Raw genomic sequence first — 57,671 nt, 5'->3', positions numbered from 1 at the left:
CCGAGGGCCGCGCGGGCGTCGGTCGCCGGTCCGGCGGGTGCCGCCAGTGCGATCGTCGAGCCGGTGCCGTCGCGGTTGGACAGCAGGGCCAGGCGGTTGTTGTGGGTGGTCTCGGCGGTGAAGCCGACGGACTGGCGGTTGATCGCGGCGACGACCTCGCCGATGGTGACCGCGGCCGGGTTGGCGAAGTCGGTGTCGGCGAACAGGATCGTCTCCCCCGCGCCGCCGTCCGGCGTCACCAGGACGCCCGAGCCGCCCGGGACGGTGGCGGCCAGCGCTGCCCCTGCGAGGACGTGCCCGCGGGTGGCGAACTTGACGGCCGATCCGGTGCGGAAGCCGCTCGCCGAGGACAGCGCGATCGAGGTGCGTCCCGCCGGGATCCCGTTGTCGCTGTTGGCGTTGCCGCCGGTGAAGCCGAGGCTCGCCGGTGCGGTGACCGCCAGGCGCGACCAGACGCGCGGGTCGGTGGACACGACCGCGGCGGCGACGTGCCCGTCGGGTGTCACCGCGGCGCGGACGGCGGTGGTCTGGCGGTTGATCACCGCGGCGACCTCCTGGGCCGAGGCGGCACCGATGGTGGCGAAGTCGCTCGTGTGGAACGTGACCGTGGCGACCTGGTCGGCGCCCCTGGTGGTCACGGTGAACTGGACGGTGGCGCCGTCGGTGAGCACGAAGGGCTCGGCGGTGGCGCCGATGACCTGTGCGGGCACCGAGGCCGAGCCCAGTGGGTTCGGTTCGACGGCGACGGCCAGGGCGTTGCCCCAGGCGCCGGGGTCGGCGGCTCCTCTGGCCCCGGCGCGCAGACGCAGGGTCGGGACGGGCGTTCCGGCGCGGTCGTTGACGTCGGCGGTCGCGGCGGTCGCGCCGGCGCCGACGACGCGGACGACGTAGGCGTCGGAGCCGCCGTTGTCGAAGAACCCGCGAACGGCGTAGGCGCCGAAGGCCTTCGGGTGGTAGCTCCCGAAGTTGGCGGTGAAGTCGGCGAAGCCTCGGATGCGGACGGCCCGGTCGGGTGCGCCGCGCTGGCTGCGGACGACGAAGCCGGCGACGGAGGTCGGTGCGGCGGTGATCGTCGGCGCGGACCGGCCGTCGACCTCGACGACGGTGACACCGAGATTGATGCTCATGGATTCACTCCTCAGGCTTCCGCAGCGGAGCCGCCGCCGGGCTGCTGGCCGACGATGATGTGGACGGTCTCGGCGGGCCGGACGGGGTAGACGTAGACCTCCACCCGGAACAGTCCGAGGTCGACGTCGGCCGGCGGGTTGTTCTCGGCGTCGCATTTGACGGTGAAGACCTGCTCGGCGGGGTCGGAGCCGAAGGCCCCCTGCCGCCACAGGCCCAGCAGGAACGGCGTGATCACGTTGAGGCGCACGGTCTTGCGGAGGGCCTCGGTGTGCGGTTCCTGGCGGACGAAGCGCAGTCCGTCGCGCAGAGTCGCCTTGATGAAGTTGAAGAGCAGCCGCGTGCTGACGTACTGCCAGCGTGTGTCGGTCGACAGGGTCCTCGACGCGGCGACGGCGGGCGTGCTCCCGCCGGGCGAGAGGATGCCGTTGGTGCGGCCGTTGCGGACGAGGTCGTCATGCTCGCCCGCGCTGAACCCGGCGGCCAGCGCCTGGGCGCCGCGGATGGTGGCGGCGATCCCGGCGGGTGCCTTGTGGATGCCGCGTTCCTGTTCGGTGCGGGCGTAGACGCCCATGACGTGCCCGTCGGGTGGAACGAAGCGCACGGGCGAGGGGCCGACGCCGACGGGGTCGGCGACGAGGATCCACGGTGCGTAGACGGCCCCGTAGACCTTGCTGCCCTGGAACTGGGCGGAGTAGGTCTTGACCGTCTCGGTGTAGTGGGCGACGGTCTCGGTGTAGTCGGCGGGCGAGCGCGGGACGGTGCCGACGGGGGCACCCCGGTCGGGGGGCGAGCCGACGTAGACGGCGTCGCCGCGCAGGGCGCAGTAGTCCATGGCGCCACGGGCGGTCTGGGAGCGTCCGGAGGCGTCGAGGAGGTGCGCGTCGGGGACGGCCAGGAGCTGGACGGCCACGGTGTCGAGCGCGTGGATCCCGGTGCGCGCGGCGGTGTCGCCGAGGAGTCTCCCGGCCGTGACGGCGTTCTCGGTGCCGCCGGCGAGGGCGACGCCGCTGGCGACGGCGGGTACGTCGACGCCGGGACCGGCCGAGGTGGTCAGGTCGGCGAGGACGATCAGGCGTGAGCCGGTGACCGGGTGGTTGACGCGGTCGGGGGCGTAGTCGGGCGTCGCGGGCTGCATGGACAGGTTCGCCCAGGTCTCGACGACTTCGAAGGCTCCGGTGGCGGGGTCCTGGTCGCGGATGACGAGGCGGAACTCGGCGGTGGTGACGGCGACGCCGGCGGCGACGGCCTCGCCGGTGGCGGTCACGAAGGAGACCACGCGGGTGGCGGGGTCGACGGCGGTGACGACCCGGAACAGGGTCGTCGTGGAGGCCACGCGCAGGACCGAGCCGACGGAGACGCCCGAGGTGGATGTCAGCTGGAGGCTGGTCGCGGCGGCCGTCGCGGCGACGGCGGTCGTGGTCGTGGCGCGAGGGTCGTCGCGGACGTCGACGCGCAGCGTGTGGGCCCAGGTGCCGGGGTCGGCGGCTCCGCGGGATCCGGCGGTGACGCGCAGGCAGGCGGCGGGGGTGCCCTGGCGGTCGTTGAGGGTCGCCTGTGCCGGAACGCTCCCGGCGCCGACGACGCGCACGACGTGTGCCTCGCGGCCGCCGTTGAGGAAGAACCCGGTGACGGCGTGCGGCAGGTACCCGCCGGTGATGTGGCCGCCGAAGCGCGCGGCGAACTGGTCGAGGCTGGTCACGCGGACGGCCTTGTCGGGCACGCCGCGGCGGGCGCGGCCGACGAATCCGGCCACCGACGTGGGTGCGGCCTGGAGCGTGGGACTGGCGCGACCGTCGACCTCCGTGACGTTGACGCCTACCTGGAGTGGCATCGCTACGTATTCCTTTCTGGCGACGTCCGGACCGCGCCCTGCGCCGCGAGGCGGGAGAGCAGGCCGTCGGCCGCCGTGTCACGGGCGACGACGAGACGCCCGCGGGCTGGCAGCACACAGCGCCCGGTGGGCAGCTGGAGTTCGATCGGCGCCGAGGTGAGGTTCTCCACCACGACGGTGTCGGGTGCGGGCCGGCAGGCCAGCCGCGCGGGTTCGGTGCGGTAGGGGTCGGTGTGCGACGCCGGTCCGGTGAAGCCGAGGACGGCGGCGGCGTCGGGTGTGTCGGGATCGGCCGGGCCGGTGACGGTCAGGCGGGATCCGACGCCCTGGGTGGGCGAGACGAGGCGGACGCGCCCGTCGCCGGTGACGCGGGCGATGGTCCGGCGGAGTTTGCGGTTGATGTTCTCGGCGGCGTCGGCGGGGGTCCAGTGCCCGTCGTGTTCACCGAAGCCGATCTTGCGGGCCTTGCCGTCGACGTGGACGGTCATGGACGCGTCGACGGGGATGGCGAAAGGGCCGCCGGCGCCGGTGAGGCTCGCCGCCCCGGGGCCGGTGCCGGTCGCGGTCGCGCCGGGTGCCAGGCCGAGGGCCGCCGCCGCGGTGGATGAGGCGGAGACCTCCAGGGTGGTGGTCTCGCCGGTGTCGTCGGTGACGAGGACGAGCCGGTCGCCGTCGTCGGTCTCGGCGGTGACGCCTTTGAGGCCGACGGCGATGGCGACGGCGAGCTCGCCGGGGGTGGCGGCCTCGGGGTCGGCGAAGGAGCCGACGTCGAAGGTGAGCGTCTGCCAGGGGCCGCCGTCGACGCGGATGACGAGGGTGGCGCCTTCGGTGAGACGGTAGGCGGTCATAGCCGCAGCACGATTCCTTCCTGGTCTTCGGGGGCCGGGACGGCGGGCGGCTCGTCTCCCGCGGGGTCGAAGGGGCTCGCGAGCGGGCCGGACGCGAGGGTGGCGTTGGCGGCAAGGGGCAACTCGACGCGGGGGCCGACCTCGACGCGGGTGCCGATGTGCAGGTAGACCGGTGCGGGCACGGCGCGGACGCGGACGTCCAGTGGCGGCGGCAGGAGCGTGCGCACGGGCAGGACGGTCCCGTTGACGCGCAGGCCGGTGTCGATGCCGACGCGGCGGAGGATCTCGGCGCGCAGGGCGGTGGAGTGGGCGCGGGAACTCGCGGCGGGCAGGATCTGGTACTCCACCAGGACCGGCCGTGCCGGTGGCCGCACGCTGGCCACGGTCAGGGCGCCGCTGGGCCGGTAGCTGTCGCGCTGGGTGATGTTCCAGCCGCGTTCGGGTTCTTCGCGCTGGTCGGTGAGGGTGACCAGGACGACCGGGTCGGGCAGGTCGGCGGCCGCGGCGGGTGGCGAGAAGGGCTCCTCCTCGACGACGACGGGGGCGATGACGCCGATGGTCGCGCCGGGTCCGAGGGCGGCGCCGAGGACGGGCGAGATCGTCAGCGTCGTGGTGTCGCCGGGTTCGTCGTGGGCGACGCCGACGACGGCGTGGCGCGCCTCGCCCACGGCGAGGGTGTTGCCCTCGTAGAGGCGCCGGTTGAGGCCGGTCACGACGAGCGTCGAGGCACCGGCGGCGGCGGGTTGCACCGCAAGGCCGGTCACACCGGGGATCGGCATGCCCTCCAGGAGCCCGGTGAGGGCCTCCTCGACGTCGGTGAGTGGTTCCTCGGCGACGGCGAGGAGCTCGTCGAGGCGGAACTGGAAGGACGCGTCGGTCAGACATCGCACCCGCAGCGAGGTGACCGCCGTGCGGCGGTCACCGGCGATGCCGAAGCGGTGCTGTTCCCATACGCGCGTCCGGGCGACCGGTACGAGCCACCGGTGCTCCTCGCCGGGGAGGTCACCGGCGTCGGTATAGGACAGTTCCAGGATGAACGGCCTGCGCTGGGTGCCTTCGGAGGCGCGGGTGGAATAGGTCCACAGCCGCAGCTCGTCGAAGTCGCTCAGATCGAGAGGGGAGGCCGGGGTATGGCTGGCTGCCACCCCGGCGGCCCCGGCGCGGGCGGTGAGCTGCAGACTTCCGGAGCCCTGTACCCGGAACGGGATGACCGTGGTGTCGAGGAGGGCCGGATCCGACGAGACCCAGACGGTCTCGAATCCGTGCACCAGCGCACTCGGCATGCCGATCCCCCTACGGATCTGTCGGCTCCCCAGCCCGCTAATCAGTAAATGCGGACGGGGCGGGGAGCGACAGGGCACGAAGGCGGCCGAAGGGGAATGTGTGACTGCCTCTTCACACACCGCGTTTCAGGACTTTGGTCCCGTACTTCGGCGAGCTTTGCCCGATGTGGACCATCCGGTGCGGATCGAGGCGGGATCGTGCGGCGTCCTCACTCTATCGCCCGGTACCGGGCCCGCCGGCGGGCACTCCCGGACACCGCCCGCCGCGCCACGGCGGGCACAATCCACCGAAGAGCGAGCACGGCGAGGGGAGTGGGATCATGGCGGCACCCGGCACGGGTGACGGGCGGACGGTGGTGACCGATCCGCTGCGAGACCGGCTGCTCATGTGGATCGGCCTGCCGATCCTGGGGGCACTGGCGGTGTGGGTCCTCAAACTGATCGCGGGATGGGTCGCCGGGCTGAGCTGGGCGCCGTTCCAGGGCGCCTTCCGGCTCGCCGCCGACGTTCCCGAGCCGGTCGCCACGCTCGCGGCCTTCGCCCTCGGTGCCGCCGGCGGGCTCGTGCTGGCCTACCTCGGGCACGTGGAGTCCCTCGTGCTGACCTTGGAGGGCGACGCCGTCGAGGCCGCCAAGGACGGGCGCAGGCGCACGATCGGACGCCACGAGATCGACCGGGTGTGCCTGTCGGGCAAGGAACTCGTGCTCCTGTCCCCCGACGGCGCCGAGCCCCTGCGGGCGCGCACCGAGACGAAGGCCGACGTACTCGCCGATGCCTTCCGCGCGCACGGATACACCTGGGTTGACGCCGACCCGTACGCCGCCCGCTTCGCCCGCTGGGTCGACGGCGCCGAAGGTCTCCCGCCCGGCGCCAACGCGATCCTCAAGGCCCGCCAGAAGGCCCGCGACAAAGACGACAAGGACGACTCCGCCGAACTGCGCGACGAGCTCGCCAAACTCGGTGTCGTCGTCCGCGACGAGAAGAAGCGCCAGTACTGGCGCCCGGCCAAGGAAGGCTGACACCTTGCTCAACGCCACCCGCACCGCCTACCTCACCGCGGCCGAGTCCGCCGCGGCCCTCCTCGCCGATCCCGCCGTGACCACGACCTGGGAGCAGCCGAGCGCGCTCGCCGAGTTCAAGGTCGGCGGCCTCGCCGGGCACCTGGCCTACCAGGTCCTCAGCGTGCCGTCGACGCTGGCCATCGCGCCCGACGGGGGCGAACTGATCCCCCTGCTAGAGCACTACGCACGGGGCACGTGGCTCGACGCCGAGATCGACGACGAGGTCATGGTCGGCATCCGCGAGACCGGGTACCGCATCGCCGCCGAAGGCCCGGAGGCGCTGGCGCGGACCGTCGCCGACACCGTCGCCGCGCTGCACGGCACGCTCGCCGATGAGGCGGCCGACCGGGTGGTGGCGCTGGGCCGCGCGCCCTGGTCGCTGACCTTCGACGACTTCCTGACCACGCGCACGATGGAGCTGGCCGTCCACTCCGACGACCTCGCGGTCTCGATCGGCGTCGACACGCCGAAACTGCCCGCGGAGGTGACCGAGCCGGTCCTCGACCTGCTGGCACGCCTGTCGGTGAAGCGGCACGGGCCGGTGGCGCTGATGCGCGCCTTCAGCCGGGCCGAGCGGGCACCGCGTTCGGTGGCCGCGTTTTGAGCGGCGCTCCGGTGTGGTGGCTACTCGCGGGGGCCGCCGTCGCGCTCGCCCTCGTCGTGGCCTGGCGGCTGCTCACCAGGCCCGGGAGCAGGCCCGCACCGCGGGCCGGGGGCGGTCCGGCGCCGGGTGAGATCTGGTGGGCCGATGTGCCTTTCGAGGACGGGACCGGCTCCAAGGTCCGGCCCTGCCTCGTGCTGCGCGCCGACGGCCGTGGCGCGGCGGTCTTGAAGATCACCAGTCAGGATCAGAGCCACCGCCGCGACCACGTCGAGATCGCCACCCGCCACTGGGATCCCAAGGCGAGGCACAACAGCCATCTCGACCTGACCGATCCGATCCGCGTGTCGCGCGGGTCCTTCACGAAGAGGGCCGGGCGCCTCGACGCCGGGACCTGGTCGAAGGTCCGCCGCCTGCACCGGATCTGACCCTCCACACGCAACCGTCCAATGTGGACCTTGAGTGGGATGCCCGGCAGCTCAAAGCATCCGGGAGGAGGGTATTCCCGTATTAGCACCGACCTGCCACTATGTCTGGCATGGTGACGGTCGACCCCGCATTCCTCGGCTTCCGCGGTCCTTGGGAGCCCACGCCGCTCGAACGTGACGCGGCGACCCGGATACTCCCGGCATTGACGTGCCCGGAGCCCGACGAAACCCTGCTCATCCGTCTCGAACGCGTGGCCGCGGCCGCGACCGTCATCCGTCGCGCGATTCTGGAGGCGGGCCCGCAGATCGCCGAACCGGGCGCGCCGATCTGCCTGGCGAGGCTCGCCGTGGCGAGTCTGCGCCGCTTGTCGTCGCTGGAGGAGCTCGCCGACCGTCTGCTGGACTCGCGTGCCGGGCTCTCGGCGCCGGAGGCGGATTCGGCGGTGGACGCCGAGGAGTTGCGCGGCCGGGTGGAGCTGGCGGAGGAGATCGTGTCGAGGCTGGGCGAGTTGCTGAGCACCGCGGTCGGGGCGGTGTAGGCGCGGCGGGGACGAAAAGGCCCCGGGAGCCCGACTGGGCAATAGCCGAACTCCCGGGGGTAAGCCGCAGCGAAGCATGCCCATGCTTCGTAAAGTGCTGCGGTGGACGCCGCCTGCGTGCCCGTGCCTGCGGCGCCAATCCGGAACAATACCCATGCTCGTCCCGGAAGTGAATAGCGGCGGGGCACATCACACACTTCAGTGTTTCTTCGAAGAAGTCTTTCTATTGATCATCGGCTGAGCTCGGCAATTGCTTCGACGGCGAGCCAAATCCCGAAGAGCGCGAACAGCGCGGCGGCGCCGAATTTGATCACGCGCTCGGGCAGACGTTTGCCGAGCCAGCGGCCGACGAGGATGGCGAGGGCGTCGGCGGCGACCATGCCGATGGTGGAGCCCAGCCAGGTGCCGAACCAGCCGTGGGTGGTGGCGAGGGTGATGGTGGCGAGCATGGTCTTGTCGCCGAGTTCGGCGAGGAAGAAGGCGACGGAGACGGCGAGGATGGCCGAGCCGCGGGATTTTTCGGCTTTCTCCCGTTCGGCGTCGGTGAGGCTGTCGCCTTTGAGGGTCCATGCCCCGAACCCGAGGAAGGCGATGGCGGCGACGAGGTTGATCCATCCGGTGGGGAGGGCGGCGCCGAGCCCGTAGCCGACGCCGACGGAGACGGCGTGCACGACGGCGGTGGCGATGGTGATGCCGATGAGGACGGGCCATGGGCGGTAGCGCGTGGCAAAGGTCATGGCCATGAGCTGGGATTTGTCGCCGAGTTCGGCGACGAAGATGACGGCGAAGCTGATGAGCAGCGCCGTGACGAACGAGTCCACGAGGGAGGGTCCTTTCCCGTTTGGTGCCGGGTTGAAGGACGGCGACGACCTCGACCCGGCTTGTCAGCCAGATCGAAGGTCTCGCTCGCCTCGACGGGTCGGGACATGGTCCGACCGCCGGGGCCGCGTGGCCGGGCACGTCAAACGCGCCAGTGTGTCGACCACGACATTGGGAGCTACTCCCCTTCGCGGGTGTGACTCTAGCGGGACGGGACCCAAGACCAACGCCCGCGTCACGGAGGTCACAGCCGCGGGACCCGACCGCGAGGACTGGCCCTATCCCCCCAGCCCCCCCATCCAGCTCCCCCACCAGCCGCATGGGCACTTCCACCCCGTACTCCCGCGCCAGCTCCAGCCACCATCCACGCCCGGCCCGCCAAGCCGCGACGACCCCGTCTCGCGCGTTCCCCGCCGCCGCGACCTCCCGCAACGCCTCCACCGCTCCGTCGGTCAGCGCACCCTCGGCCCCCCGCGAAGGCGTCAGCCAGTCACCGGTCCGCCCTTCCACCAGTCTCGCCATCCACAGCAGGTGCCGTTCCACGTGCGCGAGTGCGTCGAAGGCGCGCAGCTCCTCGCCTCTGGCCTCGACGTGGTGCGCGAGCAGCAGCCAGTTCGCGAACCGCCCGCACACGGTCTCCACCTGGCCGGCGTCGACGGACACCACCGGCAGCACGGGCACCGACTCGATCACCGGCCGGAGCCGTCCGCTCCGGTCGAGCAGCAGCATCGCCTCGACCGTCGCGCCGCGCGCGGGCCAGTCCCCCACCGATGGAATGTCGGTCGACAGGGCGAAGTGGAACTCACCGCGCACCAGTCCCCCGAAGAACGCCACGTGCGTCCCGAACTCGTTGACCACGAGATGCCGTAGCGGCGCGACCCGCGCGCACCACGCGGCCGGATCGACGTCTCGCCGGGCGGTGGGCCTGAAGAAGAGCCAGAACTCGATGTCGCTGTGCTCGTCACCGCGTCCTTGTGGGAAGGATCCGTAGGTCAGGGCGGCGTCGAGGCGGTCGTCGGCGGCGCAGAGCGCGCGGACCCGGTCGATCAGTTCGTGTTGGGGAAGCACGGGAGGACTCTATGCGGGGTCTTCCCCGCGGCCGTCACGTTTTTCACCGGCCCCGCCTTCGGCGACCAGGCGCAGCGCTTCGGCGAGGTCGGGGCCGCTCAGGGCGTGTTCGGGGTCCATCAGGTACTGGGCGAGGACGCCGGTCAGCAGCGCCTGGTAGAACGACCCGGCCAGCCACCGCTCTCGGTCGCCGACGCCGTCGGTGTCACCGAGGGCCATGGGCGCCATGCCCATCCGGGCGCCGCGGATGCTCCCGGCGAACCGCTGCTGGAGTTCGCCGGAGACGGCGATGCGGCCGAGCAGCTCCAGCTGGGTCGCCCACAGTGGACGGTCGGCCTCGAAGGAGGCCAGAACCTTCGTCCAGACGGCCGCGAAGCGCTCGTAGGGTCCCGTGCCGGGCTCCAGTTCGACGGAGAGGGCTTCTTCGAGGTGCTCGCCCCATTCGGCCATGGTCTCGGCGAGGGCCTCGTCGAGCAGCGCCTGGGTGCTCTTGAAGTGGTAGCCGATCGCGGCGAGGCTCACGCCGGCGGCGCCGGCGATGTCGCGGGCAGTGGTGCGGGCGTAGCCCTTGTCCAGCAGGCATTTCCGGGCTCCGGCCAGGAGCGCTTCCCTGTTTCCCATGGTCGACAGCCTAGCCGATGAATCAGACGAACGTCTTGCACATCTGTGCTAGACAGTCGTCTGAGACTTGTGTATGGTTCTGTCATCGGCAACGACCCACCCCTCGAAGGAGCCCCCGATGCGCAACACCACCGTCCTCATCTCCGGCGCCGGCATCGCCGGACCCGCCCTCGCCTACTGGCTCGCCCGGCACGGCTTCACCCCCACCGTCGTCGAACGCGCCGAGACCGTCCGCGAAGGCGGCTACAAGATCGACGTCCGCGGCGCCGCCCTTACCGTCCTCGACCGCATGGGCCTGCGCGAAGCCGCCGAAGCCGCCACCACCGACATGCGGACCGGCACGATCGTCGACGCCAAGGGCAAGACCATCGCCGTCATGGACGCCGACCTCTTCGGCGGACGCGACAACGACGACGTCGAACTCATGCGCGGCGACCTCGCCCGCCTCATCCACGACGCCACCGCAGGCACGGTCGAGTACCTCTTCGGAGACTCCATCCACAACCTCAAAGACACCCCCGGCGGCGTCGAGGTCACGTTCGACAGCGGAAACACCCGCACCTTCGGCCTCGTCGTCGGCGCCGACGGCCTCCACTCCCACACCCGCCGCCTCACCTTCGGCGACGAAACCCCCCACATCCGCCACCTCGGCCACCACATCGCCATCCACACCACCCCCAACCACCTCGGCCTCGACCGCCGCGAGGTCACCCACCCCGCCCCCGGCCGCACCGCCCTCGTCTACAGCACCGCCGGGAACACCGACGCCAAGGCCATGTACCTCTTCACCTCACCCACCACCCCCTACGACCACCGCGACACCGACCACCAGAAGCGCCTGCTCGCCGAAGCCTTCGACGGCGTCGCGTGGGAGGTCCCCACCCTCCTCGACAGCGCCGCCGACGCCCCCGACTTCTACTTCGACTCCATCAGCCAGGTCCACATGGACACCTGGTCCCACGGCCGTGTCACCCTCGTCGGCGACGCCGCCTACTGCCCCTCCCCGGCCTCCGGACAGGGCACCAGCCTCAGCCTCGTCGGCGCCTACGTCCTGGCCGGCGAACTCGCCGCCGCCGACGGCGACCACACCCCCGCCTTCGCCGCCTACGAACGGCGCATGCGCCCCTTCGCCGAGGCCAACCAGGCACTCGCCGCCAGCAACCTCAAAGGCATGGTCATGGGCTCCGCCGCCCAGATCTGGTTCCAGACCCGCATGCTCCGCCTCATGCCCCACATCCCCGGCAGCACCAAGATGATCGCCCGCATCGTCGAGAAGATCCACGGCGCCGCCAACGCCATCGACCTGCCCGACTACGCCGCCACCGGCGCCTGAGACGCACCCCGCGCCGGGCGGACCATCAACGACATGAACGCCGCCGCCGCGCACAGCACCCCCGCCGCGTACCAGGCCAGGTTGTAATCCCCGAACCTGTCCCGCGCGACACCGCCCAGAACCGCCACCGCCCCGGCCCCGACCTGATGCGCCCCGAGGACCCACCCGAACACCACCGGAGCATCGGCGTCACCGAAACGCTCACGGCACAAGGCGATCGTCGGCGGCACCGTCGCCACCCAGTCCAGGCCGTAGAACAAGATGAAGAAGAACATCGGCGGCTCCACCGCCTGCGCGAACAACGACGGCAGGAACAACAGCGACACCCCCCGCAGCACGTAGTACACCCACAGCAACCGCCGCGAGTCGAAACGGTCGGTCAACCACCCCGAACCGATCGTCCCGACGATGTCGACCACCCCGATCACCGCCAGCAGACTCGCCGCCGCCGTCAACGGCATCCCGTGATCATGCGCGGCGGGCACGAAATGCGTCCCCATCAGACCGTTCGTACTCGCGCCGCAGATCGCGAAGGCCCCCGCCAGCAACCAGAACTCCCGCGTCCGCGCCGCCGAGAACAACACCTTCAACGCCCGGCCCGCCGCCGCACCCGCCCCACCGCTCACCGCGACCACCGGCGAGGGACCATCCGCGCCATAAGCGTGCACACCGACGTCCTCCGGCCGGTCGCGCATCAGCCACCACACGAACGGGACCACCGCCAAAGCCGTGAACGCCACCGTCAGCGCCGCCACCCGCCACTCCCCGTCGTCCACGATGGACGCCACCAGCGGCAGGAACACCAGCTGCCCCGCCGCCCCCGCGGCCGTCAGCACCCCCGTCACCAGCCCCCGCCGCTTCACGAACCACCGGCTCGTGATCGTCGCGACCAGCGCCAACGCCATCGACCCCGTACCCAGCCCGACGACAACACCCCACAACAGGACCAGCTGCCAGGCCGCGTTCATGAACACCGTCAGCCCACTTCCGGCCGCCACCAGCAACAGCGCCACCGCCACCACCCGCCGGATCCCGAAACGCTCCATCAGCGCCGCCGAGAACGGCGACGTAAGCCCGTACAACACCAGATTCACCGACACCGCCGCCCCGATCGTCCCCCGCGACCACCCGAACTCACCCTGCAGCGGATCGATCAGCACACTCGGCGTCGCCCGAAACGCCGCCGCACCCACGATCGCCACGAACGTCACCGCCGCCACCCACCACGCCCGGTGCACACGAGGCCGACGCTTCACTTCCACAGAAATCCCGGTCACCGGCACAGCCTCCCCGCCACGTGACCGGATGAACAGTGGCCCGAAGGCCATCATGTGCAACGATCTGGCCATGACCGTCACGCCGCACCACATCGTCGTTCTCGCGCTGGACGGCGTGATCACCTTCGAACTCGGCATCCCCGCCCGCATCTTCGCCATGGCCGAAGACGCCGACGGCGCCCCCCTCTACCGCGTCACCACATGCGGACTCACCGCCGGACCCGTCCAGACCACCTCGGACTTCGACGTCCACGTCCGCCACGACGCCACGAAACTCGCCGAGGCCGACACCGTCGTCATCCCCGCCTCCCACGAGATCTCCACCGCCCACCTCGACGGCCGCCTCCCCGCCGAGATCGCCGCAGCCTTCGCCCACATCCGCCCCGGCACACGCGTCGTCTCCATCTGCACGGCCTCGTTCCTGCTCGCCGCGGCGGGACTACTCGACGGCCGCCCCGCCACCACCCACTGGATGTCCACCGAACAGCTCCAGCGCCTCTACCCGAAGGTCAAAGTCGACCCCGACGTCCTCTACACCGACGACGGCGACGTCCTCACCTCCGCGGGCGTGTCCGCCGGCATCGACCTATGCCTGCACATCGTCCGCCGCGACCACGGCACCGAGATCGCCAACAAGGTCGCCCGCCGCAGCGTCATCCCACCCTGGCGCGACGGCGGCCAGGCCCAGTACATCGAACGCCCCGTCCCCGGACCCGGCACGGCCTCCACCGCCGCCACCCGCGCCTGGATCCTCGACCACCTCACCGAAACGCTCGCCCTGACCGAGCTCGCCTCGCACGCCAACATGAGCGTGCGGACCTTCACCCGCCGCTTCCGCGACGAGGTCGGGCGCACGCCCGGGCGGTGGATCACCGCGCAACGCGTCGAACGGGCGCGCGGACTGCTGGAGTCGACCGACCTCTCGGCAGACCAGATCGCCCGCCGTGCGGGCTTCGGCACTTCGGCCTCACTGCGCAAACACCTGCACGAGGCGCTCGGCGTGGCGCCGATGACCTACCGCAGGACCTTCCGGGGCGACGGGGTCAGGCCGCCCGCAGCAGGGAACTGAACCGCTGCTGGAGCTGCCCGGCGACCGCGACGGCCTGCTGCTGAGTCGCGTAGGCGCGGCACTCGTAGGCCTGCCATTCCAGCTCGACGTACCACCGGCCGTCGACCAGCTCACCGAAGCGGATCCGGCGGGTCGCCGAACGGAAGCTGCGACCGGGCCGGCGCCTGGCCAGCGAGGGGTCGACCGGCTCGCCTCCGTCCACCGTGCCCCGCGTGTTCCGGGGGCGCAGAGTGCTCACTTCAGCCATGCGAACAAATGTACTAAGCGATGACGGAAAAGGCGAGAGACGACGCGGCCGCCGCGAAAAAATGGCACATCAGTACGACTCCCCCGCGCCGCCGGCGGGCACGTACGCGGTCAGACGAGCGGCGGCGGTGTCGGCGGGACTGAAGCCGAGGGCTCGCGCGGTGGCATGGACCGCGGCGAAGCGGACATGACCGCGGCCGGTGTCGACGTTGGAGTCACGGATGGCGGTCACCGTCACCTCGTGCGGCGGGCCGGTGTGCTCCGACAGCGCCCGCGCGGCGGCGGTGTCGGCGGCGACCTCGGCGGAACTGACCATTCCGTCGTCCGCCGGTCCCCCGATCCAGGCACCGGGGCCATGGGCCTCGCGACGCCATCCGCAGGGATCGCCGCCGATCCGGACCGCGTCCCGCGCGGCCGGGCGCACCTCGACGGCGACCTCCGCCCGGTGCGGGAGGCCGTCGACGATCCTGGCGAGCCGGAACTCGGCGAGCATCCCGGAAAACTATCGCTCCGGCATCGGCGGCGCCACCCTCTTTCGCCGCGGGTTTTCGGTCGTGTTCGCAGGTCGTCGCCAGGTGACGGACATAACTGATACTTATCGCCCGGACAGATTTCGGCGCCGCTTCGGACCTTCCGAGAGCGCTTCGTTCATACGCTTCAGATCTCCGTGCGGACGCTTCCGTCCCGGACCGTCAGTAAGCGTTTTCCCGCAGCTCTTGCACGTGATCGACGAACAGTGATAGAACTCCAGACGAAGATACGTTCCGTATCTTCGCCACGCCCCTCCATCGGGAGTCCCCTCCCCTACCGGAAGGACCCGCCCATGCCGACCGAGTCAGGCGCCGAGGTCACGGTCCGCCCGCTGCGCGACAGCACCGAGATGCACGCCGCGGTCGAGCTGTACCGGCGCGGGTTCCAGCTCAAGCCCACGGACCCGTCCTTCTCTCCCCGCCTGCTGGCCGCCCTGCGCGACAACGGCGGGGGCGTGCTCGGCGCCTTCCTGCCCGGCGAGATCCTCATCGGCCTCGTCATCAGCTTCACCGCGCTCGACAAGGGCCGCCCCTACCAGTACTCGCAGACCGCGATCGTCGACCCGGACCGGCAGAACGCCGGCATCGGACGCCGCCTCAAGCTCGCGCAGCGCGAGCACGCCCTGGCCAGCGGCATCGAGACGATCCGCTGGACCTTCGACCCGATGCGCACCCGCAACGCGCACTTCAACTTCGACGTGCTCGGCGCACGCGGCCGCTGGTTCAAGCGCAACTACTACGGCTCCTCCGACATCGGCCCCGAGGCCGGCGCCCGCTCCGACCGCGTCGTCGTCGAGTGGGACCTGCGCGCCTACCCGCCCGTCCGCGACCGCCGTGAAGGCCTGCCCGTCCTCGGGTGGGGCGAGCACGCCGACGCCGGTGACGAGTTGCTCCTCGGCCTCCCGGCCGACTGGACGAGCGTCTTCGCCGCCGACGCCGACGCCGCCGAACGGGTCCGGGACCGGGTCGCCGACGTCCTCGAAGCGAACCTGGCGGCCGGGCGCGCGATCGTGTCGTGCGTGCGGGTCACCGATGAGACCGCCGTCTACGTGCTCGGGGACCCGGCGTGAGCGAGGACTTCGGCGAGCGCCTGCTGGCCGTGGCCGAGGGGGAACCCGCGGTCCGGCTGGCGGAACTGATCGCCGAGAGCTATCCGCATCTGGAGCATCTACCGCCGGCGCGGCTGCTGCGGCAGGCGAAGGCGACGCCCCGTGACCTGGACCGGCTGCTGGCGGCGGTCGGTGTGGCCGACTACGGGCGGCTGCGTGAGCTGGCCGACCGCGAGGAGGACCGGGCGCTGTCGAGTCCCGACGACCGGTTCGGCGCGCGGATGCGCCGGTCCTCGGCCGACGCGCTGATGCGGCAGGTGATCGAGCATGAGCAGGCGAACCTGCGGCACACGCTCGACGCGGTGGTCGCCTCGGGCTCGGTGGAGCTGGCGGCGGGCAAGATCGTGGCCGCGCGGAGGCGTTTCGTGATCGGCGCGGGCAAGAGCGGCGCGTACGCGTCGCTGGTGGCCAGCGACCTGTCGGCGAGCATGGCGGGTGTGGCGCTGGTGGACGCGCCCCTCGATCTGCTGTCCGACGTGCGTGCCTCGGACGTGCTGATCGCGTTCTCGTTCCGCCGCTATGTGCGCACGACGCTGGTCGTGGCCGAGGAGTTCCAGGCCGCCGGGGGCACGCTGATCGGTGTCACCGACTCCCGCGACAGCCGGCTGGCCGCGCTGTCGGACATTCCCGTGATCGTGTCGACCGGTTCGGCTTCGTACGCGGATTCACCGACCGCGGTGGCGGCCGTCTGCCACCTGCTGGTCACCTTGGCCGCCGCGTCCGCCAAGGGCGCGCGCCGGCGGCTGGCCCGGCGGGATGTGCTCGCCGCGCGACTCGACGCCTATGAGGAGGCATAACGTGCGCATCGATCGGATCGAGGCCTTCCGGGTGTCCCTGCCGCTGGTGCACCAGTTCCAGACCAGCTCGCACGCCAAGACGCATCTGGAGCACATCCTGGTGCGGGCCGTCGACGCCGACGGCGCCGTCGGGTGGGGCGAGATCGCCTCGCCGTCGGGGCCGTTCTACTCGCCGGAGACGGTGGACACCTGCTGGCTGATGCTGGAGCGGTACCTGGTTCCGGCGGTGCTGGGGCGGGACTGGTCGCATCCGCGTGAGGTTCCGGCTCTGTGGGCGAAGGTGCGCGGGCACGAGTTCGCCAAGGCGGGCCTTGACATGGCGGCCTGGACGCTGTGGTCGAAGGCTTCGGGTACGTCGCTGTCGGCGGCGCTGGGCGGGACGCGGGCGACGGTCACGGCGGGTGTGAGCCTCGGCATCGAGCCGACCATCGACGAGCTGCTGGCACAGGTCGCCAAGCACGACGAGGCGGGTTATCCCCGCATCAAGCTCAAGATCGCGCCCGGCTGGGACGTGGAGCCGGTGAAGGCCGTCAAGGCGGCCTTCGGTCATCTCCAGGTGCACGTCGACGCCAACGGCGTCTACACCGAGTCGCCCGAGCACGACGCGGTCTTCGCCGCCCTCGACGAGCAGGGTCTGGTCATGGTCGAGCAGCCGTACACGCCGCGCGCGCTGGCGGCGCACGCGCGTCTCCAGGCGCGTCTGGCCACGCCGGTCTGCCTCGACGAGTCGGTGGTGACCGTCGACGACCTGGACACCGCGCTGGCTCTCAAGGCCGGGCGGGTGCTCAACATCAAGGTCTCGCGGATGGGCGGTCTGACCGCCGCCGTCGAGGCGCACGACCGCGCCAGCGCCGCCGGCATGGACGTCTGGTGCGGAGGAATGCACGAGTTCGGGATCGGGCGAGCGGCCAACGTGGCCCTGTCCAGTCTGCCCGGATTCACCCTGCCGTCGGACGTCTCCGGCTCCGACAAGTACTACCGCGAGGACGTGGTGACCCCACCGATCCGCGCGGACCGGGGCGAGGTCACGGTGCCCACCACCGTGCCCGGTCTCGGACACGAGGTGAACGGGGAGTTCATCCGGCGCACCGCGTCGGCGACGCTCGACCAGCGCGCCACCTGATACTCCCCGGGCGCCTCACACCGATCCCCCTGTGAGGAACCCCCGAATGTCCACGACACCGAAGTCGACAAGAGAGCCCCGGCCTTCCGGCACGAAGGACGAGGAACAGAACGCGTACCACGTCGAGGTCTCCCCCGGCCGCCGCCGGCTGGTCAATCTCCTGGCGCTCGCCGGGATCCTGACCAGCCTGGTGGCCGGGTTCTTCGTCGAGGCCCCGACCGTGTGGGGCCTGATCATCCCGATCGTCATGTACTTCGTGCTGACGCTGCTGGGCATGGACCTGCTGGTGGCCACGATCGCGGTTCTGCTGTCGGCGGTGCTGCTGGCGCAGAGCACACCGGCCGAGATCGGCGATCTGCTCGGCACGGCCACCGCGGACCTGGTCACGATCATCGGTTTCATCATCGTGCTGGGCGCCGGGGTCGGTGAGGTCCTGCGCCGGACCGGCGTCGCCGACACGATCGTGCGCTCGACGATCCGCGTCGTCGGTGAGAACAGTCCGTGGCGTATGCAGCTGGGCATCATGCTGGCCTGCCTGATCCTGGTGGCGAGCCTCGGCACGCTCGCCGGGGCTCTGGCGATCGCCGCGCCGATCCTCATCCCGGTGGCGGCGCGGATCGGTTTCACGCGTTCGGCGACGGCGCTGATGATGTTCATCGGCGGCGCGGCCGGGCTGGCCGTGGCGCCGTTCGCGGGCAGCAACGTGGCGATCCTGGAGGCCGCCGACATCGACTACCTGACCTATCTCAAGACCGTCGCCGGCCCGCTCGCGGTCCTGTCGGTGGTGCTCGGGATGGCGCTGATCCCCTGGATCCAGCGGCGTTCGAAGCGCGAGAACGACTTCTACACCGCCGAGGAGACCGCCGACGACGGTGCGGCGTCGCCGCGCACGGCGAAGCAGGCCACCGCGGTGTTCCTGGTTCTGCTGGTGGCGCTGGTGGTGTATGCGACGTGGACGAAGGCGGGCACGAACTTCCCGCTGCTGGCACTGCCGTTGCTGGCGATCGCGACCGGCTTCGCCGGGCGTCTCAAGGTCGCCGACATCGTCTCGACCTTCTTCAAGGGCGCCTCGAAGCTGCTGAGCATGCTGGTGTTGTTCTGGCTGCTGGCGGCGGTGTTCCTGGCGGTGGACGCGCTCAAACCCTATGACGTGATCCTGGCGACCTACGGCGACAAGCTCGGCCACATGTCCGCGCTGCCCTTCGCGATCGTGATCGCGCTGCTCGGCTGGGTCGGTGTGCCGGGTGCGACGGCCGCGCAGGTCGTGCTGCTGGACAAGGTCTTCGGCGGGGTGGCGGCAACGCTCGGTATCGCGGCGCCCGCCTGGGCGATCGTGCTGTTGTGGTCTTCGAAGGGCGACACCTACGGGCCGATGCCGAACGCGAACATGGTCGGGGCGATGGGTCTGGCCAGATCGACGAATCTGCGGAATCTGCTGCTGCCGTCCTGGGTGATCATCGGTGGCGCGTGCGTGATGTACGCCGTCCTGCTGGTCATCCTCACCTAGAAGGAGAGCCGAGATGCGTTTCGACATCGTCATCGAAGGCGCGCTGGTCCTCGACGGGACCGGCGCGGAAGGCCGGGCCGCCGACGTGGGCGTGACCGGCGAGCTCATCACCGCGGTGACGCCGCCGGGTGGGCTGGCCGGCGCCGAGGCCGTGGAACGGATCGACGCCGGCGGGCACGTCCTGTCGCCGGGTTTCATCGACCTGCACTCGCACACCGACTTCACCGTGCAGGGCACGCCGGGCGCCGACGCCAGCGTCGCGCAGGGCGTGACGACGCTGCTGACCGGCAACTGTGGTTTCTCGCCCTTCCCGGTGCGCGACCTGGAGTCGGCGAAGCGGACGGCGGCGTTCTTCAATGACGGTCTCGCCTGGGACTGGGACGATCTGGCCGGGTACGCCGCCTCGGTGGAGGCGTCCGGCCCGGCGATCAACCTGGCGCTCCAGGTCGGGCACGGCGCCCTGCGCACGGCGGTGATCGGGCCGGGCGAGCGGGGTGCCGAGGCGGAGGACGTCGAGGCGATGCGCGGGCTGCTGGCGACGGCCGCCGAGCAGGGCGCCTACGGTATGTCCACCGGGCTGATCTATGCCCCGGGGTCCTACTCCAATGCCGCCGAGGTGACGTCCCTGGCGGCGGAGGCCGCCGCGCACGGGCTGCTCTACTCGACGCACATGCGCAGCGAGTCCGAGCACCTCATCGAGGCCGTCGGGGAGGCGATCGCGACCGCTCGCGCCAGTGGGGTGCGCCTGGAGATCTCGCACTTGAAGGCGATGGGCCGCCGTAACCACGGCAAGGTCGGCGAGGCGCTGAAGATGATCGAGGCGGCCCGCGCCGACGGTGTCGACGTCGCCGCGGACGTGTACCCGTACACGGCCTCGTCGACGACGCTCACCTCGCGGCTGCCCGGCTGGGCGCTCGACGGGGGCGTCGGCGCGCTCCTGGAACGTCTCGGCGACAAGGAGACGCGCGAGGCCATCGCCGAGAACCTGCGGGCGCGGATGGCCGCCGACATCGACTCCGCGGGCGTCGTCATCGCCGACCTGCCCTTGGGGCGGTTCACCGAGGACGTCGGGCGCAGTCTCGACGAGATCGCCGGTGACCTGGGCATCGACCCCGCCGAGGCGGTCTGCGAGATCCTCGCCGCGCACGGCGGTGCGGTGTCGATCGTGAACAACGCGATGGCCGGCGCCGACGTCGACGAGGTCCTGGCCCACCCGCTGGTGAGCGTCGCCAGCGACGGCCAGGTCCTGCGCGCCACCGGACCGGGGCGGCCCCATCCGCGCAGCTTCGGCACCTTCGTGCGGGTCCTCGGCCACTATGTACGTGAACGCGGCCTGCTGACCCTGCCCGAGGCGGTGCGCAAGATGACCGGTCTGCCCGCCGAGCGGCTGGGACTCACCGGACGCGGCCGGATCGCCGAGGGGATGGTCGCCGACCTCGCGGTGTTCGACCCGGACACCGTCGCCGAGCGCGCCACCTTCACCGACCCGTGGCGCCTGGCGACCGGGGTTCGCGACGTGTTCGTCGCCGGAAAGGCCGTCCGGCGCGACGGCGAGGCCACCGGGGAACGCCCCGGCCGAGTACTCCGCAAAGGACAGTGACGAGGAGATCATGGACATCGACATCCGGGCAGTGCGGGACTGGGCCGCCGAGCACGAGGGCGACATGCTCGCCGACCTGCGCACGCTCGTCGAGTGCGAGACGCCCAGCGACGATCTCGACGCCCTGCGCGGCGGCCTGGCGCTGGTCGGCGACTGGATCACCGAGCGCCTCGGCGCGCCGGACCGCGTCGAGACCACACCGGGAGGCGGCACCCACGGTGACGCCGTCCGGATGGAGTACGGCACGGGCACCCCGACGCTCATCCTCGGGCACTATGACACGGTGTGGCCGGTCGGGACGCTGGTGGACATCCCCTTCTCGATCGAAGGCGACGTCATCCGCGGGCCCGGTGTCTTCGACATGAAGGCCGGGCTCGTTCAGGGCGTGTGGGCGCTGCGGGCGTTCGACGCGCTGGGCCTGGCGCGTCCTCCGGTGCGGCTGATGCTCAACGGGGACGAGGAGCTGGGATCCCCGGTCTCGCGGGCGGCGATCGAGGCCGCCTGCGAAGGCGTGCGGGAGGTCCTCGTCCTCGAACCCAGTGTCGACGGGAAGGTCAAGACCGCACGCAAGGGCATCGGCGGCTTCCACATCGACGTGACCGGCGTCGAGGCCCACGCCGGGCTTGACCCGACGGCCGGGGCGAGCGCGATCACGGCCCTGTCGCGGATCGTGCTCCAGTTGACCGGCGCGGCCGACCTGGACGCGGGCACCTCGGTCAACGTGGGGCTCATCGACGGCGGTTCCCGGTTGAACGTGACGGCCGGGCACGCCCACGCGGGTGCCGAGATCCGGGTGCGGACCCGGGCCGAGGCCGAGCGGATCGAGGCGGTCGTGGCGAATCTGGACCCGGGTGACGCGCGGGTGACGGTGGCGGCGAAAGGCGAGTGGCGGCGTCCCGTGATGGACCGGACGCCGGCGATCGGTGCCCTGTACGAGCGGGCGCGGGCGCTGGCCGTGCCGCTGGGACTGGATCTGGGTGAGGCGGCCGTGGGCGGTGCCAGTGACGGGAACTTCGCCGCGGCGACGGGCCGGCCGGTGCTGGACGGGCTCGGCGCGGTCGGTGCGGGGGCGCACGCCCGTGACGAGTACGCCACGGTGAGCGGGCTGATCGAGCGTTGCGCGCTGACGACGGCGCTGCTGGGGTCCTGAAGGGACGAACGACGGAACCACCCGGTGATCTCTCCCGGGTGGTTCCGCCGTTTCACCACAAGTAGGCGGCGCGCCCCTGCCGTTTCGGACCCGGACGCGCCATGCTTGCGGTGGAGACTGGCGCACTCATCGTGGGCAGGTGCCTGTGAACCGCCGGGAATGGATCATCGTCGCCGCGGTCGGCGCGGTCATCGTGCTGTCCTTGGCCGGACTGGTCTTCCTCGCCGCGCGCGGCGGCGGCCAGGACGGCGCCGCACCCGACGTGACCGTCCCGACGGCCTCGGCGACGAGCGCTCCCCCGCGCGCGCCGACGTCTCCCGCCGCGTCACCGAGCGCTTCACCCTCGCCGTCGGCGTCGGCTCCGCCCGCACCACCGGTCCCCGACGGCCTCGCCGGTACCGACGTCACGGCCCTGCCGACCGCCGCGAAGGTCGTCGCGCTCACCATCGACGTCGGCGGCGACAAGGCCGGACTCTCCTCCATGCTCGCCACCCTCGCCGCCGAGAACGTGCCCGCCACCTTCTTCGTCACCGGCGACTTCGCCGCCGAGCACCCCGCCGAAGTCGGTGCCATCCTCGCCGGGGGCCACCGGATCGGGAACCACTCGATGACCCACCCGCACTTCCCCCCGTTGAGCGACGCCGAGATCGCCATCGAGGTCGCCGACGCCGAACGCGCCCTCAACGCCGCCGGAGCCGACCCGCGCCCGTGGTTCCGCTTCCCCTACGGCGACCGCGACGACCGCTGCGTCGGACTGCTCAACGACAGCGGCTACGTCCCCGTGCGCTGGACCGTCGACACCCTCGGCTGGAAAGGCGTCGACGCCGGTATCACCGCCGACATCGTCGTCGACCGCGTCCTCTACGCGCTCCAGCCCGGCGAGATCGTGCTCATGCACGCCGGATCCAACCCCGGCGACGGTTCCACGGTGGACGCCGACGCGCTGCCCGACGTGATCGTGCGCCTGAGCGAGGCCGGCTACGGCTTCGTGACGCTCGACGCCATGCTCGGCTAGTCCTGCGCCGCCCGCACCTGCGGCGGCAACCCGAAACGCACGGTCTCCACCGCGGTCTCCCGAACCTCCACGTCCACCGGGCCGAGCCCGGACAGTGCCTCGATGACGTCGTCGACGAGCCTCGGCGGTGCCGACGCCCCCGCCGTCAGACCGATGGTGGCGGCGCCCGCGAGCCACTCCAGGCGCAGTTCGCCCACGTCGTCGATGAGATGGGCCGCCGTGCCGTCCCGGGCGGCCAGCTCGGCAAGGCGCAGCGAGTTCGAGGAGTTCGCCGAGCCGACCACGACGACCAGGTCGGCCTCACCGGACACCGCGCGCAGCGCCTCCTGCCGATTGGTGGTGGCGTAACAGATGTCGTCGGTACCTGGCCCTCGCAAAGCGGGGAACCGCGCACGGAGGGCGTCGACGATCTCGGCGGTCTCGTCGACGGCGAGCGTCGTCTGCGTCAGGTAGGACACTCGTGCGGGGTCGGGCACGTCCAGGGCGGCGACGTCGGCGGCGCTCTCCACCAGCAACGTCTGCTCCGGCGCCTCACCGAGCGTCCCCTCGGTCTCCTCGTGCCCGGCGTGCCCGACCAGCAGGACCGTGTCACCGCGAGCGGCGAAACGACGGGCCTCGATGTGCACCTTCGCGACGAGCGGACAGGTCGCGTCGATCACGTCGAGCCCGCGCCGGCTCGCCTCGTCGCGCACCGCCGGGGACACCCCGTGCGCGGAGAACACCACGGTGCCACCATCGGGCACGGCGTCGAGTTCCTCGACGAACACCGCGCCCTTCGCCGCGAGCTCCTCGACCACATGGACGTTGTGCACGATCTGCTTGCGGACGTGCACCGGTTCCCCGCCGGCGCGTTCCAGGGCACGATCGACGACGTCGATGGCACGTTCGACGCCCGCGCAGAAGGCGCGCGGCGAGGCCAGCAGGACCCGCCGGGGCGCCACCGCCGCCGACCACAGACCGAAGACCTCGTGCGCCAGTTCACGCGTGCCGACGTCCCCGTCGGGCACCGCGAAACCGAGCGCCGCCGGATCCCCGTCCACTTCGGACAGGAGGACCCCGACGGCGTTGACGCTGGCCGCCCCCAGCGCCGCCGCCATGGGCGCCACGGTCACCTGCAGGCCCCGCGAACGCAGGGCCCCGGCGAAAAGGACCGCCGACGGGCAGGGCACGACCCTCCCGTCAAGGAGCCGCAACTCGCCGGCGACCACCGCCGACCCCGGCGCCAGCGCGCCGGGGTGGGCGACGGCGATCCGGTGCCTCGACACCCGGATCTCCCGCTCAGCGGTCACGGCGGGTCGCCAGCCGTGCGAGCAGCCCCAGCTCCAGCGACGGACGCGGACCCGGATCGATCATCGCCAGCTCGGCCATCGCCCCCTTGAGCAGCTCGTCGGCCTGGCCCTGGCTCCACTCGCGCCCGCCCGCCTGGTCGATCAGTTCCGCGGCCCGCGCCAGCTCGGCCTCCGACAGCGGCTCGACCCGGTGGTACAACCCGGCCAGCTCCTCCCCCGCGGGCGTGCCCGAGGTCAGCGCGGCCACCACCGGCAGGGACTTCTTGCGGTTGTTCAGATCGGAGTAGACCGGCTTGCCGGTCACCTCCGGCTCGCCCCAGATGCCCAGCAGGTCGTCGACGTGCTGGAAGGCCAGACCGAGCCGGGTCCCGAAGTTCCGCAGGCGCGCCACCTTGTCCGGCGCCGCCCCCGCGAAGGCCGCACCGATCGCGCAGGCGCAGCCGAGCAGGGCACCGGTCTTGGCGTCGGCCATGCTCACGCACTCGCCGATGCCGACATCGACACGATCCTCGAAGCCCATGTCGGCGCTCTGCCCGTCGACGAGGTCGAGCACGGCCGTACTGAGCATCCGCATCGCCTGCTGCGACACCACGTGCCCACTGGCGGCGAGCACGTCGAAGGCCAGCGTCACCAGCGCGTCCCCGGCCAGGATCGCCGGTCCCACGCCGTAGACGCTCCACGCCGTCGGCCGGTGCCTGCGGGTGGTGTCGCCGTCCATGACGTCGTCGTGCAGGAGCGAGAAGTTGTGCACCAGCTCCACCGCGACGGCGGCCGGCACCGCCTCGGCGCTCGACCCGCCCGCGGCCTCGGCCGCCAGCAGGACCAGCGCGGGGCGCAGCGCCTTGCCGCCGTCCCCGTGGTCCGGCGCGCCGTCGGCGTCCCACCAGCCGAGGTGGTACCCGGCTATGCGCCGCATCGAGGCCGGCAGCGAGTCCACGGCCGAGCGCAGCACCGGCTCGACCAGGTCCCGGCTCCACGCCAGCACGTCGCGCGCCGAGCGGTCCGGCGAGGTTCTCGCCCCGGGGAACATGGCACTGGTTGACATCAACGGGCCTCCTTCAGGCTTGTGGTGGTGCCGACCGGTGCTCAGCGGCCGATCTCGACGTGTTCGAGGATCCCGAGCGCGTCGGGGACCAGGACGGCTGCGGAGTAGTAGGCGCTCACCAGGTAGGAGATGATCGCCTGCTCGTTGATCCCGTTGAAACGCACCGAGAGGCCCGGCTCGATCTCGTCGGGCAGACCGACCTGGTGCAGGCCGATGACACCCTCGTCCTTGAGGCCCGTGCGCATCGCCAGGATCGAGGTGACCCCGCTGGCGCTGATCGGGATCTTGTCGCAGGGCAGCACCGGAGTGCCGCGCCACGCCTGCACCTTGCGGCCGTCGAGGGTCACCGGATCGGGATATACGCCCCGGTTGCTGCACTCGCGCCCGAAGGCAGCGATCGTGCGCGGGTGCGCCAGGAAGAACGCCGTCTTGCGGCGGCGGGCGAGCAGGTTGTCCATGTCGTCGGGCGTCGGCGGGCCGGTCCGGGTGTGGATCCGGTGCTTGAGGTCGGCGTTGTGCAGCAGCCCGAAGTCGCGGTTGTTGATCAGCTCGTGTTCCTGCCGCTCCCGCAGCGCCTCGACGGTCAGGCGCAGCTGCTGCTGTGTCTGGTCCATCGGCTTGTTGTAGAGGTCGGCGACGCGGCTGTGCACCCGCAGGACGGTCTGCGCCACGCTCAGCTCGTACTCGCGCGGTTCCAGTTCGTAGTCCACGAAGGTGCTCGGCAGGTCGTGTTCGCCCCGGTGTCCGGCGGCGAGATCGATCGCCGCCTCGCCGTGCCGGTTCTGCGGACGCTGCCCTCCCGAGCGCACGGCCTCGATGTGCGCGCGCAGCTGGGGACTGCGCTCGGCGAGGGCGTTGTAGTCGGAGCGGGACAGCGACAGGAGCGTGACCGGGGTGACCGCCTTGACGGTGTACTCCCAGATCGCCTGCGGTTCGACGAGCATGGCGTTGCCGAAGTGCTCGCCGTCGGCGAGGGTGCCCAGGTTCGTGCGGGCACCGTACTCGCCGGCGCCGAGCTTGTCGACCTTGCCGTGCGCGATCAGGTGGACCTGGTCGGTCTCGTGCCCGAACTCGACGATGACGTCCCCGACGGCGTGTTCGCGCTGCTGGAAGCGCCCGGCGAGGTCGGCGAGGACGGTCTCGTCCTCGAAGTCGCGCAGGGCGGCCAGTTCGCGCAGTTCCTGCGGGATGACCTGGACGCGCGATCCGGTGCTGGTGAAGGTGACCCGCCCGTCGCCGACGGCGTAGGTGAGGCGCCGGTTGACCCGGAAGACGCCGCCCCCGGTCTGTTCCCACGGGAGCCTGCGCAGCAGCCAGCGGGGCGAGATGCCCTGCATCTGCGGCGTGGACTTGGTCGTGGTGGACAGTTTCCGGGCCGCCGCGGTACTGAGGCTCAGTTGCGCGGCGGCCGCGGCGTCGGACGTGACTGTCACAGGTTGCTCCTGCCTGTTGGTGCGGACTGGGTGCTGGGGCTGCCGTGCCGAAGGTGCGGTCGCGCCGCGAGGGTGCCCAGCCCGGTCGGGCCGTGCGGAGCGTGGGTGGGGGCGGCCCGGGGGCCGTCCGCCGCCGCGTCCGTCCCGTGTGACGAGGACAGGGCGGGTGAGGGTGCGGGGGCGCCGGGGCCTCCGCCGATTCCGGCCGGGACGCGCGAGGGCGCCGTCAGCAGCGGTCCGCCGCCGACGAGGGTCGCGGTGTCGGGCCGGGTGAACAGTCGCGCCGCGGACATGCCCAGCTGCCGCGCCGGTGCCGTGCCCGCCGTGTGGTGCGTCAGCGGGAAGCGCAGGTTGGCCTCCGGGTAGCGGGCGCTGCTCTGGTGCCACAGCAGGATTCCGGCCATCCAGTCGGCGAGTTCGGCGATGTAGGAGGCCATCGCCGAGCGGGCGCCGGGTGTGGCGTCGTGGTGGTCGAGCATGACGGGCAGTTCGTCGGCGACGATCCCTTCGAACTGCTTCATCCGGGCGGTCATCAGGTCGGTGACGACCGGGACGGCCTGGTCACGGTCGATGCCGAAGAAGCTCTCGACGACGAGGACGAAGTTGTGCACCTCGCCTTCGAATTCGAGTTCCTTCTGGTAGGAGTACAGGTCGTTGATCATGCAGGCGTAGTCGCAGGCGGCGTTCTCCAGTGCCCGCAGGGTGCTGGTGGCGTAGATCTCGGGCGGGATCTCCCCGCCGTGGGCGAGCTTCGACAGGGCGATGGTCAGGTCCGACCCGAAGGTCAGGCGGCGCATCTCCAGGTAGTCCACCGGGTCGGGGATCCGGCGCTGGATGTGGTTGGCCAGTTCCCACAGCCAGCTGTCGATCATGACGTCGACGGAGCGGCGGAAGGCGTTGCGGCCCGCCTGCGGCATGGGTTCGGCGGTCCGGCGCCACAGTTCGGCGAGCCCGAGTTCGAGCGCGTTGACCGGCTCGGGGACGGGTCCGAGGTCGAGCGGCATGAACTGGGCGAGCCGGGCGTTGAAGGCCTTGGCGGCGGCCATGTTGCCCGAGCCGTTGAACACCAGCGGGAAGTAGTCGTCGGCGTAGGTGCCCCAGGTGAGCCATTCGGCCGACAGGACCAGCTCGCGTTCGGTGGCGTCGGGGTCGAGCCCGGCCGAGCACAGGGCGAAGTCGAAGCCGGTGTTGAGCTCGCGGGTCCACAGTGGCACGCCACCGGTGCCCGGTTGCGGGTCGTAGAAGCCCATCCGCCCGCCCCAGTCGATGCTCTCGCGCCGGGCGGTGTCCAGGTGCGGGCTGAGCCTGACCTGGTAGGGCATGTAGATGTCGGGGATCGGCAGGTGCCCGACCTTCGTCAGGGGCGGGCGGACGTGGTTGCGCGGTCCGCCGGGTCCGGCGATTCCCTTGAGGAGGCCGAGGTAGGCCGAGGCGGTGCCCAGGCCGGCCGGTCCGCCGAGGACGGAGTCGGCCTGCGAGACCGTTCCGGTCGAGCCGTTCATGTAGCGGTTGGAGCGCATGTGCCACTCCTGGCCGCCGGACTGCCAGTCCTGGAGTCCCTTGACGTAGGAGAGCGCCTGGTAGCGCTCGGCCGGGCCGAGGGCGTGCTCGTCGAAGAGTCCGGGCAGTTCGGTAAGCGTGGTGTTCTCGAACTGGTGCAGGCGTGAGGTGATGAGGTCGTTGACGACCTCGGCGGCCTGCTGCGTCGCGACGCCGAAGAAGCGCTCGACGACCAGGACGCCGTTGTTGACCTCGCCTTCGCTCTCGGTCTCGCGCTGGTAGCTGAAGATGTCGTTGCGCAGGTGCACGCCGTCGGAGAAGGCGTCTTTGAGGACGCGCATCGGCCGGCTCCCCGCGATCGACCCGGGGACCTCGATGCCGAGGGAGTACTCGACGATGTCGGCCGACCACGGTGCCCCGCCGACCTTCCGGCGCATCTCGACGTAGTCGATCGGGTTGGGCACCCGGTCGCCGGTGATGTTGTTCATCTCCCACACGCAGTCCAGCAGCAGGTTGCGTGTGCTCTCGGTGAAGCGTTCCCGCCAGCCGTCCGACATGTGCGGGATCGTGCGCGTCCACAGGTCGGCCAGCCCGCGCTCGTCGGGGTTGGCCGGTTCGGGCATGTCGGCCAGGACGGCCGGCATGAACGTGGCGAGCCGGTCGAGGTAGCGCGTGGCGCCGTCGAGGTCGCCGGTGCGCTTGAACGCCTCCAGGAAGTGGTCGTCGAAGTAGAAGACCCAGGTGTACCAGTCGGTCACGACGTCGAGCCGCGGCCCGGAGGCGTCGGGGTGGGTGTACGCGCAGAGTCCCGCGTAGTCCATCCCGTCGAACTCCGCTTCGTTCCAGACGACTTCGCCGTCCTTCACCGGGCCGAGCATGCCCATGTCGTACGCCCACGTCTTGGTGTGGGCCCGCGCGGCCTCCAGGTTCGGGTTGAGCCGCGCGGGATACGGCATGTAGAAGTCGGGCAGTTCGAAGGGCTGCATGGCGTCGGTCAGCCTTCCCGGCCGATCTCGACGTTCTCCAGCACACCCAGGGCGTCGGGCACGAGGACCGCGGCCGAGTAGTAGGCGCTGACCAGGTAGGAGATGACGGCCTTCTCGTTGATGCCCATGAAGCGGACGTTGAGGCCGGGCTCGTACTCGTCGGGCAGGCCGGTCTGGTGCAGGCCGATGACGCCCTGCGCCTCCTGGCCGGTGCGCATCAGCAGGATGGAGCTGGTGCGGGTCGCCGAGACGCCGATCTTGTTGCAGGGCAGGATCGGCACGCCGCGCCAGGACGGGACCTGGTGGCCGTTCATGTCGACACTCGACGGGTAGAGGCCCCGGCGGCTGCACTCCTGACCGAAGGCGGCGATGGTGCGCGGATTGGCCAGGAAGAAGCCCGGGTCCTTCCAGACGGTGGCGAGCAGCTCGTCCATGTCGTCGGGGGTCGGCGGGCCGGTCCGGGTGTGGATGCGCTGCTTGAGGTCGGCGTTGTGCAGCAGTCCGAACTCGCGGTTGTTGATCAGCTCGTCCTCCTGCCGTTCGCGGAGGGCCTGGATGGTCAGGCGGAGCTGCTGCTCGATCTGGTCCATCGGCTTGTTGTAGAGGTCGGCGACGCGGGAGTGGACCCGCAGGACCGTCTGGGCGACGGAGAGCTCGTACTCGCGGGGCGCGAGTTCGTAGTCGACGAAGGTGCCGGGCAGGTCGGCCTCTCCCTCGTGGCCGGCGGCGAGCTCGATGGCGGCCTCGCCGTGCTCGTCCTGGGGTTTTCCGCTGCCTTCGAGGATCTGGGCGATGTGGGCGCGGAGGGACTCGGCGTGGCCGTTCATCTGCGCGATGGCCTCGCCGGCGAGTGTCAGAACGGTCACCGGGGTGACGGCCTTGACGGTGAAGTCCCAGGTGCCCCGGCTTCCGGCGAGGATCTGCTCACCGAAGTAGGCGCCGTCGGCGAGGGTGCCGAGGATGGTCTGGTCGCCGTATTCGCCGGCGCCGAGTTTGTTCACCTTGCCGTGTGCGATGAGGTAGACGTGGTCGGCGGACTGCCCGGCCTCGACGAGGACGTCACCGGGCTCGTACTCGCGCTGTTCGAAGCGGGAGGCGAGTCCGGCGAGGACGGCGTGGTCGGTGTAGCCGCGCAGCAGCGGGAGCTCGCAGAGCTCCTCGGGAATGACGCGGACCTCGGCGCCGACGTTGGTGAAGGTGACGCGGCCGTCGCCGACGGCGTAGCTGAGGCGGCGGTTGACGCGGTATACGCCGCCCTCGGTCTGGATCCACGGCAGCATCTTGAGCAGCCAGCGGGAGGAGATGCCCTGCATCTGCGGGACGGACTTGGTGGTGGTGGCCAGGTTGCGGGCGGCGGCGGTGCTCAGGCTCAGCTGGGCGCGTTCGACCTCGATCGTCACGTCCGGATCGGCCAACTCTGTCACGATGCGTTCCCCTTTTGGTTTGTGCACGTCTGGTCTGTCCCCGTCGCGGAATGTGCCGGTGGAGCGACTTCCGCGATGAGAAGGTAACGCGACGATACGAAGCGAAGTGATGTGACGCGCCGTATCTGTCGTTGTCACGACATGTGTTCTCGCGGGGTTCACTCTGGCGGGCGATGTTCCTTGCACTGTGCGGATAGCGAGGCTTCAATGTCCAATGCGGACGGCTCTTCAGTGCACAGTGGACGGTCGCGCCCGGAATCGAGTTCATGAGCTGGATCGCCGGGTCGGCGGGGCCGTTCGGACCCCGTCCCGGGGCATCGAGACCCGTCGCTGGGCAGGGGTTTCACCATCGCCGGAAAGGGCGATGCCCGATCCGGGCTCCCCTGTTCCGGTGTCGCGGTGACGGTTGCCCGATGTGCTAGGACCTCACCGAGGCTCTGCTCGCGGTGGCGTGGGATCGTATCGGCGTGCCTGATCTTGCCCCCGAGCCGCCGCGCGGCGTTCCGCCCGTGCGCTTCCTCATGGAAATCGTCGCCTGGGTGGCGGTCCCCTGGGCCCTGGTGCCCGTCTCCATCCCCTTGGCCGTGCTGTCGGTGGTCGTTCTGATCGGCCTGCCCACGGTCTTCCAGACGCCGGATGACAAACCGCGGGTGATGGTCGCCGTGCCGGGATACGTCACGGTCGGGTTGCTGATCCTGCAGCTGGCCTCCGGGATCACGGCGGCCTGGCTGGCATGGTGGCCGCTGGCCGCGGTCGGCGTCTCGCTGCTGGCGGCGGCGACGGTCGTGACCGAGCTGCGCCGCTGGCGCTGGTTGCTGACGGAGAAGAGCTAGGAGCGGGGTTTCACCCGCCGCGTCGGCGGCGCCGTCATCGGGTCCTCCGGCCACGGGTGCCGGGGGTAGCGGCCGCGCAGCTGCGCTCTGACCTGCCGGTAGCCCTCGCCCCAGAAGGACACCAGGTCGGAGGTCACCGCGACCGGCCGGCCCGCCGGGGACAGCAGGTGCAGCACGACCGGGACACGCCCGAAGGCCAGGGCGGGCGCGCTCTTCCAGCCGAAGACCTCCTGGACCTTCACGGCGAGCACCGGCGCGGCGGGATCGGCGTAGTCGACGCGGACGCGTGCGCCGCTGGGGACCTCGACGCGTTCGGGTGCGGCGTCGTCGAGGCGGGCGGCCTCGGCGTAGCCGAGCAGGGTGCGCAGGGCCGGTGCGACCTTGACGCGGGCGAGATCGGCGCGCCGGCGGGCGCGGGCCAGTTGCGGGCCGAGCCACTCGGGCAGGCGGGTCAGGAGGGTCTCGTCGTCGACGGCGGGCCAGGGCTCGCCGAGGGCGCGGTGACAGAAGGCCATCCGGGCGCGGGTCTCGGCGGCGGCGGCGTCCCAGGTGAGGAGGTCGAGTCCTTCGCGGGCCAGCCCGTCGGCGAGTGCGGCGGCGACGCGTTGCGGGTCGGGTCGTCGCAGGGGTTCGGCGGTGAGGGTGATCGCGCCGAGGCGGGTGGTGTGGCGGGCGACGACGTCGCCGTTGCCCCAGGCGATCTCGTCGGCCTCGGTGAGCAGGCCGGCGGCGGCCTCGCGGGCGGTGGCCTCGTCGACGGCGGCGGCGAGGCGGACGCGGGCGTTGCGGTGACCGGGTTGCCGGGCGGCGTCGGCGATGGCGAGCCATTCCACGCCGTTGAGTCCACTGCCGGGTCCGAGTTCGGCGGCGGTACCGCCGGTCATGAGGTAGGCGCCGCCGCGGGCGCGGGCGACGCGTTCGGGGTAGGCGAGGCCGACGACGAGTCCGGCGGCGAGGTCGTCGGTGAGGCCGGTGCGGGGAGCGGCGGGGACGGCGCCGCGCAGGCGGCGGGTCTCGGTGCGCCAGTCGTGGTCGCGGCCTCCGCGGAGGGCGCGCCAGGCGGCGGTGAGGTCGTCGGTTCCGCGCCGGTCCGCCGACAGGAGGGCGACGATCTCGGCGGCGCGGTCGGCACCGACGAGGGGCGCGCCGTCGAGGAGGGCCCGGGCGAGTCGCGGGTGGGCTCCGGCGCGGGCGATCGCGCGGCCCCGGCCGGTGACGCGGCCGCCGGAGTCGACGGCGCCGATCGCGGTGAGGGTGGTGCGGGCGACGTCGAGGGCGGCGGCCGGGGGCGGGTCGAGGAGGGCGAGGCCGTCGCCGTCGAGGTGGCCCCAGCAGGCCAGCTGGAGGATGAAGGCGGTGAGGTCGGCGGTGGCGACCTCGGGTTCGGGGTGGGCGGCGAGCCGGTCGCCTTCGGGCCAGCAGCGGTAGACGTCGCCGGGCGCCTCGCGTCCGGCACGGCCCGCGCGCTGGTCGGCGGCGGCGCGGGACTCCCGGACGGTGACCAGGGCGCCGAGGCCCCGCGAGTGGTCGGTGCGGGGGACGCGGGCCAGACCGGAGTCGACGACGACGCGCACGCCGGGGACGGTCAGGCTGCTCTCGGCGACGGCCGTGGCCAGCACGACGCGGCGGTGGGGGCCGGGGCGGAGGGCGGCGTCCTGATCGGACTGTCCACCGTGAAGGGTCACGGTGTCGACGCCGGAGAGGCGGCGGCGGACGGCCTCGATCTCGCCGACGCCGGGCAGGAACACCAGCGCGTCGCCGGAGCGCTCGGCCAGCGCGTCGCGGGTGACGACGGCGACGTGGTCGAGGAAGCGGGGGTCGACGCGGAGACCGTGGGGGGCGTCGAGGACGCGGCCCGGGGGTCGCCAGTGGACGGTGACGGGGTGCGGGCTGACGTGGGCGGTGACGATGGGCGCGGGGTCGCCGATGGCCGCGGCGAGGCGTTCGGCCTGCGCGGTCGCCGAGGTGGCCAGGAGCATCAGGCCGGGGCGGAGGTTGGCGCGGACGTCGACGGCGAAGGCGAGGGCGAGGTCGGTGTCGAGGTGCCGTTCGTGGCATTCGTCGAGGACGATCGCGGCGACGCCGGGCAGTTCGGGGTCGCGCTGGAGCCGCTGGACGAGGACGCCGGTGGTGACGACCTCGACGCGGGTGCGCGGGCCGGTCTTCGACTCGCCGCGGATGGTGTAGCCGATCTCCTCGCCGAGGCGCGTGCCGGTGAGGGCGGCCATGCGGCGGGCGGCGGCGCGGACGGCGACCCGGCGAGGTTCGGCGACGATGACGCGCCCGGCGGAGTCGGCGGGGAACAGTCCGGTGAGCCACAGGGGGACGAGCGTGGTCTTGCCCGATCCGGGCGGCGCGACGAGGACGGCGGCGCCGTCGGCGCGCAGGGCCTCCCCCAGTGCGGGCAGCGCGTCGGCGACCGGGAGGTCCGTCGACGGGAGCGGGACGGGTGAAGGCATCGGATCAGTGTCGCCTACCACGAAACTGTGCTGGACTGGCACCCGGAGGGGAATTCAACTAAGTTGAAACTCATCGCTTGATGAATTACTGGAGGAAGCCATGACCGCACTCGTCCTCCCCCTCGCCGAGATCGGTCCCGAACGCTTCGAGGTCGTCGGCGGGAAGGCCGCCAACCTCGGCGTGCTCACCCGGGCCGGATTCCCCGTCCCGCCCGGCTTCTGCCTGACCACCGAGGCCTACGCCCGCGTCGTCGCCGACGTCCTCGACCCCGTGCTCGACGCCTTCGACGTCCCCGGTGCCGACCTCCCCGCGCTGGCCGCCCGGGCCCGGGAGCTCGTCACCGCCGCCGAGGTGCCCACCGCCATCGCCGAAGCCGTCACCGCCCTCGCCGACGACAACACGCCCTACGCCGTCCGCTCCTCGGCCACCGCCGAGGACCTCCCGAACGCCAGCTTCGCCGGGCAGCAGGACACCTACCTCAACGTCGTGGGAGCCCCCGACCTCCTCGACGCCGTCCGCCGCTGCTGGGCCTCACTGTGGACCGAGCGGGCCGTGACCTACCGGGACGCCAACGACATCGGCCACCGCGCCGTCCGGCTCGCCGTGGTCATCCAGCGCATGGTCGCCAGCGAGACCGCCGGGGTCATGTTCACCGCCGACCCGGTCACCGGCCGACGCCGGCAGATCGTCATCGACGCCGCCCCCGGACTCGGCGAGGCCGTCGTGTCCGGCTCGGTCAACCCCGACCACTTCGTCGTCGACCCCGGCGGCCGCGTCATCGAGCGCCGCCTCGGCGACAAGACCGTCGCCGTCCGGCCACTGCCCGGCGGCGGCACCGAGACGCTCACCCTCGCCGGAACCGGCGAGCCCTGCCTCACCGACGCGCGGATCCGCGCCCTCGCCGAGCTGGGCAGACGAGTCGAAGAGCACTACGGAAGCCCGCAGGACACCGAGTGGGCGATCGACGCCGACGGCAAGCTCTGGCTCACCCAGGCCAGGCCCATCACCACCCTCTACCCACTGCCCGACAACCCCCACGGCACCCTGCGCGCCTACCTGTCGGTCAACGTCGCCCAGGGCATGTTCCGGCCCTTCACCCCGATGGGCGTCGCCGCCGTCAAGGTCCTCGCCGCGGGCGCCGCGCGCGACATCTTCGGCCAGCGCGTCACCGACGTCGTCGCCGGTCCGCCCGCCTTCGCCGTGTCCGCCGGCCGCGTCCTCGGCGACCTCACCGAAGCACTGCGCAACGCCGTCGGCCGCCGGATCCTCCCTCGCGTCTTCGACGTCATGGAGGCCCGCTCGGCCGTCGCCGTCCGCGGCCTCCTGGACCGGCCGGAGTTCGCCGTCCGGAAAGGCTCCACCACCCGCTTCGCGCGCCGATTCGCCGCCACCATGTGGCGCCACCGGCTCCCGCTGCGGGTCCTGTCGGCCATCGCCCGCCCCGCAGCGGCCCGCGCCCGCGTCGACCGCGCCGTCGGCGAACTCCCCGCCCGGCTCCCCGCACCCACCGGATCCGGCCGCAACGCCCGCCTCGACCACGTCGAAGCGGTCCTCGCCACCGAGTTCGGGCGCGTCCTGCCGACCGTCGCGCCACCCGCCGCCGCGGGCTTCGCGATGCTCGGCCTGGCCGCCCGCCTCCTCGGCGAACGCGCCCGCGACGGCGAACTCCCCATCGTCCTGCGCGCCCTCCCCCACAACGTGACCACCGAGATGGACCTCGCGCTGTGGCACCTCGCCGCCCGCCTCCGCGAAGACCCCCCGACGGCCGCGCTCCTGCTCACCACACCCGCCGCCGAACTCGCCGCGCGGCGCGGCGACTGGCCGCCCGCGCTCGCCGACGGCCTCGGCGGTTTCCTCGCCGTCTACGGACACCGCGCGGTCGCCGAGATCGACCTGGGCATGCCCCGCTGGTCGGAGGACCCCACGCACATCCTCGGCGTCCTGGCCAACTACCTGCGCGCCGATCCCCGAGACCGCGCCCCCGACGTGCTCTTCGCGCGCGGCGCCGACGAGGCCGAGGCCATGATCGGCGAGCTGGCCGCCCGCTGCGGACCGGTCCGCGGCCGCCTCGTGCGCTTCGCGCTGGGCCGCACCCGCGAACTCGCCGGGCTGCGAGAGATGCCGAAGTACTGGCTGGTGTCCTCGCTGGCGGCCATGCGCGCCGAACTGGCGGCCGTGGGCGCCGGCCTGGTCCGCGACGGGCTCCTCGACGAGCCCGGCGACGTCTTCTACCTCGACCTGACCGACGTTCGCGACCCCGGCGGCGAGCTCAGGCCCCTCGTCGCGCGCCGCAAGGAGGACCACGCCCGCGAAGTGCGCCGCCGCCACCTCCCGCGCGTCCTGCTCTCCGACGGCACCGAACCCGAGGCCGTCGCGGCCGAGGCGCCCGACGGTGCCCTGACCGGCACACCCGCCTCACCCGGACGCGTGACCGGGATCGCGCGCGTCGTCCTCGACCCGGTCGGGGCGCACCTCGAACCCGGCGAGATCCTCGTGGCCCCCTCCACCGACCCCGGCTGGACACCGCTGTTCCTCACCGCCGGAGCCCTGGTCATGGAGATGGGCGGAGCCAACAGCCACGGTGCCGTCGTCGCCCGCGAATACGGGATCCCCGCCGTCGTCGGGGTTCGCGACGCCGTCGCCGCCATCACCACCGGTCAGCGCGTGACGGTCGACGGCACGAGCGGCACGGTCGCCGTCGAGGCCGGGGAGGAGGCGCACGCGATCGCCTGACACCCGCCACACACCGGGCACGCAATGCCACAGCGGCACGACGGGTCGTGGTTATGCTGGTGCCGCCGGAGCCACGGCAGCACCGTCCGACCAGAAAGGCCCGGCATGGAAGAGACCGTCGTGCTCGTCGACGACGAAGGCCGCGACATCGGCACGATGAGCAAGCGGCTCGTCCACCACCGGGACACCCCGCTCCATCTCGCCTTCTCCTGCTACGTCTTCGATGACCGGCGCCGGGTGCTCGTCACCCGCCGCGCCGGGCACAAGACGACCTGGCCGGGCGTGTGGACGAACTCCTGCTGCGGCCACCCCGCGCCGGGCGAACCGATGACCGGCGCCGTGCGCCGCCGCCTCGTCGACGAACTCGGACTGACCCCGGCCGAGGAGATCACGCTCGTCCTGCCGCGCTTCCGCTACCGCGCGACGATGGCCGACGGGACGGTCGAGAACGAACTGTGCCCGGTGCTGTCCACCGTCGTCGAAGGCGACCCGGTGCCCGACCCCGACGAGGTCGACGGCTGGGAGTGGGTGCCGTGGGCGGAGTTCGCCGCGACCGTCCAGGACGGCACGCGCGACGTGTCACCGTGGTGCCGTCAGCAGGTCCCGCAGCTGACCGCGCTGGGTCCCGACCCGCTGGCCTGGCCCGCCGCGTCGCACTGGGAGCTGCCGCCCGCCGCCGTCTGGACCTAGGCCGGCGGGCGTCTAGGATCGTCGGAATCCCCCCAACCCGTCCAGGAAGAAGCCACAGATGTCCTCGGCGCCCACCGCGCTGCACCCACGGCCACGCGCGGAACCACGCACAGCCGTCTTCCGGCCCGACATCGAAGGGCTGCGGGCCGTCGCGGTGCTGCTGGTCGTCGCCGGACACGCCGGGATCCCGTGGCTGAAAGGCGGCTTCGTCGGCGTCGACGTCTTCTTCGTCATCTCCGGCTTCCTGATCACCGGGCTGCTGGTCCGCGAACTGCGCGGCACGGGCCGGATCTCCGTCACCGGCTTCTACGCCCGGCGCGCCACCCGGCTGCTACCCGCCGCGACCGTCGTCGTCGCGGCCACGCTCGCGGCGTCCTGGCTGTGGCTGCCCGGCACGCGCATGGCTGGCATCGCCCGCGACGCGCTCGCCAGCGGTGTCTACGCCATCAACTTCCGGCTCGCGGCGACCGGTACGCAGTACCTCAACGCCGACGCGCCGCCCTCGCCGCTCCAGCACTTCTGGTCCCTCGCCGTCGAAGAGCAGTTCTACCTGCTCTGGCCCCTGCTGCTGATCGCGACCGCCTGGGGCGTGCGGCGGAGGTTCCGGCCGCGGCTGATCATCGCCACCCTCGCCGTCCTCGCGGCCGGATCGCTGTGGTGGAGTGCCGCGCAGACGGCCGTGTCGGCGCCCTGGGCCTACTTCGGGATCCACACCCGCGCCTGGGAACTGGCCGCCGGAGGGCTCCTCGCGCTCGCCGCGCCGGCCTTCGCCAAGCTGGGCAGGCCCTTCCCCGCGCTCGCCGGATGGCTCGGGCTCGCGCTGGTCGTCGCGGCGGCGGTCCGGTTCGACGAGCTGACGCCCTTTCCCGGGGTGGCCGCGCTCCTGCCCGTCACCGGCACCGTCCTGGTCATCGCCGCCGGGTGCGCCGCCCCGGCGGAGGGCGCCGGGCGGGTGCTCGGGCTGGCGCCGTTCCGGCTGGTCGGGCGCGTCTCCTACGGGTACTACCTCTGGCACTGGCCGATCCTGCTGATCGCGCCCGCCGCGCTCGGGCTGACGCCCTCGGTGCCGCTGAACCTCGCACTGATGGTCGCCGCCTTCGGCGTGGCCATCGCCTCGTACCACCTCGTCGAGCAGCCCGTCCGCACCCGGCGGGTCCTGACCACCAGGCCGTGGCGCGGCATCGGCCTGGGCGCCGGGCTCACCGCGACCGCCGCGGCCGTCGCCGTCGTGACGCTGCTCGTGCCGCCGAGCCTCAACGGAGGCGCCCAAGCCGCCGACCCGCGCCCGATGGTCGCCACCGCGAGCGATCCGGCCGCGACCCTCGCGGGACTGCTGGCCGACGCGGGCGGTCCGGTGCCCGGCAACCTCACCCCCGGGCTCACCGCCTCCGCCGACGACAAACCGGCCGTGTACGACGACGGCTGCCACCTGGAGTCGGAGACGGTCGCCGCGCCCGGGCCGTGCGTCTACGGCGACCCCGCCGGGAAGCGCACGATCGTGCTGTTCGGGGACTCGCACGCCGCCCAGTGGTTCCCGGCGCTGGACACGATCGCGCGGGAGCGCGGAGCCCGGCTGGTGTCGTGGACGAAGAGCTCGTGCGCGGTGAGCGTCGTCGGGCTGTACAACGAGTTGCTCAAGCGGCCCTACCGCGAATGCGGCGAGTGGCGTGAGCGGACCCTGTCGGCGATCACCGAGCTGCGGCCCGACATGGTCGTCACCGCCTCCGCCGACGCCGACTCCGCCGAGCCCCTCGACGCCCCCGACCCCGACCGCGCCTGGACCGACGGCTGGGTCGAGGCCTACGACCGGCTCGCCACGAGCGGCGCCCAGGTCGTCCACATCGCCGACACCCCCTGGCCCGGCGGAGACATCCCCGACTGCCTCGCCGCCGACCTCGACGACACCACCGCGTGCGCCGCCGACGCGTCGAGCGCGCTGAAGCAGCCGGCCCGCCGCGCCGCCACCATCGCCGCCCTGACCGAGGCCGGCGCCACCGTCATCGACCCGACGCCGTGGTTCTGCGCCGCCGACGGGGTCTGCCCGCCGGTGGTCGGGAACCTGCTGGTGTACCGGGACGCCCACCACATGACGACGGTGTGGGCGGAGTTGCTGGCGGGGGTGCTGGGGCGGGGCTTGCCGGAGTTGGGGTAGAGGCGCCTGCCACGACCCCTTCCCTTTCCGATCATGCTTCCCCTACAGTAAGCGCTTACCATTCTGAAAGCGCTTTCCAGCCGCCGGAGGCCCCTGTGCTCCAGCTCCCCGCCGAAGACCGCGTCCACTCCCCGCGCACCGGGTGGAGCCGTGCGCACTGGGAGGCCGTCGCCGACCACTGGCTCGGCACGCTGCGCGAATACTCCAGCCCGCGTCACGCCCTCCCCGTCCTGCCCGGCCGGGTGACCGACTCCGGCGTGCGTCGCGAGGCGCTCGAAACCTTCGGGCGGAGTTTCCTCATGGCCGCCCCGCGCATCGCCGGGGCGCGGGGGCGCGACCCGCTGGGCCTCGCCGACTGGTACGCCGAAGGCCTCGACGCCGGCACCGACCCCGACTCGCCGGAGGCGTGGCCGCGCGGCGCCACGGGCCGTCGGCCCCTCCTGGGCATCACCAACCCGATCGTCGAGGCCGCGAACCTCGCCTTCGGCCTCCACCTCACCCGCGAGTGGGTCTGGGACCGCCTCGACCGTCCCGTCCAGAAGCGCGTCGCCGCCTGGCTCCTGCATCACGCGCGCACCGAGGTCTTCAACAACAACTGGCAGCTCTTCCCCTCCATGGCCGAGGCCTTCCTCGCCTCCGTCGGCGAGGACACCCGCGGCTGCACCGGCCCGCGCAACGTCGCCCGCGTCGAGTCCTGGCACCTCGGCGGCGGCTGGTTCACCGACGGCCCCGAGCACGCCGTCGACCACTACAACGCCTTCGTCATCCATCCCTACCTGTGGGCCTGGCACCGCATGCGCGGCGACCTCGACCCCGCCGCCTCCGCGCGATACCTGGAGCGCCTGTCGGCCTTCACCGACTCCTACTCGCGCCTGTTCGCACCCGACGGCTCCGCCCTCCACTTCGGACGGTCGCTCACCTACCGCACGGCCGTTCTCGCGCCCTTCTGGGCCGCGGAGATCTCGGGCGTCAGCAGTCTGCGCCCGGGCGCGACGCGGCGCCTGGCCAGCGGCGTCCTGGCGAACTTCACCCGCCACGGCGTGGGCGTCGACGGCCCGCTGACCATCGGCTGGCACGGCGAGCACCTGCCGTCCTCGCAGGCCTACAGCGGCTTCGGTTCGCCCTACCTGGCCGGAATCGGCTTCCTCGGCCTCGCGCTCCCCGCCGAGCATCCCGTGTGGGCCGACGCCGAGGAGCCGCAGCCGACCGACGAGACCGACGCGCGCACGGTCCTGCCGCAGGCGGGCCTCATCGCGAGCGCGACGGCCTCGGACGGCATCGTCCGCCTCGTCAATCACGGCAGCGACCACTGCGGCCTGCCGGTCGGCGCGGGCGCCGACCCGGACGACCCGCACTACGCGAAGTTCGCCTACAGCAGCCACACCGCACCGGGCACGGGCGCATCGTGGGAGGAGGGCGCCGACGGGCACGTCGCGCTGATCGCACCCGACGGACGTTCGAGCCGGCGCGGGCCGCTGCGCGGCTGGTTCACCGAGGGGCCGGTGGCGGCCTCGGCGCACGTTCCGCAGCGCGACGGCAAGGCGTGGCCGGGGACGTCGGTGGTCACCGCGTCCATCGTGGACGGTCCTTTCGAGCTGCGCTGCCACCTGGTCACCGGCCCGGCCGACCACGCCCTGCGCGAAGGCGGCCACGCCGTCAGCGGCACCGGCCCGGACGCCGGAACCGAGACGACGGCGGCGTGGGCCGCGTCCGGCGGACTGGTCGCGGGCGTCGTCGGTGTGCACGGCTGGGACCGGGCCGAGACCCTCGACTACGCCGACGGCACCGCCATCGGCCCCCGCGCGACCGTTCCGATCCTGCGCGCCGAACGGTCCGCCGCGTCGAGCGTCCATGTCGCACTGCACGTGCTCACACGTGGAGAACCCGACGTGACGGCCTGGCGGGAAGCGGTGTCCGTCGAGGTCGACGGCACCGTCGTGACGGCCGTCTGGCGCTCGGGCGCCACGGCACGCGTCGACCTGGCCACCTTCGTCCCCTGGGACGGCCATCCCGGCTGAACCGGCCGTCCCGGCGCCACCGCGGCCATAACATCGGCCGCGGAACCGTCCGTTGCGACCTGGAGGCGAGCCGTGATCCCGTCCGCCGAACTGTCCGACCCCGCCGTCCGCGCCTTCGTGGAGGCCCTCAACGCCGGGGACCGCGCGGCCTTCACCGCCGTGCTCACCCCGCGGGCGACGATGTCCGACGACGGCACCGAGCGCGATCTGGCGGACTGGACCGAGCGGGAGATCTTCTCCTCGGGCGGGCATCTCGACGTGGAGTCGGAGAGCGACGGCGGCCGCGCCTTCGTCGCCGAGTACCGCAACGACACGTGGGGCGCGATGCGAACGGCGTGGCGCTTCACGGTCGACGGCGACCGGATCAGCCGCTTCGACACCGGTCAGGCGTGACCCCTAGACGCCCCCTACGCCGGGCGGCGTAGCCGGGCGCACGCCCGCCACTCCCGATGTCGTAGGCACCGAGCCGCCGTCGGCCGGACGACGCGGGGCCCTCCCGCGACGATCGTTACGGGTATGAGCCTTCCCGTTGAAACCGACCGCCTCACCAAGCGCTACGGCGAACTCGTCGCCGTGGACGAGGTGACCCTCACCGTCCGGCCGGGCGAGATCTACGGCTTCCTCGGCCCGAACGGCGCGGGCAAGACCACGACTCTGCGCATGCTCCTCGGACTGGTCCGCGCCAGTTCCGGCAGCGTGCGGCTCCTGGGCAGCGCGCCGGGCTCCCCCGGCCACCTGGAACGCGTCGGCGCCCTCATCGAGGGCCCCGGCTTCTGGCCGTACCTTTCCGGCCGGGACAACCTCAAGGTCCTCGCCAGATACGCCAAGGTCGGCGCGAGCGACGTCGACCGGGTCCTGGACCTGGTGGACCTGACCGACCGCGCCGGTGACCGCTACCGGACCTATTCGCTGGGCATGAAGCAGCGCCTCGGTGTCGCCGCGGCGCTGCTGAAGGATCCCCGGCTGCTGATCCTCGACGAGCCCACCAACGGTCTCGACCCGGCGGGCATGGCCGACATGCGCGCGCTGATCCGCAAGCTCGGCGCCGACGGCTGCACGGTGCTGCTGTCGAGCCACCTGCTCAGCGAGGTGCAGCAGATCTGCGACCGGGTCGCCGTCATCGCCAAGGGCCGCATCGTCGCCGAGAGCACCGTCGCCGAACTTCGCGGTGACGTGCGCGTGAAAGTGGTCGCCGACCCCCTCCCCCTCGCCGCCGAGACCGCCCGAGCGCTGCTCGGCGCCGACAAGGTCGCCGTCGAGGACGGGGCCCTTGCCCTCGACCTGGAACCGGCCCACGCCGGCCGGGTCAACCGCGAGCTCGTGACCGCGGGCGTGAACGTGACCGAGATCCGCCCGCTGGAGCGGGACCTGGAGCAGGTGTTCTTCGAGCTCACCGGACAAGGAGAAGGAAATGTCGGGTAGTACCGCGGCCGAGCTGATCAAGATGATCCGCCGCCCGGCCAACTGGGCGATGGTGGGCGTGGCCCTCATGCTGGCCATGACGTTCACGTACCTGGCGCCCTACGCGGGCGTCGCCGGAGCCGAGAGCGGCATGCCGGGCAACGACCGTGGCCTCGCCGCGCTGCTGCCCGACCAGCTCGTCGGCAACTCCGTGGCGGGCCTGCCCGTCTTCGTCGGCGGGATCGCGCTGGTCATCGGCGTGCTGGCCGTCGGCGGCGAGTACGGGTGGGGCACCTGGAAGACGCTGCTGACGCAGGGCCCGTCACGCCTGACGGTCTACGCCGGCAAGCTCGCCGCGATCGCCGTGGCGTGCCTGGTCCTGGTCGCGTCGCTGTTCGCCACGGGCGCGGTCGCCAGCGCGATCATCGCCTCGGTCGAGGACCAGGCGCTGAACTGGCCGTCCTTGGGCGATCTGGCCCTCGGACTAGGCGCGGGCTGGCTGATCGCGGTCATGTGGGCGGCGCTGGGTGCGCTGCTGGCGATCGCGATGCGCGGCGTCGCCCTCCCGCTGGGGCTGGGCATGGTGTGGATGCTGGTGGTACAGAACCTGCTCGCGTCCATCGCCGCGCCGCTCATCGACTGGGTCGGTGAGCTCCAGAAGGGTCTGCCCGGACCCAACGCGGGTTCGCTGGTCTCGTCGCTGGGCGCGCCCGGGGGCACGCCGGGGGTGTCGGAGCTGGTCGGTTCCGGGCAGGCGACGCTCGTGGTCGCCGGTTACCTCGTCGCCTTCGTGGCGGTGGGGGCGCTGATCCTGCGCCGCCGGGACGTCGTCTAGGGCGCGACCCGGGTGATGACGAAGCCGCTGCGGGGCCTGGTGGGTATCGACGCCGTCGAATACCTCAGGTCCTGCGGCGGCACCGTGTAGGACAGGCGCGACAGGAAGCGGGCGGCGCGGCCGAGGAGCTCCATGGTGAAGGGCTCCCCGGGGCAGCGGTGCCCGTCCTCGGGTTCGCCGCCGCCTTGCGGGATCAGTGCGTAGCGGCCGGGTTCGTGGCGCAGGAAACGCGTGGGGTCGAAACGCTCGGGGTTCGGCCAGAGCCCGGCGTGGTGGTCGGTGGCGTAGAGGTCGAGGATCGCCAGCTGCCCGGCCTCGACGTGGTGGCCGCGCCAGCCGAAGCCGCGCCGGGCGCGGGCGGCGAGCATCGGCGCGAAGGGGAAGCGCCGGCGCACCTCGTGGGCGAAGGCGCGGGCGACGCCGTCCTCGCCGGCGGCGAGCCGTTCGCGCCACTCGGGGTGGTGGTGCATGGCCAGTGCGGCGAAGGTGACGAACCAGGCGACCGCGATCGTGGGGCGCAGCAGGTTGATCAGCTCGTCGGCGGCGCTGTGCTCGCCGAGGCGCTCGCCGTCGGTGTCGCGGTGTTCGGCGACGGTGGCCAGGGCCGTGCCGGGCGTCGTGTGGAGGCGTCCTTCGCGGGCGCCGGCGATGAGCCCGCGGGCCCAGCGGGTGGAGCGACGGCGGGCGAGGCGGGCGCGCACGTGCCGCGGGCCGACGCTGCCGAAGCCGTCGATGATCGCGGCGAGGTCGCGGACGCGTTCGTCGCGGTCGGTGTCGGCGGGCAGGTCGGCCCATTCGCAGACCGCCTCGCCGAGGACGCGGACAGCCTCGTCGAAGAGCACGGCCCGCCCGTCGCGGCGCCATCGGCGGACCGCGGCGTCCCAGTGCTCCTCGGCGAGGTCGGCGACGCGGACCGCGGAGGCGTGGTCGGCCAGGTGGACGAACATCGCCTTGCGGTGGCGGTGCGCCGGGCCGTCGAGCCCGTGCACGGTGTCCTTGCCGAACAGGGTCCGCCGGACGGGTCCGGGGACCGCCCCGGCCCGCACGAACCTCGTCTCGTCGTAGAAGAGGCGGGCGCCTTCGTGCCCGCGCAGGAACAGGGTCGGCCGTCCGAGGAGACGCGCGGCGAAGGCGTCGGTCCGGTAGCGGTCGAAGGCGGTGGACAGCGCCCGGTACCCGTCGGTGAACAGGGCCGGGGCCATCTCGGTGTAGGGGTGTTCGCCGACCGCGGCTCGCCCAGGGCCGCCGTCGCGCCGGTGTGTCGCCGAGTGCGTGGTCATGTGCGGGTGATACCCGTTTCGGGCCGGGACGAACCGGTCAGGCGGCGGGCAGTGTCAGGGCGGCGATCACGGGCCGGTGGTCTCCCCCGGGCAGGTCGTCGAAGGCGACGGCGCGGACGGCGACGCGTTCGTCGACCAGGACGTGGTCGAGGGCGACCCGGGGCGGGACGAGGCCGCGCACGCTGGCGCGGTCGCCGGGGTGCGGCTGCCAGGTTCCGGTGAGCCCGCTGCCGACCGCGTCGGCGGCGTCGGCGTACCCGGAGTCGATGATGTCGCGCATGGCGGCGTGGTCGAGGGTGGCGTTGAAGTCCCCGGCGAGGATCCGCACGGCACCTTCCGGTGTGGCGCGCGGAAGGCGGGCGAGGTCGGACAGCCAGTCGCCGACCCGCGCCGCCTCGTAGGGCGCGAGGGGGTGGGTCGCGAGCAGTTCGACGGGCGCGGCGCCGGGGATCGCGATGGTCACGCCGGTCATCATGAAGTGCGTGTCGAATTCGAGGGAGGTGTTACGGGTCAGGGGAAAGCGCGAGTAGACGCCGGTGCCGGAGGCGTCGATGCCCGGGGTGATCTCCCGGTACGGGAATCGCGCGGCGATTCCGGCGGCGTCGAGCGCGGTGACGGCCTCGTCGGTGAGTTCCTGGATCGACAGGACGTCGACCTGGTACTCGTCGGCGAGCGCGACGACCGCCGCCGCGTCGGCGTGGCCGTAGTAGAGGTTCACCGTCGCCGTGGTGATCTCCGGGCCGCGCGCGTCGGGCTGGTCCCCGGCCAGTGCGCGGGGCGCGATGAGGACGGTCAGCACCAGCGGCGCGACGAGGGCCGCGACGGCCAGGCGCCAGTGCCGCAGGGCGAGGGCGGCGAGTGCGGGCAGCAGCGCGGCGGCCGTCACGTAGGGGGTGTAGGAGACGAGCACCCGCAGTGGCCAGGTCACCTCCAGCCCGAACAGGCGCATCAGGGCGAAGGCCAGGGCGAGCGCGGCGGCGAGGCAGGTCATGGCGAGGGCGGCGCGCTTGAGGTGGCGGGGCAGGGCACGGGGTGTGCGGGTGGCGATCACAGGTGGGCTCCGTCGTCGTTCGGTGTGGGCACCGTGGAAGACGCGGTGGGGGGTGCGCGGGGTTCAGCGTGGTGGACGACCCGCCGGCCGGCCCACGCGGAGCGCGGCCGGCCGGCGGGAGCCTCGCTAGAACCCCGCGGTGATCGTCGTGAACTCCCAGTTCGCCTGGTCGATGCCGGAGCAGTGGGAGGCGACGCCGCCGCCGGGGCAGGGCCGGTCGCGGTTGACCGCCCAGAACGCCAGGCGGGACAGGCCCTTCGAGGAGGCGTAGTCGCGGATCTGCGTCCAGGTCGCCGGGCTGGTGAGCTCCTGCTGATCGGACAGGCCGTTCATGCCGGAGATGCCCATGTGGGCGTAGGCGGTCGCGTCGTCCCAGCCGTTGACGCTCTTCAGCTTGTCCTTCAGGCCTTCCGCGGCGGCGACGGTGTTGCCGTACATGTCAGCGCCGCCGCCGAAGTCGAAGGGCATGATCGTGAAGACGTCGACCGGGACGTCGAGGGCCTTCGCCCGCTCGATGAGTCGGCCGCCCCAGTAGGTCGGGCCGGTCGTCGAGGTGCCGAAGGTCAGGATCGTGGTGATCCCGGGGTTGTTCCGCTCGACGATCCCCAGGGCGCCGAGGATCCGGTCTTGCACCTCGGCGTTCTCGAACTCGTCGGTGTTCTCGATGTCGACGTCGATGGCTTTGAGGCCGTAGGCGTCGATGACCTGCTGGTAGGCGCCCGCGAGCGCCTCGGGCGTGGAGCAGTTGGGGCCGAGCTTGTCGCCGGACCATCCGCCGATGGAGGGGACGATGTCGCCGCCGGCGGCGCGGATCTCCGCGATCGCCTGGGCGTCGGCGCCTCCTTGCAGCGGGCGGGTGGAATCCCACGCCGGGGCGCAGCCGCCGCCGGAGAGGATGAAGGCCATGGTGAACCACTTGACGCCGGTGGCGCTCATGACGGTGGCCGGGCTGGGCGGTTCGCCCCAGCCGAGGAAGAGGTAGGGGGCGGCGGCCTTGCCGGCCAGGGCGTCGAGGTTGGCGCCGGTGTTCTCGGCGGTGGCTCCGGCGTCCACGGCGACCTCGGAGGTCGGTGTCACGGCCTGGCCCGTACCGGGGGCCAGGAAAGCGACGGCGAGGACGGTTAAAGCGGTGAGGGCGGTCAGGGAGCGTATTCGTCGCATGGTCGTCCATTCCCCGGCGACACCGTTGTCGGATGGCGCCGGACTCGCGGTGGCGAGTTCCGGGCCGTCACCCTCACGGCCGTCCGGTCCATCGAGGAGGATCGGGGGAAGCGACTGTAAGGAAAACTCACCGGAAAACTCGGTGGCTCGGATCCTAGTACGAGTCGGGCTTTTCCTACAAGGGGTGGATCTGCGGTGGTAACGCCGATCCACCCCCGGCTCCGGAACGCGGCGAGCGATCGCCCTGACGCCGCCGGTCACCTCTCGCGGGCGGGTTCGGCGCGGGCGGGCGCGTCGGCGGGGTCAGGCCGTACCCTCCTGGATTTGCTCGCGGATCCAGGCCCCGGCGGGCTTCAGCCGCGTGGGTCCGGCGAACGGGCCGCCCGGGCAGGTGCCGGTGGTGAACGCGGCGCCGCTGCGGAAGTCGTCGGAGTAGTTCCAGTTCACCCACGAGATCTGCTTCTCCGCCATCAGGTCGAGGTAGCGCTGCGACATGCCGAAGTCGTTCGGTCCGTCGCCGGTGTACTCCTGGGTGCCGAACTCGGTGACGAACATCGGGATCCGCTCGGCCGCGCGGGTCAGCCCGTCGAGGTAGTAGTCGTCGTGCGAGGCGGCGTAGAAGTGGAAGGTGTACATGATGTTGGCGGCGTTCACGGGATCGTCGGCGACCTCGGTCTCGTCGCCGTCCTCGGACAGCCCGAGCGAGGACCACGCCCTGGTCCCGGCCAGTACGACGGCGTCGGCGTCGAGCGCGCGGATCACCGGGATGATCGCCTCGTGGTACTCGCGCAGCCGTGTCCAGGAGACCCCGCTGGGTTCGTTGGCCACCTCGTAGAGGACGTTGTTCTTCGCCGCGTGCCGGGTCGCGATCTCGGTGAAGAAGGTCCGCGCCGACTCCAGGTTCTCGTGCGGGTCGCCGGGATCGAGCATGTGCCAGTCGACGATGACGTACATGCCGCGTGCGGTGGCCTTCTCGATGTACTCGTGCGCCAGGTTGGTGAAGTGCTCGGGATCGGTCTCGTAGCCGTCCTCCTGCACGTAGGTCGACACGCGCAGGACGTCGGCGCCCCAGTCCCCGGCGAGCGCGTCGAGGGAGGCGTCGTTGACGCACTGGCCGTACCACTGGGTGCCGTGGGTGCTCACGCCGCGCAGCTGGATCGGTGTCCCGGAGGCGTTGCAGAGCTTGACGCCGCAGACGGCGAGCTGTCCGTTGCGCCCGACGGGCGTGTCGGCGGCCGTCTCGGCGGGTGTGCCGGTCTCGGCGGCCTCGGCGAGCGCGGTCGCGCCGGTCGCCGCGATCGCGACGGCCAGTAAGAAGGCCAGCAGGGCCGGTTTGACGCGTTTCACTGTTTCGACTCCTCCGTCGGGGGCATTGGCCCCGAAGCCAAGCAAACTCGGCGCACCGGGTCAATACCCCCGTACGGATCCGCCGGTCAGCGGGGTGCGGTCAGGGCCGCGCAGGCCTCGGTGGCCATGATCGCGCTGAGCTGGGCCGAGTAGGGGACCTTGCCGGTCGCGGGCTCGCGCCAGTCGCCGGGGGCGAGGAGGGAGTCGCCGGCGAGGGCGCGGCTCCACAGGGTCTCGGTGCTGTCGAGGATGACCGCGCGCAGTTCGGCGTCGCCGGTCGCCTCGGCGAGTAGGCGGGCGTAGCGGTAGAAGATCCCCTTGAACAGGCCTTCATCACCGCCGTCGCCTTCGTGGGCGAAGACCCCGCCGACCATGAGTTCGGTGACGGCGGTGCGGGCGGTGCGCAGGCCCTTGTCCAGGTGGCCCTTGTCGCCGGTGGCCTCGGCGAGCGCGACGCACGCTCCGATGTAGAGGCCCTGGTTGTAGGTGTAGCGCCAGTCGGTGTCGACGGCGCCGTCCTCCTGCCGGTTGCGTCCATCGTGGACGAAACCCTCGGGGGTGACCAGTGCGGCCTCCAGCCAGTCCATGGTGCGCCGGGCCCAGGCGAGATGGTCGCCGGTCCCGTCGTCGAGGCGGGCGGAGAGGATGACGAAGGGCCCGTTGGCGGGGGTGTTCTTGTAGTAGGGCTGCTGGACGCGCCAGGCGATCCCGCCGCCTTCGATGTCGTTCCAGCCCTTCTCCCCGACGTGCCGCCACAGGGCGGAGGCCTCGGCGTGCAGCGCGGCGTCGCCGGTCGCGCCGGCGAGCCGGAGGGTGGCCAGGGCGAACCAGAGCATGTCGTCGAAGTAGTCGTTGTAGAGGGCCTCGTCGTTGCGGGCGAGGATGTTGTCGTGGGCCCCGCGCGCCTTGTCCAGCCACGCGGGGTCGCCGGTGCGTTCGTAGGCGTCGACGCGCACGTCGATCAGGTGCGCGAGCCACCAGTAGTTGAAGACCTCGTCGTCTCCCGGTTCGGACGGGCAGGTGTTGTGCAGCAGCTGCTGTCCGGGTGCGCCGAAGTACTTCTCCAGACTGGCCTGGGCCAGGTCGGCGCGTTCGGTCCAGGTGTCGTGCGTGGTGGGTGGCACTGGTGCGGTCTCCGTATCGCCGGTGGTCGTGGCGGGCCGCCCGGCGGGCGGCCCGGGTCTCAGGCGTTCTCGCCGAGGATCTGGTTGCCCTGCGTCTCGGCTTGGGCGAGGGCTTCGGCGGCCGAGAGCTCACCGGCCATGAACTTCTCCAGCGCGGGGAGCAGAGCCAGGGCCTCGACGTCGGCGTAGCCGGTGACGGTAGGGCGGACCTGGGCGTAGTCCATGGCGGTGATGAAGGCCGCGTAGTGCTCGTCCTCGGTGAAGAAGGGGTCTTTCGCGGCGGCGACCGTGGCCGGGATCCAGCCGCTGATCCGTGCGAAGTCGACGCCGTTGGCGGCGTTGGTGGTCCACCATTTCGCGAAGGTCCAGGCGGCCTCCCTGTTCGGCGCGCCCTCGGGGATGACCAGGCCGAACCCGCCGGTGATCGCGCCGGTCCCGGCGGCGCCGGTGACGGGCGGGACGACGCCGTAGGACAGTCCGTCGACGGCGTCGTAGGTCGACAGTGCCCACGGGCCGTCGTACTTGAAGGCGGCGTTCCGCTGCGCGAAGGCGTCGACGCCGTCGCCGAAGCCGAGTTCGAAGACCTTCCGGCGGCGCAGCAGGTCGTCCCAGAAGTCGAGGACGGCGCGCCCGGCGTCGCTGTTGAAACCGACGGACTTCCCGTCGGCGCCCAGGAGGCTCCCGCCGGCCTGGAGCAGCCAGATGTTGAACAGGCCGGGATCGTCGAGCATCAGCCCGGCGCGTTTCAGCCGCCCGTTCTCGCGGACGGTCAGCTCCTCGGCGGCGTCGGCGAGTTCGGTCCAGGTCCCGGGCGGGGTGAGACCGGCCTCGGTGAGGAGTTCCCTGTTGTAGAACAGGGACCGGTTGTCGACCAGGAGCGGCAGGCCGTAGAGGGTGCCGTCGACGGTCATCTCGCTGACGGGCGGCTGGTAGAACGCGCCCAGGTCGACGCCGTCGCGTTCGACGAGTTCGCCGAGGGGCGCCAGCGCGCCCTTGGCGGCGTAGACGGCGGTCTGGTAACGGTCCCACAGGACGATGTCGGGGACTCCCCCGCCGGCGATGGCGGTGAGGAGTTTCTGCTCGACGAGTTCCTGTGCCTCGTAGCGGACCTCGATCTCGCTCTGGGCGGCGTTGAAGGCCGCGATCTGCTTCTCCAGCTGGCCGATCTGCTCACCGGACCACGATCCCCACATGGTGATCGTGCCGTCGCCGGCGCCGGAGCCGGGATCGGCGGTGCATCCGGCGAGGGCGAGCGCGCCGACGCCGAGGCCCATGAGGGCGTGGCGGCGGGTCAATCCGGGGTGCGGGGATGTCATCACTGGCTCCAAGGTGGTGGGGGCGGTCATTTGATGCCGGAGTGGGCGATGCCGTCGATGAGGTAGCGCTGCCCGAACAGGAACACGACGAGTACGGGGAGGCTGGCGATGACGGTTCCGGCCATGAGGGGGCCGTACTGGGTCTGGTGGTCGGTCACGAAGGCCGACAGGCCGACCTGGACGGTCATCATGTCCCGGTTGTTGAGGACGATCAGGGGCCACATGAAGCTGTTCCACCCGGCCTGGAAGGTCAGCAGGCCGAGGACGGCGAGGGGGCCTTTCGCCAGTGGCAGGTAGACGCGGCGGAAGACGGTGAACTCGCCGGCGCCGTCGATGCGGGCGGCCTCGCCGAGTTCGTCGGGGAGGGTGCCGAAGAACTGGCGCATGAAGAAGATCGCGAAGCCGCCGGCCGCTCCGGGCAGGATCACCGCCCAGTAGCTGTTGATGAAGCCGACGCCGCCTTCGCCGAGGAGGTCGTTGCCGCCGAGGAGCGGGAACCTCTTCAGGATGAGGAACAGCGGGATCATGGTGACGACCGCCGGGATGCTCATCGAGGCGATCAGGGTGAGGAAGAGGGAGCGTTTGAAGCGGAATTCGAGTTTGGCGAAGGCGTATCCGGCGAGGCCGCCGAAGAACATGTTGGTGGCCGCGCCCGCCAGGGCGATGGCGAGGCTGTTGAGGATGTAGCGGACGAAGGGGACCTCGGTCAGCGCGTCGGCGTAGTTGCCGAGGGAGAAGTCGCGCGGGAGCAGGCCGGAGCCGCCGAGGATCTCGCCTTCGCCTTTGAAGGAGGTGGCGAGGGTCCATATCAGGGGGAAGACCGTGGCCAGGCTGAGGGCGGTGACGGCGACGTACCAGACGGCCGAGTTGACGCGGCGGCGTGCGATCGTGGACACGGTCGTCACCTGTTCTCCCGGTCGACGGCCCGCGCGTTGACGATCGCGAAGACCAGGATGATCGCGGCGAGGACGAAGGAGATGGCCGAGGCGTAGCCCATCTCCAGCTTCCCGAAGCCCTTGTTGTAGATGTAGTAGACGAGGGTGATCGTCGAGTTGCCCGGTCCGCCCTTGGTGAGGACGTAGGCCTGGTCGAAGACCTGGAACGCGCTGATGATCAGCAGCGTGGACACGAAGAAGGTGGTCCGGCGCAGCTGCGGGAGCGTCACGTGCCGGAAGGCCTGCCAGGCGTTGGCGCCGTCGAGCCGGGCGGCCTCGTAGAGTTCGCGTGGGACGGCCTTGAGCCCGGCGAGGTAGATCATCATGTTCGTGCCGAAGCCCGCCCACACGGCCATCATCACGATGGCGGGCATCGCCCACGTCGAGTCGTGCAGCCAGGCTGGGCCGTCGATGCCGAACCAGCCGAGAAAGACGTTGAGCAGGCCGTACTGCGGGTTGAGCAGCCAGTACCAGATCGTCGCGGTGGCAACGGTCGAGGAGATGACCGGGATGTAGAACATCGTCCGGTAGATCTTGACGGCCCTGACCCGCCGGTTGAGCAGCATCGCGGCGCCGAGCGCGACGGCGATGCCCAGCGGCACGTACATGAGCGTGTAGACGACGGTGTTGACCAGTGCGGTGGTGAAGTACGGGTCGTGGAAGATCCGCGTGTAGTTGCCCAGTGCGGTCCAGTTCGTCTCGCCGATGACGCTGTAGTCGGTGAAGCTCAGGACGAAGGCCATCGCGATGGGCAGGACCGTGAACACCGCGAACAGCAGCATGGGCAGCGCGATGAACAGGTAGCCGTGCCGTTGCCGGTGGCGGCGGGCCCGGCCGGGCCGACGTCTCCGGACCGGCGCGACGGCGCTCATCGCCGCGCCTCGGCGTCGAGGCGCAGGCCGCTGTGGCGCAGGAGCAGCTCGCAGTACATCGCGTCGGCCCACGAGAACCATTCGCGGGTGTAGGTCTCCGGCCGGTCGCGGTGGAAGGACTCGTGCATGCGGCCGGTTCCGGCGTCGGTGTCGCGGAGGGTCGCGATGAGGCGGGCGCGTTCGGCGGCGTCTTCGGCGGTGAGGCCCTCGACGGCCAGCGCGATCGGCCAGACGTGACCGTCGGGGGTGTGCGGGCTGCCGATCCCGGCGGCGGCGGTGCCGGCGTGGAAGTGCGGGTTGGCGTCGCTGAGCACAAAGCGGCGGGTGGCGGCGTAGACCGGGTCGCCGGCGTCGACGGCCCCGAGCATCGGCAGGGACAGCAGGCTCGGCACGTTGGCGTCGTCCATGAGGTTCGCATCGCCCAGGCCGTCGACCTCGTAGGCGTAGATCCGGCCGAAGCGGGGGTGGTCGACGACGCCGTGCGCGGCGACGCCCGCGCTGATCTCGGCGCGCAGGCGCGCGGCCCGGGCGGCGAGGTCACCGTCGTCGAAGACCTCGTGGGCGATCTCTTCGAGATGGCCCAGGGCCGTCGCGGCGAAAAGGTTCCCGGGAACGTTGAAGCCGTGGCGGCAGGCGTCGTCGCTGGGGCGGAACGCGCTCCAGGTCATCCCGGTCACGGCGGTCACCGGACCGAGTCCGTCGCGGACGAGCGTGTCGCTCGCCGGGCAGTCGTCGCGCTCGAAGCGGTACGGGGAACGGTTCTCGTGGTCCTGCTCGGTGCGCAGGACCCGCAGGATCGCCTCGGCGGCGGCGCGGAAACGCTCACCGAGATGCGCTGCCGAGCCCGTGACCCGCCACAGCAGATAGGCGAGCTGGACCGGGTGGCACAGGGAGTCGACCTCGTACTTGCGCTCCCACACCCACGGGTTCATGTCGGTGCGGTCACCGGAGTGCCCGGCGCCGTCGGGCGCGCGGTTGAAGGCGTTGGCGTACGGGTCGAGGACGATGTACTCGCACTGCCGCTCGACGGCCCCCGCGATCAGCGCGGCCAGCTCGGGATCGCCGGCGAGGTAGAGGTAGGGCCGCAGCTGCGCCGAGGAGTCGCGCAGCCACATCGCCGGGATGTCGCCGGTGATGACGAAGGTCGTGCCGTCGGCGAGGGTCTCGACGGCCCGGTCGAGGGTCTCGGTCATCGCGCGGCGGAAGATGCCGAGCGCGCGCTCGTCGCCGAGCCGCTCGGCGATCCGGTCGCCGGCGCGGTCGATGGTCCCGGCGCCTGGTACGGCCATGGGGTGCTCCAGTGGTGGTGAGGGGTGATGGGCCCGGCGGGCGGCGGGCTGTCCGGCCGCCGGGCCAAGGGGTCAGGAAAGGCCGGTGCGGGTGACGGTCATCCGGTCGAAGTTGAGCCAGTTCCCGTTTCCCCGCGCGGGATCGAGCAGGACGACGATCGTGTTGTGGCCGGCGTCGAGGTCGATGCCGTCGAGGACCGTCGTGGCCCAGGCGTCCCAGCCGGCCGTGCCCGGGAAGCGGTGGTTCGTCGCGACGAGTTCCCCGTTGATGAGCAGTCCGCGGGTGGCCTCGCCGGCCGCGGCGGCGTAGCGCAGGCCGAGCTCGTGGGCGCCCGCCTCGGCGAGGTTGACGTGGAAGGTGACCTGCTGGTTCGCCGCCGACCACCCGGCGAGATAGCCGCGGCCGGTGAAGCCGGGGCTGGTGCTCTCGGCGCCGAGTTCGGTCGTCACACCGTTCTCGGCCTCGTAGACGCCGTTGTCGGGCTCGATGCCGGTCCCGCCGTCGGGCGGTACGACCTGGAGGGCGCTGACCGCGGCCGCCGCGGTCAGGGACTGGAGGTTGCCCGAAGGCGCGGGCGCCGACCAGTTCGGGCCGACGAGGCCGTCGGCGCGTCGCTGGTTCCAGGCCTGGCTCGCGTTGTGCTGAAGGAAGTCCAGGTACTCCGTGCGACCGTGGCCGGTGGCGAGGCGGGTCAGGCCGCGGACGAGGAGGCTCTTGAAACCGCCGCCGTCGTCGATGCCCTCGAAGTTGATCGTCCCGCCGTTGACGAGGTGGGTGGTGGCCCAGTCGCCCGCGCCGGTCGCCCGCGCGAGGTAGGCGGCGTCGCCGGTGGCCTCGTACAGCTCGGTGGCGGCGCCGATGTAGGTGCCGAAGTTGTAGGTGAAGTCCCACTTCACGAGGGTTCCCGAACCGGGACCCTCCAGGTGGTCGTAGACGTGCCCGCCGGACTCCAGCCGGTCGGCGAGCCACGCGAACAGCTCTTTCGCCTTGTCGAGGTAGGCGGTCGTGCCGGTGGCCTCGTAGAGACGGACGGCGGTCATCGCCGCCGGCGCGTTCGTGGCGACGTTCTTCTGGTCGTGGACGGTGTTCTTCCACCAGATCCCGCCGCCGAAGGTCGCGTCCTCATGCGCCCACAGGCGGTCGAAGAGGGCCGTGGAGGTCGTCAGATAGCGGGTGTCGCCGGTGATCTCGAAGGCCCGGGCACCGGCCAGGGCCCACCAGCCGATGTCGTCGTTGTAGTCATTGGCGAAAGACGGGTAGTAGGCGGTGAAGCCGTCGTAGACGTCGTCGATCATCTGGCGGTACCCGGGTTCGCCGGTCCGCTCGTAGGCGTCCATGACCAGCTCCCACAGCTGCGCCTCCCACCAGAAGTCGGTGTAGAGGCCGCCTTCGGGACCGTGCGCGTGCTCGGGATGGATCTGGTGGTCGCTGTTGGTGTAGAAGTACTTCTTCGCCGGGTCCCAGTAGGCCGCGACGAACGCGTCCATGGCGGTGTCGGCGTCGGCGGTGGTCGCCGCCCGCGCCGGTTCGGGGGCGACGGCGAGCGCGGGGAGCAGCAGCGCGGCCGCGAGGGCGGCGCAGGTGGTTACGGCCTTGAATCTCACGATGGACTTCCCTCGCTTGACATGCCTGACATCTGGCCGAAACCCTAGAGACGCGGTTGGTATATGTCAACACCTGCTTGTATATACTTTGCCAGGCAGAGACTCGCCGACCTTGAGCCACTTGGTATGTAACTTGGTATGCCGATAGGATCGAGCGGCATACCAATCGCCGGACAGGGGAGAACATCCACGTGGGAGCCCCACTGCTCTACGCGCAGATCTGCGACTTCGTACTCGCCGAGATCCGCGCCGGATCACTCACCCCAGGAGCACGCGTACCCTCCGAGATGGAGCTCGCCGAACGCTTCGAAGTCAGCCGGATCACCTCCAAACGCGCCCTGGAGATACTCCGCGAAGCCGGCGTCATCGACCGCATCCGCGGCAAAGGGTCCTTCGTCGTCCCCGAACTCCCCGACCTCGACACCCTCGACCTCGCCGGAACCGGCCGCAGCAAGAACCCCACGCCGTCCCCCGCCGCCATCGCCCTCGTCATCCCCGACGTCTCCGACGCCTACGGACTCGAACTCCTCTGCGGCATCGAAGAACGCTGCGCCGAACACGGAATCAGCCTCATCGTCCGCCGCACCCGCGGACTCCAGGACGTCGAAGAAGAAGTCATCGAATCCCTCGTCGACACCGGCCGAGCCGACGGACTCATCGTCTTCCCCGTACACGGCGAGTACTACAACGCCAGCCTGCTCCGCGTCATCCTCGGCGGCAGCCCACTCGTACTCGTCGACCGGTACCTCTCCGGAATCCCCGCCTGCGCCGTCCACACCGACAACGAAGCCGCCGCACACGCCCTCACCGAAAAACTCCTCCGGCAAGGACACCGCCACATCGGATTCGTGTCCTCACCCCCCGCCAACACGTCCTCCATCGAAGAACGACTCACCGGCTACCGCGCCGCCTACACCCGGCACGGACTCCCCACCACAGACCAACGACTCCTCACCGAAATGCGCGGCGGACTCCCCGGAGCGTTCACCCCCGACATAGTCGCCGCCGACGTCGACAGAGTCGCCGAATACCACGCCGCCAACCCCGACATCACCGCGTACATGGTCTGCGAATACAACCTCGCCCGAATAGTCGAACGAGCACTCAACACCCCAGACGGGACCACCAAACCCGTCATCACCTGCTTCGACACCCCACCCGACCCCATCGACGGACCCCGCTTCACCCACATCCGCCAAGGCCAGCGCGCCATGGGACGCACCGCCGTCGACCACCTCCTCGCCCAACTACGCGGCGAAGACGTGCCCAAACAAACCACCGTGCCCTTCGAACTCATCGAAGCCGGCGACTGAGAACGTCAACGCCCCAGCAGATGCGCCTGCGCCGCCCGCAAGGACTCCACCCCACGATCAGACCCCGGACGAGCCAAACGGTCCAACTCCTCCCACGCCTTCTCCAGAGCATCCACCAGGACACGCCGCTCCGCGACATGCCGACTCGACAACTGCTCACGCAAAGTCTGCAAACGCCGAGCCCACCCGGCATTCACCGTCGCACGCCAATCCGCGTCCGGCGGAGGCGCCGCCTGCACAGCCCGAAGAGCCGAAGCAGGCACGATCGCGGCAACCGGACGCGAATCACCATCACGCGTCACGATCGTCGTCGAATTATTGAGATCGGCAAGAGACACGAGCTGAGTGAACCGGATCCGAGCCTCGCGCAACGGAATCGACGCGGGCCCCGGCTCAACATTCCGGGCGGCCATGAAGACAGACTCCACCAACGGTCTGACAATTCCCGCGAAGAAGATTCGAACAAAGGCGGGCGGGGTGTATTGAGGGGCGAGAACGGGGCCGGGTGAAGGGGACAGGGGTGCGGGGTGCGGGGTGCGGGGTGCGGGGTGCGGGGTGCGGGGTGCGGGGTGCGGGGTGCGGGGTGGGGGGTGCGG

48 protein-coding genes and 2 pseudogenes (1 of these 50 running past the window's edge) are annotated in these 57,671 nt (G+C 71.7%); 23 read left to right on the top strand and 27 right to left on the bottom strand.

The features are described from left to right. The 4 genes in view from HNR73_RS06555 to HNR73_RS06540 are tightly spaced (at most 11 nt apart) and all read right to left on the bottom strand, a layout consistent with a single transcriptional unit that may run on beyond the window. Positions 1-1,127, bottom strand: partial view of a phage tail sheath family protein gene (locus tag HNR73_RS06555; protein WP_184786399.1) — the start only. It extends 1,258 nt beyond the left edge of the window; the window shows 1,127 of its 2,385 coding nt (coding positions 1-1,127); its start codon is at positions 1,125-1,127; its stop codon lies beyond the left edge, outside the window. A gap of 11 nt (positions 1,128-1,138) precedes the next feature. Continuing rightward, positions 1,139-2,959, bottom strand: a complete 1,821-nt coding sequence (locus tag HNR73_RS06550) for a phage tail sheath family protein (RefSeq protein WP_184786398.1) — start codon at positions 2,957-2,959, stop codon at positions 1,139-1,141. A 2-nt stretch (positions 2,960-2,961) separates the two neighbouring features. Beyond that, positions 2,962-3,807: a hypothetical protein gene (locus tag HNR73_RS06545; protein WP_184786397.1), complete on the bottom strand. Its 846-nt coding sequence runs from the start codon at positions 3,805-3,807 to the stop codon at positions 2,962-2,964. Continuing rightward, on the bottom strand, positions 3,804-5,090 hold the full coding sequence (locus HNR73_RS06540) for a hypothetical protein (RefSeq protein ID WP_184786396.1): 1,287 nt from the start codon (positions 5,088-5,090) through the stop codon (positions 3,804-3,806). The genes HNR73_RS06545 and HNR73_RS06540 overlap by 4 nt, the downstream gene beginning before the upstream one ends. A gap of 320 nt (positions 5,091-5,410) precedes the next feature. Between HNR73_RS06540 and HNR73_RS06535 the strand changes: the two genes are divergently transcribed. From HNR73_RS06535 to HNR73_RS06520, 4 genes are all read left to right on the top strand, one after another. Next, the gene (locus HNR73_RS06535) at positions 5,411-6,109 is read left to right on the top strand and encodes a YqeB family protein (protein ID WP_184786395.1); all 699 of its coding nucleotides are present in this window, start codon (positions 5,411-5,413) and stop codon (positions 6,107-6,109) included. A 4-nt stretch (positions 6,110-6,113) separates the two neighbouring features. Beyond that, entirely contained in the window at positions 6,114-6,755 is a 642-nt protein-coding gene (locus tag HNR73_RS06530) for a maleylpyruvate isomerase N-terminal domain-containing protein (protein WP_184786394.1), read from the top strand. After that, on the top strand, positions 6,752-7,180 hold the full coding sequence (locus HNR73_RS06525; RefSeq protein ID WP_184786393.1) for a type II toxin-antitoxin system PemK/MazF family toxin: 429 nt from the start codon (positions 6,752-6,754) through the stop codon (positions 7,178-7,180). Before HNR73_RS06530 ends, HNR73_RS06525 begins: the two co-directional genes overlap by 4 nt. 110 nt (positions 7,181-7,290) lie before the next feature. Further along, the gene (locus HNR73_RS06520) at positions 7,291-7,719 is read left to right on the top strand and encodes a hypothetical protein (RefSeq protein WP_184786392.1); all 429 of its coding nucleotides are present in this window, start codon (positions 7,291-7,293) and stop codon (positions 7,717-7,719) included. A gap of 230 nt (positions 7,720-7,949) precedes the next feature. Here HNR73_RS06520 and HNR73_RS06515 read toward each other — a convergent pair whose 3' ends face one another. Together HNR73_RS06515 and HNR73_RS41160 are read right to left on the bottom strand one after the other, a co-directional pair. After that, positions 7,950-8,540: a TMEM165/GDT1 family protein gene (locus HNR73_RS06515; RefSeq protein ID WP_184786391.1), complete on the bottom strand. Its 591-nt coding sequence runs from the start codon at positions 8,538-8,540 to the stop codon at positions 7,950-7,952. 382 nt (positions 8,541-8,922) lie between these two features. Then, positions 8,923-9,171 (bottom strand): annotated as a pseudogene (locus tag HNR73_RS41160) (hypothetical protein); the annotation flags it as partial. Between HNR73_RS41160 and HNR73_RS06510 the strand changes: the two are divergent. Next, positions 9,070-9,408, top strand: a complete 339-nt coding sequence (locus tag HNR73_RS06510; protein ID WP_184786390.1) for a hypothetical protein — start codon at positions 9,070-9,072, stop codon at positions 9,406-9,408. The pseudogene HNR73_RS41160 and the gene HNR73_RS06510 overlap by 102 nt on opposite strands. A 207-nt stretch (positions 9,409-9,615) precedes the next feature. On the opposite strand, the gene HNR73_RS06505 is transcribed toward HNR73_RS06510, so the two are convergent. Then, positions 9,616-10,227 (bottom strand): TetR/AcrR family transcriptional regulator, encoded by a 612-nt coding sequence (locus HNR73_RS06505; protein ID WP_184786389.1) that lies wholly within the window; start codon positions 10,225-10,227, stop codon positions 9,616-9,618. A 118-nt stretch (positions 10,228-10,345) separates the two neighbouring features. Between HNR73_RS06505 and HNR73_RS06500 the strand changes: the two genes are divergently transcribed. Further along, complete coding sequence (locus HNR73_RS06500; RefSeq protein WP_184786388.1) at positions 10,346-11,560, top strand: FAD-dependent monooxygenase; 1,215 nt, start codon at positions 10,346-10,348, stop codon at positions 11,558-11,560. On the opposite strand, the gene HNR73_RS06495 is transcribed toward HNR73_RS06500, so the two are convergent. Next, positions 11,539-12,909 carry an MFS transporter gene (locus tag HNR73_RS06495; protein ID WP_260337011.1) on the bottom strand — a complete coding sequence of 457 codons (1,371 nt, stop codon included), beginning with the start codon at positions 12,907-12,909 and terminating at the stop codon, positions 11,539-11,541. The two genes, HNR73_RS06500 and HNR73_RS06495, sit on opposite strands and share 22 nt — an antisense overlap. Between HNR73_RS06495 and HNR73_RS06490 the strand changes: the two genes are divergently transcribed. Beyond that, positions 12,908-13,906, top strand: a complete 999-nt coding sequence (locus HNR73_RS06490) for a GlxA family transcriptional regulator (protein WP_239121999.1) — start codon at positions 12,908-12,910, stop codon at positions 13,904-13,906. The two genes, HNR73_RS06495 and HNR73_RS06490, sit on opposite strands and share 2 nt — an antisense overlap. On the opposite strand, the gene HNR73_RS06485 is transcribed toward HNR73_RS06490, so the two are convergent. Continuing rightward, positions 13,881-14,153: a hypothetical protein gene (locus tag HNR73_RS06485; protein ID WP_184786386.1), complete on the bottom strand. Its 273-nt coding sequence runs from the start codon at positions 14,151-14,153 to the stop codon at positions 13,881-13,883. The two genes, HNR73_RS06490 and HNR73_RS06485, sit on opposite strands and share 26 nt — an antisense overlap. 69 nt (positions 14,154-14,222) lie before the next feature. After that, positions 14,223-14,645, bottom strand: a complete 423-nt coding sequence (locus HNR73_RS06480; RefSeq protein WP_184786385.1) for a hypothetical protein — start codon at positions 14,643-14,645, stop codon at positions 14,223-14,225. Positions 14,646-14,975: 330 nt separating this feature from the next. Here HNR73_RS06480 and HNR73_RS06475 point away from each other — a divergent pair, with 330 nt between their 5' ends. The 7 genes from HNR73_RS06475 (at position 14,976) to HNR73_RS06445 (ending at position 22,983) form a co-directional block, all read left to right on the top strand. Next, positions 14,976-15,752: a hypothetical protein gene (locus HNR73_RS06475; RefSeq protein WP_184786384.1), complete on the top strand. Its 777-nt coding sequence runs from the start codon at positions 14,976-14,978 to the stop codon at positions 15,750-15,752. Further along, the gene (locus HNR73_RS06470; RefSeq protein ID WP_203685898.1) at positions 15,749-16,588 is read left to right on the top strand and encodes a MurR/RpiR family transcriptional regulator; all 840 of its coding nucleotides are present in this window, start codon (positions 15,749-15,751) and stop codon (positions 16,586-16,588) included. Before HNR73_RS06475 ends, HNR73_RS06470 begins: the two co-directional genes overlap by 4 nt. Before the next feature lies 1 nt (position 16,589). Then, positions 16,590-17,711 carry an o-succinylbenzoate synthase gene (gene menC / locus HNR73_RS06465; RefSeq protein WP_239122000.1) on the top strand — a complete coding sequence of 374 codons (1,122 nt, stop codon included), beginning with the start codon at positions 16,590-16,592 and terminating at the stop codon, positions 17,709-17,711. 46 nt (positions 17,712-17,757) lie between these two features. Beyond that, on the top strand, positions 17,758-19,218 hold the full coding sequence (locus HNR73_RS06460) for a Na+/H+ antiporter NhaC family protein (protein ID WP_203685900.1): 1,461 nt from the start codon (positions 17,758-17,760) through the stop codon (positions 19,216-19,218). A 13-nt stretch (positions 19,219-19,231) separates the two neighbouring features. Continuing rightward, positions 19,232-20,818 (top strand): N-acyl-D-amino-acid deacylase family protein, encoded by a 1,587-nt coding sequence (locus HNR73_RS06455; RefSeq protein WP_184786382.1) that lies wholly within the window; start codon positions 19,232-19,234, stop codon positions 20,816-20,818. 10 nt (positions 20,819-20,828) lie between these two features. After that, positions 20,829-21,968, top strand: coding sequence for a M20 family metallopeptidase (locus tag HNR73_RS06450; protein ID WP_184786381.1), 1,140 nt, complete (start codon positions 20,829-20,831; stop codon positions 21,966-21,968). A 139-nt stretch (positions 21,969-22,107) separates the two neighbouring features. Further along, entirely contained in the window at positions 22,108-22,983 is an 876-nt protein-coding gene (locus tag HNR73_RS06445; RefSeq protein ID WP_184786380.1) for a polysaccharide deacetylase family protein, read from the top strand. On the opposite strand, the gene ispH is transcribed toward HNR73_RS06445, so the two are convergent. The 5 genes from ispH to HNR73_RS06420 all read right to left on the bottom strand — a co-directional run bounded on the left by ispH (position 22,980) and on the right by HNR73_RS06420 (position 30,660). Next, positions 22,980-23,939 (bottom strand): 4-hydroxy-3-methylbut-2-enyl diphosphate reductase, encoded by a 960-nt coding sequence (gene ispH, locus HNR73_RS06440; RefSeq protein WP_260337007.1) that lies wholly within the window; start codon positions 23,937-23,939, stop codon positions 22,980-22,982. The two genes, HNR73_RS06445 and ispH, sit on opposite strands and share 4 nt — an antisense overlap. A gap of 322 nt (positions 23,940-24,261) precedes the next feature. Further along, a complete protein-coding gene (locus tag HNR73_RS06435; RefSeq protein WP_239122001.1) occupies positions 24,262-25,317 on the bottom strand; it encodes a family 2 encapsulin nanocompartment cargo protein polyprenyl transferase in 1,056 nt (351 codons plus the stop codon). Positions 25,318-25,358: 41 nt separating this feature from the next. Beyond that, positions 25,359-26,750, bottom strand: a complete 1,392-nt coding sequence (locus HNR73_RS06430; RefSeq protein WP_239122002.1) for a family 2B encapsulin nanocompartment shell protein — start codon at positions 26,748-26,750, stop codon at positions 25,359-25,361. Next, on the bottom strand, positions 26,747-29,236 hold the full coding sequence (locus tag HNR73_RS06425) for a terpene synthase family protein (RefSeq protein WP_184786378.1): 2,490 nt from the start codon (positions 29,234-29,236) through the stop codon (positions 26,747-26,749). The genes HNR73_RS06430 and HNR73_RS06425 overlap by 4 nt, the downstream gene beginning before the upstream one ends. Before the next feature lie 8 nt (positions 29,237-29,244). After that, positions 29,245-30,660 (bottom strand): family 2B encapsulin nanocompartment shell protein, encoded by a 1,416-nt coding sequence (locus HNR73_RS06420; protein WP_239122003.1) that lies wholly within the window; start codon positions 30,658-30,660, stop codon positions 29,245-29,247. Positions 30,661-31,127: 467 nt separating this feature from the next. On the opposite strand from HNR73_RS06420, the gene HNR73_RS06415 reads away from it, so the two are divergent. Then, the gene (locus HNR73_RS06415) at positions 31,128-31,493 is read left to right on the top strand and encodes a hypothetical protein (protein WP_203685902.1); all 366 of its coding nucleotides are present in this window, start codon (positions 31,128-31,130) and stop codon (positions 31,491-31,493) included. Here the strand turns inward: HNR73_RS06415 and hrpB are convergent. Further along, the gene (hrpB, locus tag HNR73_RS06410) at positions 31,490-33,952 is read right to left on the bottom strand and encodes an ATP-dependent helicase HrpB (protein WP_184786377.1); all 2,463 of its coding nucleotides are present in this window, start codon (positions 33,950-33,952) and stop codon (positions 31,490-31,492) included. The two genes, HNR73_RS06415 and hrpB, sit on opposite strands and share 4 nt — an antisense overlap. A gap of 100 nt (positions 33,953-34,052) precedes the next feature. Here hrpB and HNR73_RS06405 point away from each other — a divergent pair, with 100 nt between their 5' ends. The 7 genes from HNR73_RS06405 to HNR73_RS06375 all read left to right on the top strand — a co-directional run bounded on the left by HNR73_RS06405 (position 34,053) and on the right by HNR73_RS06375 (position 43,782). Next, positions 34,053-36,686, top strand: coding sequence for a PEP/pyruvate-binding domain-containing protein (locus HNR73_RS06405; RefSeq protein ID WP_184786376.1), 2,634 nt, complete (start codon positions 34,053-34,055; stop codon positions 36,684-36,686). Positions 36,687-36,791: 105 nt separating this feature from the next. Beyond that, on the top strand, positions 36,792-37,376 hold the full coding sequence (gene idi / locus HNR73_RS06400) for an isopentenyl-diphosphate Delta-isomerase (RefSeq protein ID WP_184786375.1): 585 nt from the start codon (positions 36,792-36,794) through the stop codon (positions 37,374-37,376). 58 nt (positions 37,377-37,434) lie between these two features. Continuing rightward, positions 37,435-39,528 carry an acyltransferase family protein gene (locus HNR73_RS06395; RefSeq protein ID WP_184786374.1) on the top strand — a complete coding sequence of 698 codons (2,094 nt, stop codon included), beginning with the start codon at positions 37,435-37,437 and terminating at the stop codon, positions 39,526-39,528. 95 nt (positions 39,529-39,623) lie between these two features. Then, the gene (locus HNR73_RS06390) at positions 39,624-41,546 is read left to right on the top strand and encodes a DUF2264 domain-containing protein (RefSeq protein ID WP_184786373.1); all 1,923 of its coding nucleotides are present in this window, start codon (positions 39,624-39,626) and stop codon (positions 41,544-41,546) included. Positions 41,547-41,618: 72 nt separating this feature from the next. Beyond that, positions 41,619-41,939, top strand: coding sequence for a nuclear transport factor 2 family protein (locus HNR73_RS06385; RefSeq protein ID WP_184786372.1), 321 nt, complete (start codon positions 41,619-41,621; stop codon positions 41,937-41,939). 123 nt (positions 41,940-42,062) lie between these two features. Further along, positions 42,063-42,968, top strand: a complete 906-nt coding sequence (locus HNR73_RS06380; protein ID WP_184786371.1) for an ABC transporter ATP-binding protein — start codon at positions 42,063-42,065, stop codon at positions 42,966-42,968. Further along, the gene (locus tag HNR73_RS06375) at positions 42,958-43,782 is read left to right on the top strand and encodes an ABC transporter permease (protein WP_184786370.1); all 825 of its coding nucleotides are present in this window, start codon (positions 42,958-42,960) and stop codon (positions 43,780-43,782) included. Before HNR73_RS06380 ends, HNR73_RS06375 begins: the two co-directional genes overlap by 11 nt. Here HNR73_RS06375 and HNR73_RS06370 read toward each other — a convergent pair. The 10 genes and pseudogenes from HNR73_RS06370 to HNR73_RS06325 all read right to left on the bottom strand — a co-directional run bounded on the left by HNR73_RS06370 (position 43,779) and on the right by HNR73_RS06325 (position 55,762). Further along, the gene (locus HNR73_RS06370; RefSeq protein WP_184786369.1) at positions 43,779-45,062 is read right to left on the bottom strand and encodes a cytochrome P450; all 1,284 of its coding nucleotides are present in this window, start codon (positions 45,060-45,062) and stop codon (positions 43,779-43,781) included. The genes HNR73_RS06375 and HNR73_RS06370 overlap by 4 nt on opposite strands. Positions 45,063-45,099: 37 nt before the next feature. Beyond that, complete coding sequence (locus HNR73_RS06365; RefSeq protein WP_184786368.1) at positions 45,100-46,113, bottom strand: endonuclease/exonuclease/phosphatase family protein; 1,014 nt, start codon at positions 46,111-46,113, stop codon at positions 45,100-45,102. Between the two features lie 126 nt (positions 46,114-46,239). Further along, on the bottom strand, positions 46,240-47,274 hold the full coding sequence (locus tag HNR73_RS06360) for a chitinase (RefSeq protein ID WP_203685904.1): 1,035 nt from the start codon (positions 47,272-47,274) through the stop codon (positions 46,240-46,242). A 303-nt stretch (positions 47,275-47,577) separates the two neighbouring features. Next, positions 47,578-48,581: pseudogene (locus HNR73_RS06355) on the bottom strand (glycoside hydrolase family 5 protein); the annotation flags it as partial. A gap of 126 nt (positions 48,582-48,707) precedes the next feature. After that, positions 48,708-49,745: a glycoside hydrolase family 76 protein gene (locus HNR73_RS06350; RefSeq protein WP_184786366.1), complete on the bottom strand. Its 1,038-nt coding sequence runs from the start codon at positions 49,743-49,745 to the stop codon at positions 48,708-48,710. Between the two features lie 59 nt (positions 49,746-49,804). Next, the gene (locus tag HNR73_RS06345; RefSeq protein WP_184786365.1) at positions 49,805-51,061 is read right to left on the bottom strand and encodes an ABC transporter substrate-binding protein; all 1,257 of its coding nucleotides are present in this window, start codon (positions 51,059-51,061) and stop codon (positions 49,805-49,807) included. A 26-nt stretch (positions 51,062-51,087) separates the two neighbouring features. Then, positions 51,088-51,957 (bottom strand): carbohydrate ABC transporter permease, encoded by an 870-nt coding sequence (locus tag HNR73_RS06340; RefSeq protein ID WP_184786364.1) that lies wholly within the window; start codon positions 51,955-51,957, stop codon positions 51,088-51,090. Positions 51,958-51,962: 5 nt separating this feature from the next. Continuing rightward, complete coding sequence (locus tag HNR73_RS06335; protein WP_184786363.1) at positions 51,963-52,868, bottom strand: carbohydrate ABC transporter permease; 906 nt, start codon at positions 52,866-52,868, stop codon at positions 51,963-51,965. Then, positions 52,865-54,157, bottom strand: coding sequence for a glycoside hydrolase family 125 protein (locus HNR73_RS06330; RefSeq protein ID WP_184786362.1), 1,293 nt, complete (start codon positions 54,155-54,157; stop codon positions 52,865-52,867). The genes HNR73_RS06335 and HNR73_RS06330 overlap by 4 nt, the downstream gene beginning before the upstream one ends. A gap of 72 nt (positions 54,158-54,229) precedes the next feature. Next, a complete protein-coding gene (locus HNR73_RS06325) occupies positions 54,230-55,762 on the bottom strand; it encodes a glycoside hydrolase family 76 protein (protein ID WP_184786361.1) in 1,533 nt (510 codons plus the stop codon). 191 nt (positions 55,763-55,953) lie between these two features. Between HNR73_RS06325 and HNR73_RS06320 the strand changes: the two genes are divergently transcribed. After that, complete coding sequence (locus tag HNR73_RS06320) at positions 55,954-57,075, top strand: GntR family transcriptional regulator (RefSeq protein WP_203685906.1); 1,122 nt, start codon at positions 55,954-55,956, stop codon at positions 57,073-57,075. Between the two features lie 5 nt (positions 57,076-57,080). On the opposite strand, the gene HNR73_RS06315 is transcribed toward HNR73_RS06320, so the two are convergent. Further along, complete coding sequence (locus HNR73_RS06315) at positions 57,081-57,413, bottom strand: type II toxin-antitoxin system Phd/YefM family antitoxin (RefSeq protein WP_311677214.1); 333 nt, start codon at positions 57,411-57,413, stop codon at positions 57,081-57,083. Positions 57,414-57,671 lie beyond the last annotated feature (258 nt).

Origin of the sequence: Phytomonospora endophytica (genome assembly GCF_014202425.1) — a bacterium.
GTDB classification, from domain to species: domain Bacteria; phylum Actinomycetota; class Actinomycetes; order Mycobacteriales; family Micromonosporaceae; genus Phytomonospora; species Phytomonospora endophytica.
Note: the sequence above shows the minus strand (reverse complement) of the source record. Positions and strands in the feature narration are given on the sequence as shown.

Bases quoted from the DNA above. Each gene is read 5' to 3' on its own strand.
- HNR73_RS06550 (WP_184786398.1), bottom strand. From the start codon at position 2,959: ATGCCACTCCAGGTAGGCGTCAACGTCACGGAGGTCGACGGTCGCGCC.
- HNR73_RS06545 (WP_184786397.1), bottom strand. From the start codon at position 3,807: ATGACCGCCTACCGTCTCACCGAAGGCGCCACCCTCGTCATCCGCGTC.
- HNR73_RS06540 (WP_184786396.1), bottom strand. From the start codon at position 5,090: ATGCCGAGTGCGCTGGTGCACGGATTCGAGACCGTCTGGGTCTCGTCG.
- HNR73_RS06535 (WP_184786395.1), top strand. From the start codon at position 5,411: ATGGCGGCACCCGGCACGGGTGACGGGCGGACGGTGGTGACCGATCCG.
- HNR73_RS06520 (WP_184786392.1), top strand. From the start codon at position 7,291: ATGGTGACGGTCGACCCCGCATTCCTCGGCTTCCGCGGTCCTTGGGAG.
- HNR73_RS06505 (WP_184786389.1), bottom strand. From the start codon at position 10,227: ATGGGAAACAGGGAAGCGCTCCTGGCCGGAGCCCGGAAATGCCTGCTG.
- HNR73_RS06500 (WP_184786388.1), top strand. From the start codon at position 10,346: ATGCGCAACACCACCGTCCTCATCTCCGGCGCCGGCATCGCCGGACCC.
- HNR73_RS06490 (WP_239121999.1), top strand. From the start codon at position 12,908: ATGACCGTCACGCCGCACCACATCGTCGTTCTCGCGCTGGACGGCGTG.
- HNR73_RS06495 (WP_260337011.1), bottom strand. From the start codon at position 12,909: ATGGCCAGATCGTTGCACATGATGGCCTTCGGGCCACTGTTCATCCGG.
- HNR73_RS06485 (WP_184786386.1), bottom strand. From the start codon at position 14,153: ATGGCTGAAGTGAGCACTCTGCGCCCCCGGAACACGCGGGGCACGGTG.
- HNR73_RS06480 (WP_184786385.1), bottom strand. From the start codon at position 14,645: ATGCTCGCCGAGTTCCGGCTCGCCAGGATCGTCGACGGCCTCCCGCAC.
- HNR73_RS06475 (WP_184786384.1), top strand. From the start codon at position 14,976: ATGCCGACCGAGTCAGGCGCCGAGGTCACGGTCCGCCCGCTGCGCGAC.
- HNR73_RS06460 (WP_203685900.1), top strand. From the start codon at position 17,758: ATGTCCACGACACCGAAGTCGACAAGAGAGCCCCGGCCTTCCGGCACG.
- HNR73_RS06455 (WP_184786382.1), top strand. From the start codon at position 19,232: ATGCGTTTCGACATCGTCATCGAAGGCGCGCTGGTCCTCGACGGGACC.
- HNR73_RS06450 (WP_184786381.1), top strand. From the start codon at position 20,829: ATGGACATCGACATCCGGGCAGTGCGGGACTGGGCCGCCGAGCACGAG.
- HNR73_RS06435 (WP_239122001.1), bottom strand. From the start codon at position 25,317: ATGTCAACCAGTGCCATGTTCCCCGGGGCGAGAACCTCGCCGGACCGC.
- HNR73_RS06425 (WP_184786378.1), bottom strand. From the start codon at position 29,236: ATGCAGCCCTTCGAACTGCCCGACTTCTACATGCCGTATCCCGCGCGG.
- hrpB (WP_184786377.1), bottom strand. From the start codon at position 33,952: ATGCCTTCACCCGTCCCGCTCCCGTCGACGGACCTCCCGGTCGCCGAC.
- HNR73_RS06405 (WP_184786376.1), top strand. From the start codon at position 34,053: ATGACCGCACTCGTCCTCCCCCTCGCCGAGATCGGTCCCGAACGCTTC.
- idi (WP_184786375.1), top strand. From the start codon at position 36,792: ATGGAAGAGACCGTCGTGCTCGTCGACGACGAAGGCCGCGACATCGGC.
- HNR73_RS06395 (WP_184786374.1), top strand. From the start codon at position 37,435: ATGTCCTCGGCGCCCACCGCGCTGCACCCACGGCCACGCGCGGAACCA.
- HNR73_RS06380 (WP_184786371.1), top strand. From the start codon at position 42,063: ATGAGCCTTCCCGTTGAAACCGACCGCCTCACCAAGCGCTACGGCGAA.
- HNR73_RS06375 (WP_184786370.1), top strand. From the start codon at position 42,958: ATGTCGGGTAGTACCGCGGCCGAGCTGATCAAGATGATCCGCCGCCCG.
- HNR73_RS06370 (WP_184786369.1), bottom strand. From the start codon at position 45,062: ATGACCACGCACTCGGCGACACACCGGCGCGACGGCGGCCCTGGGCGA.
- HNR73_RS06360 (WP_203685904.1), bottom strand. From the start codon at position 47,274: ATGCGACGAATACGCTCCCTGACCGCCCTCACCGCTTTAACCGTCCTC.
- HNR73_RS06345 (WP_184786365.1), bottom strand. From the start codon at position 51,061: ATGACATCCCCGCACCCCGGATTGACCCGCCGCCACGCCCTCATGGGC.
- HNR73_RS06335 (WP_184786363.1), bottom strand. From the start codon at position 52,868: ATGAGCGCCGTCGCGCCGGTCCGGAGACGTCGGCCCGGCCGGGCCCGC.
- HNR73_RS06330 (WP_184786362.1), bottom strand. From the start codon at position 54,157: ATGGCCGTACCAGGCGCCGGGACCATCGACCGCGCCGGCGACCGGATC.